54 protein-coding genes, 2 tRNA genes and 1 other RNA gene (2 of these 57 cut by a window edge) are annotated in these 57,671 nt (G+C 68.5%); 40 read left to right on the top strand and 17 right to left on the bottom strand.

Annotation, left to right across the window (positions count from 1 at the left end; genetic code table 11):
• The 4 genes from OD997_RS07860 to OD997_RS07845 all read left to right on the top strand — a co-directional run.
• A protein-coding gene (locus OD997_RS07860; RefSeq protein ID WP_434331097.1) for a cystathionine gamma-synthase crosses the window boundary here: on the top strand, positions 1–112 show its end. Its footprint begins 1,040 nt before the window's first position; only the last 112 of its 1,152 coding nucleotides appear in the window; its start codon lies beyond the left edge, outside the window; the stop codon is at positions 110–112.
• A 250-nt stretch (positions 113–362) separates the two neighbouring features.
• On the top strand, positions 363–1,727 hold the full coding sequence (locus OD997_RS07855; protein ID WP_434331096.1) for a multidrug effflux MFS transporter: 1,365 nt from the start codon (positions 363–365) through the stop codon (positions 1,725–1,727).
• Between the two features lie 30 nt (positions 1,728–1,757).
• Positions 1,758–2,393 (top strand): phosphatase PAP2 family protein, encoded by a 636-nt coding sequence (locus tag OD997_RS07850; protein WP_434331095.1) that lies wholly within the window; start codon positions 1,758–1,760, stop codon positions 2,391–2,393.
• 30 nt (positions 2,394–2,423) lie between these two features.
• Complete coding sequence (locus OD997_RS07845; protein ID WP_434331094.1) at positions 2,424–3,023, top strand: GNAT family N-acetyltransferase; 600 nt, start codon at positions 2,424–2,426, stop codon at positions 3,021–3,023.
• 302 nt (positions 3,024–3,325) lie between these two features.
• On the opposite strand, the gene OD997_RS07840 is transcribed toward OD997_RS07845, so the two are convergent.
• Positions 3,326–3,413: transfer RNA gene (locus tag OD997_RS07840), tRNA-Ser, on the bottom strand.
• 219 nt (positions 3,414–3,632) lie between these two features.
• Here OD997_RS07840 and OD997_RS07835 point away from each other — a divergent pair.
• The 13 genes from OD997_RS07835 (at position 3,633) to OD997_RS07775 (ending at position 14,163) form a co-directional block, all read left to right on the top strand.
• Positions 3,633–4,535, top strand: a complete 903-nt coding sequence (locus OD997_RS07835; protein WP_434331093.1) for a hypothetical protein — start codon at positions 3,633–3,635, stop codon at positions 4,533–4,535.
• On the top strand, positions 4,535–5,584 hold the full coding sequence (gene mpaB / locus OD997_RS07830) for a daptide biosynthesis RiPP recognition protein (RefSeq protein WP_434331092.1): 1,050 nt from the start codon (positions 4,535–4,537) through the stop codon (positions 5,582–5,584). Before OD997_RS07835 ends, mpaB begins: the two co-directional genes overlap by 1 nt.
• Positions 5,581–6,846, top strand: a complete 1,266-nt coding sequence (mpaD, locus tag OD997_RS07825) for a daptide-type RiPP biosynthesis aminotransferase (RefSeq protein WP_434331091.1) — start codon at positions 5,581–5,583, stop codon at positions 6,844–6,846. Before mpaB ends, mpaD begins: the two co-directional genes overlap by 4 nt.
• Positions 6,836–8,026, top strand: a complete 1,191-nt coding sequence (gene mpaC, locus OD997_RS07820; RefSeq protein ID WP_434331090.1) for a daptide-type RiPP biosynthesis dehydogenase — start codon at positions 6,836–6,838, stop codon at positions 8,024–8,026. The genes mpaD and mpaC overlap by 11 nt, the downstream gene beginning before the upstream one ends.
• Positions 8,023–8,157 (top strand): MpaA1 family daptide-type RiPP, encoded by a 135-nt coding sequence (gene mpaA1 / locus OD997_RS07815; RefSeq protein WP_311244574.1) that lies wholly within the window; start codon positions 8,023–8,025, stop codon positions 8,155–8,157. The genes mpaC and mpaA1 overlap by 4 nt, the downstream gene beginning before the upstream one ends.
• Before the next feature lie 37 nt (positions 8,158–8,194).
• Positions 8,195–8,320 (top strand): MpaA2 family daptide-type RiPP, encoded by a 126-nt coding sequence (gene mpaA2, locus OD997_RS07810; protein ID WP_434331089.1) that lies wholly within the window; start codon positions 8,195–8,197, stop codon positions 8,318–8,320.
• A 36-nt stretch (positions 8,321–8,356) separates the two neighbouring features.
• Positions 8,357–8,476, top strand: a complete 120-nt coding sequence (gene mpaA3, locus OD997_RS07805; RefSeq protein ID WP_311244572.1) for an MpaA3 family daptide-type RiPP — start codon at positions 8,357–8,359, stop codon at positions 8,474–8,476.
• Positions 8,477–8,542: 66 nt separating this feature from the next.
• Entirely contained in the window at positions 8,543–9,370 is an 828-nt protein-coding gene (gene mpaM / locus OD997_RS07800) for a daptide-type RiPP biosynthesis methyltransferase (protein WP_434331088.1), read from the top strand.
• Complete coding sequence (mpaP, locus tag OD997_RS07795) at positions 9,357–11,042, top strand: daptide biosynthesis intramembrane metalloprotease (protein WP_434331087.1); 1,686 nt, start codon at positions 9,357–9,359, stop codon at positions 11,040–11,042. The genes mpaM and mpaP overlap by 14 nt, the downstream gene beginning before the upstream one ends.
• A gap of 2 nt (positions 11,043–11,044) precedes the next feature.
• Positions 11,045–11,761 carry an ATP-binding cassette domain-containing protein gene (locus OD997_RS07790; RefSeq protein ID WP_434331086.1) on the top strand — a complete coding sequence of 239 codons (717 nt, stop codon included), beginning with the start codon at positions 11,045–11,047 and terminating at the stop codon, positions 11,759–11,761.
• Positions 11,758–12,486, top strand: coding sequence for an ABC transporter permease (locus OD997_RS07785; RefSeq protein ID WP_434331085.1), 729 nt, complete (start codon positions 11,758–11,760; stop codon positions 12,484–12,486). Before OD997_RS07790 ends, OD997_RS07785 begins: the two co-directional genes overlap by 4 nt.
• Complete coding sequence (locus OD997_RS07780; protein ID WP_434331084.1) at positions 12,483–13,217, top strand: hypothetical protein; 735 nt, start codon at positions 12,483–12,485, stop codon at positions 13,215–13,217. The genes OD997_RS07785 and OD997_RS07780 overlap by 4 nt, the downstream gene beginning before the upstream one ends.
• A 55-nt stretch (positions 13,218–13,272) precedes the next feature.
• Positions 13,273–14,163: a rhodanese-related sulfurtransferase gene (locus OD997_RS07775; protein WP_120494119.1), complete on the top strand. Its 891-nt coding sequence runs from the start codon at positions 13,273–13,275 to the stop codon at positions 14,161–14,163.
• A gap of 38 nt (positions 14,164–14,201) precedes the next feature.
• Here OD997_RS07775 and OD997_RS07770 read toward each other — a convergent pair whose 3' ends face one another.
• The 4 genes from OD997_RS07770 to OD997_RS07755 form a co-directional block, all read right to left on the bottom strand.
• Positions 14,202–16,457: a transglutaminaseTgpA domain-containing protein gene (locus tag OD997_RS07770; protein WP_434331083.1), complete on the bottom strand. Its 2,256-nt coding sequence runs from the start codon at positions 16,455–16,457 to the stop codon at positions 14,202–14,204.
• Positions 16,444–17,658, bottom strand: a complete 1,215-nt coding sequence (locus OD997_RS07765; RefSeq protein WP_434331082.1) for a DUF58 domain-containing protein — start codon at positions 17,656–17,658, stop codon at positions 16,444–16,446. Before OD997_RS07765 ends, OD997_RS07770 begins: the two co-directional genes overlap by 14 nt.
• A gap of 15 nt (positions 17,659–17,673) precedes the next feature.
• Complete coding sequence (locus OD997_RS07760) at positions 17,674–18,663, bottom strand: AAA family ATPase (RefSeq protein ID WP_056279820.1); 990 nt, start codon at positions 18,661–18,663, stop codon at positions 17,674–17,676.
• 110 nt (positions 18,664–18,773) lie between these two features.
• The gene (locus tag OD997_RS07755; RefSeq protein WP_434331081.1) at positions 18,774–21,707 is read right to left on the bottom strand and encodes a DEAD/DEAH box helicase family protein; all 2,934 of its coding nucleotides are present in this window, start codon (positions 21,705–21,707) and stop codon (positions 18,774–18,776) included.
• Positions 21,708–21,757: 50 nt separating this feature from the next.
• Between OD997_RS07755 and ffs the strand changes: the two genes are divergently transcribed.
• From ffs to OD997_RS07670, 17 genes are all read left to right on the top strand, one after another.
• Positions 21,758–21,854, top strand: an RNA gene (ffs, locus tag OD997_RS07750) — signal recognition particle sRNA small type.
• Between the two features lie 43 nt (positions 21,855–21,897).
• Positions 21,898–22,509: a rhomboid family intramembrane serine protease gene (locus OD997_RS07745; RefSeq protein WP_434331080.1), complete on the top strand. Its 612-nt coding sequence runs from the start codon at positions 21,898–21,900 to the stop codon at positions 22,507–22,509.
• Positions 22,506–23,195 (top strand): hypothetical protein, encoded by a 690-nt coding sequence (locus OD997_RS07740; RefSeq protein ID WP_434331079.1) that lies wholly within the window; start codon positions 22,506–22,508, stop codon positions 23,193–23,195. The genes OD997_RS07745 and OD997_RS07740 overlap by 4 nt, the downstream gene beginning before the upstream one ends.
• A gap of 61 nt (positions 23,196–23,256) precedes the next feature.
• Complete coding sequence (gene pta, locus OD997_RS07735; RefSeq protein ID WP_434331078.1) at positions 23,257–25,380, top strand: phosphate acetyltransferase; 2,124 nt, start codon at positions 23,257–23,259, stop codon at positions 25,378–25,380.
• Positions 25,377–26,597, top strand: a complete 1,221-nt coding sequence (locus OD997_RS07730; RefSeq protein WP_434331077.1) for an acetate/propionate family kinase — start codon at positions 25,377–25,379, stop codon at positions 26,595–26,597. Before pta ends, OD997_RS07730 begins: the two co-directional genes overlap by 4 nt.
• Before the next feature lie 102 nt (positions 26,598–26,699).
• On the top strand, positions 26,700–27,485 hold the full coding sequence (locus tag OD997_RS07725) for an HAD family hydrolase (protein WP_434331076.1): 786 nt from the start codon (positions 26,700–26,702) through the stop codon (positions 27,483–27,485).
• Positions 27,482–29,986, top strand: coding sequence for a glycoside hydrolase family 65 protein (locus tag OD997_RS07720; RefSeq protein WP_434331075.1), 2,505 nt, complete (start codon positions 27,482–27,484; stop codon positions 29,984–29,986). The genes OD997_RS07725 and OD997_RS07720 overlap by 4 nt, the downstream gene beginning before the upstream one ends.
• A 2-nt stretch (positions 29,987–29,988) precedes the next feature.
• Entirely contained in the window at positions 29,989–31,068 is a 1,080-nt protein-coding gene (locus OD997_RS07715; protein ID WP_434331074.1) for a DUF2207 family protein, read from the top strand.
• A 104-nt stretch (positions 31,069–31,172) separates the two neighbouring features.
• Positions 31,173–33,593 carry a DNA polymerase III subunit gamma and tau gene (locus OD997_RS07710; RefSeq protein WP_434331073.1) on the top strand — a complete coding sequence of 807 codons (2,421 nt, stop codon included), beginning with the start codon at positions 31,173–31,175 and terminating at the stop codon, positions 33,591–33,593.
• On the top strand, positions 33,593–34,186 hold the full coding sequence (gene recR / locus OD997_RS07705; protein ID WP_056312693.1) for a recombination mediator RecR: 594 nt from the start codon (positions 33,593–33,595) through the stop codon (positions 34,184–34,186). The genes OD997_RS07710 and recR overlap by 1 nt, the downstream gene beginning before the upstream one ends.
• A 16-nt stretch (positions 34,187–34,202) precedes the next feature.
• Positions 34,203–35,135, top strand: coding sequence for a DMT family transporter (locus OD997_RS07700; RefSeq protein ID WP_434331072.1), 933 nt, complete (start codon positions 34,203–34,205; stop codon positions 35,133–35,135).
• A gap of 93 nt (positions 35,136–35,228) precedes the next feature.
• On the top strand, positions 35,229–36,512 hold the full coding sequence (locus OD997_RS07695; RefSeq protein ID WP_056313625.1) for an aspartate kinase: 1,284 nt from the start codon (positions 35,229–35,231) through the stop codon (positions 36,510–36,512).
• A 150-nt stretch (positions 36,513–36,662) separates the two neighbouring features.
• Entirely contained in the window at positions 36,663–37,733 is a 1,071-nt protein-coding gene (locus OD997_RS07690; RefSeq protein WP_120494108.1) for an aspartate-semialdehyde dehydrogenase, read from the top strand.
• A gap of 83 nt (positions 37,734–37,816) precedes the next feature.
• Positions 37,817–39,289, top strand: a complete 1,473-nt coding sequence (locus OD997_RS07685; protein WP_434331071.1) for a malate:quinone oxidoreductase — start codon at positions 37,817–37,819, stop codon at positions 39,287–39,289.
• A 7-nt stretch (positions 39,290–39,296) separates the two neighbouring features.
• Positions 39,297–39,950, top strand: a complete 654-nt coding sequence (locus OD997_RS07680; protein ID WP_434331070.1) for a thymidine kinase — start codon at positions 39,297–39,299, stop codon at positions 39,948–39,950.
• A 141-nt stretch (positions 39,951–40,091) separates the two neighbouring features.
• Positions 40,092–40,814, top strand: coding sequence for a FadR/GntR family transcriptional regulator (locus tag OD997_RS07675; protein ID WP_434331069.1), 723 nt, complete (start codon positions 40,092–40,094; stop codon positions 40,812–40,814).
• An 11-nt stretch (positions 40,815–40,825) separates the two neighbouring features.
• Positions 40,826–42,085, top strand: a complete 1,260-nt coding sequence (locus tag OD997_RS07670; RefSeq protein WP_434331068.1) for an alpha-hydroxy acid oxidase — start codon at positions 40,826–40,828, stop codon at positions 42,083–42,085.
• A 12-nt stretch (positions 42,086–42,097) separates the two neighbouring features.
• On the opposite strand, the gene OD997_RS07665 is transcribed toward OD997_RS07670, so the two are convergent.
• From OD997_RS07665 to OD997_RS07640, 6 genes are all read right to left on the bottom strand, one after another.
• Positions 42,098–42,943, bottom strand: a complete 846-nt coding sequence (locus OD997_RS07665) for a DUF1295 domain-containing protein (protein ID WP_434331067.1) — start codon at positions 42,941–42,943, stop codon at positions 42,098–42,100.
• 53 nt (positions 42,944–42,996) lie between these two features.
• A complete protein-coding gene (locus OD997_RS07660; protein WP_434331066.1) occupies positions 42,997–43,752 on the bottom strand; it encodes an HAD-IIB family hydrolase in 756 nt (251 codons plus the stop codon).
• The gene (locus OD997_RS07655; protein WP_434331065.1) at positions 43,749–44,225 is read right to left on the bottom strand and encodes a VanZ family protein; all 477 of its coding nucleotides are present in this window, start codon (positions 44,223–44,225) and stop codon (positions 43,749–43,751) included. The genes OD997_RS07660 and OD997_RS07655 overlap by 4 nt, the downstream gene beginning before the upstream one ends.
• 65 nt (positions 44,226–44,290) lie before the next feature.
• Positions 44,291–44,367: transfer RNA gene (locus OD997_RS07650), tRNA-Pro, on the bottom strand.
• A gap of 53 nt (positions 44,368–44,420) precedes the next feature.
• The gene (locus OD997_RS07645) at positions 44,421–45,356 is read right to left on the bottom strand and encodes a metallophosphoesterase (protein ID WP_434331064.1); all 936 of its coding nucleotides are present in this window, start codon (positions 45,354–45,356) and stop codon (positions 44,421–44,423) included.
• Positions 45,353–47,914 (bottom strand): transglycosylase domain-containing protein, encoded by a 2,562-nt coding sequence (locus tag OD997_RS07640; protein WP_434331063.1) that lies wholly within the window; start codon positions 47,912–47,914, stop codon positions 45,353–45,355. Before OD997_RS07640 ends, OD997_RS07645 begins: the two co-directional genes overlap by 4 nt.
• Before the next feature lie 78 nt (positions 47,915–47,992).
• Here OD997_RS07640 and OD997_RS07635 point away from each other — a divergent pair, with 78 nt between their 5' ends.
• Positions 47,993–48,217: a hypothetical protein gene (locus OD997_RS07635; RefSeq protein ID WP_311244541.1), complete on the top strand. Its 225-nt coding sequence runs from the start codon at positions 47,993–47,995 to the stop codon at positions 48,215–48,217.
• The gene (locus OD997_RS07630; RefSeq protein ID WP_056312672.1) at positions 48,214–48,672 is read left to right on the top strand and encodes a RidA family protein; all 459 of its coding nucleotides are present in this window, start codon (positions 48,214–48,216) and stop codon (positions 48,670–48,672) included. The genes OD997_RS07635 and OD997_RS07630 overlap by 4 nt, the downstream gene beginning before the upstream one ends.
• A 62-nt stretch (positions 48,673–48,734) precedes the next feature.
• On the opposite strand, the gene acs is transcribed toward OD997_RS07630, so the two are convergent.
• On the bottom strand, positions 48,735–50,702 hold the full coding sequence (gene acs / locus OD997_RS07625; RefSeq protein ID WP_434331062.1) for an acetate--CoA ligase: 1,968 nt from the start codon (positions 50,700–50,702) through the stop codon (positions 48,735–48,737).
• 412 nt (positions 50,703–51,114) lie between these two features.
• Between acs and OD997_RS07620 the strand changes: the two genes are divergently transcribed.
• From OD997_RS07620 to OD997_RS07605, 4 genes are all read left to right on the top strand, one after another.
• Positions 51,115–52,128: a TadA family conjugal transfer-associated ATPase gene (locus OD997_RS07620; RefSeq protein WP_434331061.1), complete on the top strand. Its 1,014-nt coding sequence runs from the start codon at positions 51,115–51,117 to the stop codon at positions 52,126–52,128.
• Positions 52,122–53,018 (top strand): type II secretion system F family protein, encoded by an 897-nt coding sequence (locus tag OD997_RS07615; RefSeq protein WP_434331060.1) that lies wholly within the window; start codon positions 52,122–52,124, stop codon positions 53,016–53,018. Before OD997_RS07620 ends, OD997_RS07615 begins: the two co-directional genes overlap by 7 nt.
• A 198-nt stretch (positions 53,019–53,216) precedes the next feature.
• Positions 53,217–53,639: a hypothetical protein gene (locus OD997_RS07610; RefSeq protein WP_434331059.1), complete on the top strand. Its 423-nt coding sequence runs from the start codon at positions 53,217–53,219 to the stop codon at positions 53,637–53,639.
• Between the two features lie 58 nt (positions 53,640–53,697).
• Positions 53,698–54,207 carry a hypothetical protein gene (locus OD997_RS07605; protein WP_434331058.1) on the top strand — a complete coding sequence of 170 codons (510 nt, stop codon included), beginning with the start codon at positions 53,698–53,700 and terminating at the stop codon, positions 54,205–54,207.
• A 320-nt stretch (positions 54,208–54,527) separates the two neighbouring features.
• On the opposite strand, the gene OD997_RS07600 is transcribed toward OD997_RS07605, so the two are convergent.
• The 5 genes in view from OD997_RS07600 to OD997_RS07580 are tightly spaced (at most 5 nt apart) and all read right to left on the bottom strand, a layout consistent with a single transcriptional unit that may run on beyond the window.
• Complete coding sequence (locus OD997_RS07600; RefSeq protein ID WP_434331057.1) at positions 54,528–54,932, bottom strand: hypothetical protein; 405 nt, start codon at positions 54,930–54,932, stop codon at positions 54,528–54,530.
• A complete protein-coding gene (locus tag OD997_RS07595) occupies positions 54,925–55,128 on the bottom strand; it encodes a hypothetical protein (protein ID WP_434331056.1) in 204 nt (67 codons plus the stop codon). Before OD997_RS07595 ends, OD997_RS07600 begins: the two co-directional genes overlap by 8 nt.
• Positions 55,129–55,130: 2 nt before the next feature.
• The gene (locus OD997_RS07590) at positions 55,131–55,577 is read right to left on the bottom strand and encodes a hypothetical protein (RefSeq protein WP_434331055.1); all 447 of its coding nucleotides are present in this window, start codon (positions 55,575–55,577) and stop codon (positions 55,131–55,133) included.
• Positions 55,574–56,221, bottom strand: coding sequence for a hypothetical protein (locus OD997_RS07585; protein WP_434331054.1), 648 nt, complete (start codon positions 56,219–56,221; stop codon positions 55,574–55,576). The genes OD997_RS07590 and OD997_RS07585 overlap by 4 nt, the downstream gene beginning before the upstream one ends.
• Before the next feature lie 5 nt (positions 56,222–56,226).
• Positions 56,227–57,671: the 3' portion of a DNA primase family protein gene (locus OD997_RS07580; protein WP_434331053.1), read on the bottom strand. 25 nt of this gene lie beyond the right edge of the window; 1,445 of the gene's 1,470 nt are visible here — the last part of the coding sequence; the start codon falls outside the window, past its right edge; it ends in the stop codon at positions 56,227–56,229.

The raw sequence follows: 57,671 nt of genomic DNA, 5'->3' as shown, positions 1-57,671 counted from the left end.
GCGCGGCACCGAGCTCGCCGTGCCCGAGAACGTCGTGCGCCTCTCGGTGGGCATCGAGGGCGTCGACGACCTGATCGCCGATCTCGAGCAGGGGCTCGCTCGCCTGAACTGACTCCGCCGGACACCGTCTGCGCGCAGGCCGCACAGACGCATGTTCAGAAGACGGATGCAGGTCGAAACCTCGCGTTTCGGCCTGCATCCGTCTTCTCGGCATGCAGGTGTCTCCGGCGGGGACGTGCCGGTGCACGCGGGCGCTGTAACATGGAGACTTCGCCCGGATCGAATCGTTTCGAGAATTCATCGACGATCCGACCGCACTCGCGACTCGACCTCACCCCCCCTCGAACTCCGGAAGGACCGTCGTGCCCGACGCTCCACGCACTGATTCCATCCCGACGACCTCCGCCGCAGAGCGGACGGCCACCGGCAGCATCCGCATCCCGTCGTCCACTGGTGCGATCCGCACCCTCGGATCGAACCCCGCGACGGCACCGATCATGCTGCACCCCGGTGACTCGATCTCGAACGGCCGCCGTGCGCTGTACATCGTGCTGCTCGGTGCGCTCACCGCCCTCGGCCCGTTCACGATCGACCTCTACCTGCCGGCTTTCCCCGTGCTCGAGCAGGACTTCGAGACCACGGCCGCCGCCATCCAGCTCACCCTGACCGGCACCATGATCGGCTTCGCGCTCGGTCAGCTCGTGGTGGGTCCGCTGAGTGACAAGGTCGGTCGCCGCATCCCCCTGATCGCCGTGACCGCGCTGCACGTGCTCGCGAGCGCCGCGGCCGCCTATGCTCCGACGCTGCCGCTGCTCAGTGGCGCTCGCGTTCTCATGGGTGTCGGTGCCGCCGCCGGTGGCGTCGTCGCGATGGCGATCGTGCGCGACCTGTTCGGCGGACGCCGCCTGGTCGTGATGCTGTCGCGACTCGCCCTCGTGTCGGGCGTGGCGCCGGTCATCGCGCCGCTGATCGGCTCGTGGCTGCTCACGCTCATGCCCTGGCGCGGCATCTTCGTCGTACTCGCGCTCTACGGCGTCGTGATGCTCGTGTCGGCCATCGTCTTCATCCCCGAGACGCTCCCCATCGCCCGCCGGCAGGAGAAGGGCGGCGCCACCGTCCTGCAGCGCTACCGCTCGGTGTTCTCCGACCGGGTCTTCATCGGCGTGCTGATCATCGGCGGCATGACCTTCTCGGGTCTGTTCTCGTACCTCTCCGCGTCGCCCTTCCTGTTCCAGCAGACGCACGGGCTGGATGCTCAGCAGTACGGTCTCCTGTTCGCCGTGAACTCCCTCGGCGTCGTCGCGGGTGTGCAGACGGCGTCACGCCTCGCGGCCCGCTTCGGCCCGCAGTGGGTCATGGCCTACTCGACCGCGGTGCTGCTGCTCGCGGGAGCGGCGATCATCGTCACCGACCAGCTGGGACTGGGCCTCTGGGGCACGGTCATCCCGCTGTTCGTGTTCATGACGGCCTGCGGTTTCACGTTCCCGAACGTGCAGGTGCTCGCGCTCGACAGGCACGGCAAGGCCGCAGGCACCGCCGCATCCGTGATCGGAGCGACCAACTTCGGTGTCGCAGGGCTCATCTCGCCTGTGGTCGGCTGGGTCTCCCAGGGGGCCGGGATCACCGCGACGACCATGGCATCCGTGATGGTCGGATGCGCGGCGATCGGCGTCCTGTCGCTGTGGCTGATCGTGCGCCCCCGGACTGTCGGCATGCTCGCTCCCTGATATTCGGCATCCGACCGGCAGAATGGTGCGATGAGAAGACGAACGCAGCTGTGGTGGGGAATAGGGATGCTCGTCGCGGCGACGCTCCTCGGGGCGGCGATCGTGTTCGGGTACACCGAGCCTCCCGGGTTCGACACCTGGTGGAACCAGGAGGTCGTCGAGAACCGCGCCGATTGGATGCTGACATTCGCGCTGATCCTCAACGACATCGGCGGCGGGTGGGTCGCCATCATCCTCGTGCCGCTGCTCATGATCATCGCCCTGCTGCTCGCTCGGCGTTGGCGGGCGGCCGTCTTCGCCGCCGCGGCCTTCCTCGCGAGCGCCGGGGCCGTGCAGATTCTCAAGCAGCTCTTCGGACGTGCGCGACCCGAGGACATGATCGTCGTGAGCGATTACGGGTCCTTCCCCTCGGGGCACACGGCCAATGCGGCGACCATCGCGGTCGTGCTGTGGCTCGTGTTCCCGCGCGTGTGGACCGCGATCCTCGGCATCCTGTGGGTCGTCGCGATGGCGATCTCGCGCACACTGCTGTCGGTGCACTGGGCGACGGACACCCTCGGCGGCGCCCTTGTCGGCGCAGGCGTGGTGCTGGTGCTGGGCTCCGTGATGCTGCCCTGGGTGCAATCGGCATCGCGCCGGGCGACGGTGCCCGCGCCGATAGGCTGACGGGACACCCCATCTCACCGAGGAGCCGTCGTGTCCCGCATCCGTCCGTATCGTCCGTCCGACCGCGCAGCGCTGTACGAGGTGTGCACGAGGACGGCGGATGCCGGCGCTGACGCGACCGGGATCCTCGCGGACGATTCCCTCTGGGGCGACCTCTTCGCGGTGCCCTACGCCGAACGGCATCCGGACCTCGCATGGGTGGTCGAGACAGACGACGAGCGCGTGATCGGCTACATCGTCGCGACCGACGACACGGAGGCCTTCGCCACGTGGTTCCGTGACGAGTGGTGGCCGACGCTGCGGGAGCGGTATCCGCGTGCGGCCGAGCCGTCGACCCGCGAAGAGCGGATGATCGAGCACGGGTACAGCCAGGCGCCTGGGCGGAACGCGAACGCCGCGGAGTACCCGGCCCACCTGCACATCGACCTGCTGCCCGAGACGCAGGGCCAGGGGCTCGGACGCGCACTCATCGAGACGCTGTTCGCCGAGCTCAGCCGCCGCGGAGTGCGCGGACTGCACCTGGGCATGGACCCGAAGAACACCGGGGCCGCCGCCTTCTACGAGCGACTCGGCATGACGCCGCTGCCGGCTGAGCCGGGCGGGCAGAGCTACGGGGTGCGGTTCAGCTAGACCTCGGCGGCTGTGGCTGTGGCTGTGGCTGTGGCTGGCTCATGACGGCGGCCGGGTGATCTGTGCGGCTGTGGGGTGGCGGTGACGGCGGGACTCCGGTGCTCGCTGCGCTCGGTTCTCCCCGAATCCCACGGTGCTCGATAAAAAGCATGAAGGGCCCCCGCTGGCGCGGAGACCCTTCATGCTTTTTGGCGGTGACGGCGGGACTCCGATCCTCGCTGCGCTCGGTTCTCCCCGAATCCCACGGTGCTCGATAAAAAGCATGAAGGGCCCCCGCTGGCGCGGAGACCCTTCATGCTTTTTGGCGGTGACGGCGGGATTCGAACCCGCGGTTGCTTGCACAACACACGCTTTCCAAGCGTGCTCCTTCGGCCGCTCGGACACGTCACCAAGGAACAACCTGAACAGTCTATCCGATCGCGCGGACCGCCCACGACCAGGCGGCGAGGGGTCGCCACCGGCGGCAGCCAAGGCCGAGATTCCGTCGCACCGGTATGCGATTCTCGGTGGTCTTGCGTGGCTCATCACCGGGTATCTACCTTCATAAGAAGACGTTATGCAGTCATATGTGAACAGGGCTGCTACTGAAGACGATCTTCGGAGGATTTGATGACCACGGTCGATATGGCGATCTCGCCCAGCACTGCGCTGCGCACAGCACTGCGCATGGCGCACTCGAGGGCGCTGGCTGACCTCGGGCTCGACGCGATCGGGCGGGTCCGTTTCGGATGGCGCGATCGCTCGATCGGATCAGCCGTCGAGCATGCAGGATCGCGGCAGTGGCTTCGCGTGGTGTGGGCGCGCCGCGAGCAGGCGCAGGGGGACTGGTGGACCGGCAATCGAGACGCGACGTCGATCCTGGGCGTGGCCAAGCCGCGGGTGCTGGACGCGCGTGCGTGGGAAGAAGGCCCGCTGGTCTATCGCGCCGAGCTCATGAGCCTTCTCCCGGGCCGGGCCTGCGCATCCACGGCAGTCCTGGAACGGAACCCCGGTCTCGACGACGGGTGGTGGGAGGAGCTCGAGCGCAGTCTCAGAGCTCTCGCTGAGACATCGACCCAGCGGCGAGTCCTCGACCCCGAAACCATGCGTCGACGAATCACGGTGTTCTTCGGGATCGACCTGGACATCGATCCCGGCGAGTGGCTGCCCGCACACGGTGACCTGCACTGGAACAATCTTCACCGCGAACCGTTCGCGATCGCCGACTGGGAGGCCTGGGGTCTCGCGCCACGCGGTTACGACGCGGCCTTCCTGCTCGGCCACTCGCTCGCAGTGCGTCACGCCGCCGATCAGGTGACACGACGCTTTCGCGGCGATCTCGAGTCCGACGGCGGCGTCATCTCGCAGCTCTACGTGATGACGAAGCTGCTCGCTCGCGCGGACGCGGGCGAGCACACGGAACTGGTCCCGTTCATCCACCGGCATGTCGGGCAGCTGCTCGGCGCCAGGATGCCACGACCGTGGGGGCGGTCGGGTCTGGACACCTCAGCTGCTCGACATGAGGGCCTCTGATGGGGCGCGAGAACGCACGCACCGGCTCAGAACTCGTCGGAGCACGGGCGCTGCGTGAGTGGATCACGGGAGAACCGGATGCATTCTCGCGCGTGTTCATGGTCGAGAGCGGCGCAAGCCCGGCTGACGTCGCCGATGTCGCGGGCGACGGTGATGCCGTTCTTCTGTCCGTTGACAACGGGCCGTGGGGCGGCCGCGCGCCTTCCTTCCGCTATAGCGGAGCGCTGAACGAGATCGGCGACACCCTCTTCCTCGGGGAGTGGGCCGTCGAAGTCGAAGACTACGTCGCCGCGGCGTTCGTCCAGATCATCGGCCCGACCGTCGTCGGCCTCTTCGACGAACCGAGTGCGCAGGCCTTTCTCGACGATGCGGCACTCGCGCGACGCACAGGAGTCTTCCCGTCAGCTCTGATCGATCAGCGCGTGCTGCTCGCGAATCGCCGTGCACTGGTCGGTCCGAAGGCTCTCGGGACTCCGAGCTCCATCAGGCTGAGCGCGGACGGCACGGTCAGCATCGGCGTGCGGGGCGAACCCATCGGCGGCGTCGACGAACTGAGAGAGCTGCTGACGGTCCCGATGCCGCGTGCGGCGATGCTCGGAGCTGCGGCGAAGAGCAATGCGTGCCCCTCAGAACTCACCTGCCGCGAACGGATCGGGCGCTACCTCAACGCGACAGACCTCATGAAGACGATGCGCTTGGCGAACGGTGCCGCGAAGATCGCGGGATTCGGCTGGCGCCCCGTTGACGATGGCCGTGCGGATGCCGAACCTCGAATGAGCGATCCCTTCCTTCTCGATACGGCAGACGGCCTCGTGCTCGCCGACCTCACCACCCTGCGGCGCCGGCTTCTGTCTCCGACGACCGCCATCGTGGTCACTGCTGTCCAGACCTCGACGACAGTCGAGCTCGCGGCCGATCGTGTCTCGCGCGAGCTCGACATCGATGCGGTTGATGCGCGTGGGCTGTGCCTGGGAGCGGTCGATGCACTCGACATCCACCTCGGCGCGCGGAGCGACGCGGCGTGCGCCGCACACGGCGTCCGACGGTGAGCTCTCCGCATGCACTGTGGCCCTCGATGCTTCCGGCTGACGCCACATTCACGCCGGATCGGGTCGCGGTGGGCGCTGTCGGAAACCGCATCGAGTTCGCAGACGGATCCACACGTCTCTGCGCGACGAGCGGGCTGTGGAACGTCCCTCTCGGTTTCGGCAACCCGGCGGTGACCGAAGCGGTGGACCGGGCCATGCACGACGCGTCCTACCTGTCCCTCTTCCGAGCGCCGCATCGATATGCCGAAGACGCGGCCGACGCGCTCATCGAGCTCGCGAACCCGCGCCGGTACAGTCGCGTCATCTTCTCGACCTCGGGCGGAGCGGCGAACGACGCCGCGATGAAGTTGGCAAGACAGTACTGGTCTCACCAAGGAGCAGGGTCGCGCTCTCTCGTCGTCGGGCTGACGGGCAGCTATCACGGCACCATGTACGGCAGCCACGCGTTGAGTGGCGACGACCTTCTTCAATCCGTCTATTCCGTCGACCGCAGGTCGGTGAGGCACGTGTCTCACGACGACGACGGAGAGCAACTCGAGGCGCTGTTGAGTCGCGAGGGGCACCGAGTGGCCTCGGTGGTCGTCGAACCCGTCCTGGGCAGCGGTGCACACGCACTGTCGGAGACGTTCGTCTCGCGGCTGCTCGCGTTGCGCGAGCACTACGGATTCCTTGTCGTCGCCGATGAGGTCGCGACGGGATTCGGCCGCACCGGACGCATGTTCTCCACCGACGGATGGGGCGCCGCACCCGACGTGCTGATCCTGTCGAAAGCCTTGACGAACGGTGCGGCGGGCGCGGCCGCGATTCTCGTCGGGCCCCGTGTCTCGTCAGCGTTCGCGCGTGGCGGCTGGACATTCGTCCACGGTGAGACGCAGGCCGGTACCCCGGCGTGCGCGGCGGCTGTCACCGCAGTGATCGACGAGCTGCACCGCATCGATGTGAACTCGACCACGGCAGCGCTCGGGCGCGATCTGTCACGCCTGGCGGCGACGCTGAAGTCTGACGGACTGATCACCGACGTGATGGGCGCCGGTTGCTTCCTGGGGCTCGCGCTGCGTGACAGCGATGCGAGTCCGCTGTCGGGCGCCGAGGTGCTTCGAGTCGTCTCCGAGATCGCGGATCACGGAGTGCTCGTGCAGCCGGGCCCCAGTGCGATCGCGTTGATCCCGGCCTACGGATTCACCTCGACCGAGCTTCTCGAGACGGATTCGGCAGTGCGCGCCGGGCTGACACAGATGCGGGAGCGTCGACATGAGTGCTGAGTTCGCGGCACGGGTTCCGACGCTCTGGCAGGGGCAGGGGATCACGAGGCGGATGACCGATCGGCTCACCGCTGGCCGGGAGGCACTTGCGATCATGGACTCGTCGACTCCCACAGCGGTTCTCTCAGGGAGTCCGCCCATGACGATCATGGTCGACGCTCGTGCCGTGAGCATCACCTCTGTCGTCTCCATCGCAGAGCAGATCGCGCTTCGGAAGCCGAGCGTGATCATCGCGGTGGGCGGGGGGAGCATCCTCGACGCCAGCAAGATCGCCTCGCTCGTGCTTGCTCCCGGGCGGACGTTCGACTTCGCCATCGAACGCGCGGCGAAGTCGGCACTGACCTTCTTGCCCGATGCGCCCCCGCCTGTGGAAGTCATCGCGGTGCCGACGACATTGGGCACCTCGTCGGAGACGAACAGCGTCGGCATCCTCAGGAACGAGAGTGGCCACCGGCTCATCATCGGCCGCTCGCTGAGGCCGCGCCACGCCATCATCGATGCGCGCAATCTGATGACCCTTTCGACCGTGGCCGTCCGAGAGGGGGCCATGGAGGCGTTCCTCCGTCTGGCCGGAGCCTCGACGAGCCCGCAGAGGACAATCAGGGCGAAATGCGATGCGATCACGCTCGGCAGCGCGCTTCTCGACACGGCGAGCCGGGGCGACACCTCTCCGGGGTCACGACTGCGCCTCGCGCGTCTGAGCGCTGCGACCCAGCGAACGGCGGCCTTGCGGGGGAGCGACCCCTACAGCGCCCGTCACTGGTACATCGCGAACGAGGTGTCCTTCGCGCTGGAAGCACGCAAGATGGTCGCAACGGCGGCGATCATCGCTGCCGTCTGGCGTCGGATCTGCTCGGGAGACTCGCGCTGGGGAGATCGACGAAGCCTCGAAGAGTTCTGGACGACGACAGCGAGTGGGCTCGCGCTTCCGCTTGACCCGCCGTCGGGCATCGCCGCCCTCATCGATCGCTGGCAGATCCCGACTCCGCCACGCCCGACTCCTCGGGCCGTCGCGAGCATCGCCGCTGTCGCAGAGCGAGCCTGGGCGAATCGCCGCCCGATGCTCGCGGGTCTCGTCGCAGCTGACTTCTCCGATCTTCTCCGTGACTCGTCATGGAGCTCTCAGTCGTTCGGTCATCCCGACCGATCGTCCAAGGTGCGGAAGGAGGTGAATCAATGATCGAAAGCGCCGGACCACAGCTTCAGTTCCAGGAACTGGAGGCGATGGATGCCCCCAGTTGGGACAGCTTCTACAAGGGCGTACTCGGCGCGTTGGTGCTGATCGGCATCGGCGCGGCTGCAGCGACGTGATCGCGAGCAGACCAGGAGAAACGGGAGGGAGGTGAGCATGCGATCAGCAACACCGACGCTCGAGTTCCAAGAACTCGAGCCCATGGAAGCGCTCGATGACGCCCTCGATTGGACGCGTGGATTCGCTGTGGGAGTGATCATCGGCATCTTCGCCCTGACATAGAGACACCTTCGCAAGGTGCCTTCACGGAGGTATGACATGCAGACGGATTCGCTCGAGTTCCTCGAACTCGAACAGATCGATGCCCCACTCGAGTGGTGGGAGCACGCGAGCTACATCATCGCCATCATCGGCAGTGCGGCAGCGATCGCAACCTGATCAAGGGGTGCGGGTGGGTGAAGACACACCCGCACCCTGATGCTCTTGGCAGAGAGGTAATGCAATATGTCGAGTCTGATCACCGAGGCCGTATCGGCGAGATTCGAAATGGTCGGAGCGGTGCCGAAGGAACAGGACCTCTACGCCGGCGACGGCGCCGAGTTCTACGACAGGCTGGTGGGCTCTGACCGTGCGGAGATCAGAGAGATGCTGGCGCTCGCGCGAGGCGTCGAAGGGCCGATTCTCGACATCGGCGCCGGGAGCGGTCGGCTGACCATACCTCTGCTGAGATCGGGCAGACGAGTGACGGCGTTGGACCTCTCCGACGACATGCTCTCGCGCCTTCGCCGTGCGGTGCCGGACCATCCGATGCTCGAGTGCGTCGTCGGCGACATGCGTGACTTCACGCTGGGCCGACGGTTCGACCTCGTGATCATCGGCGCGACATCCATCACTCTGCTCGACCGCGTGGGCAGATCACGCTTCTACGCGAACGTGCGACGCCACCTCGCCGCTGGAGGTGTTCTCGCCATGACCGTTGCTGGCGGCGGCTCTGCCGCGAGCCTCTCGATGTCGACGGATCGGGTGGTCGCGATACCCGGGCCCGACGGGGAGGAGATCTACCTCTTCTCGCAGCAGATGGAGGCGGGCGGCGCCGAGCGCCTGGTCAATTGGGTTCGTGTCGCCGACCTGGCGGAAGGCAGCGAGGCGACGGTGCTCACGAGCCGCCTGCGAGTGCTCGGCCATGACACGCTCGCACGGGAGCTCATCGAGGCGGGCTTCGCCGCTCCTGTCATCTCTCCCGTCAGGACGACGGGGCGTGACGAAATCCTCCTGCTCACGACGACGTGGGCGAGGACGTCGGACGCCGGGGGCCGCGATGCGTCCGACTAGCCTCTCCCGCCGTCGGCATTCCTCGACGTCGGTCGTCCTCAGCGCCGATGAATGCCCGCGTCTCGCACCCGGAGTCTCCTTCGAACGAGCCGCCGACGCCGGACCCTGGATCGCGATGCTCGACGGGGTGCCTTCCTCGAGGGTCTCTGAGGTGACCATCGAGCTGCTGAAAGCGATGAACGGCGAGACGCCGATTCGCGACCTGCGCCTGCGCTTCGCCGCCGCCGAGTCGTCGGAGGGCTTTCTCCGTCTGGTCCAGCGCTTTCAGGCCGGTGGGCTCCTCGGAGGCGAGGCGAAGCCCCCACCCGGCAGAATCGTCTACCGACCCCCGTTCACGCTGCAGTTCGCGACGCTTCGCGCGCCCGTCATCTTCGACCGTCTGGCTCGGCTGATCGTCCCGATCCCCCTCCGAGTCTCGGCCCTCGCCGTCGCGGTTCTCGTCGGCTCCGGATTTCTCGCTGCAGCGCAACAGGCTGAGGAGCTGCACCGGATGCTCACCACGCCGGTGCCGCTCGTCGGCTTCATCTCATTGATCGCAGTGCTCTCACTGCTGACAGCCCTCCACGAGAGCGCCCATGGGATAACGCTCACGAGGTTCGGCGGCCGACCGCGCCGTGCGGGATTCATGCTGTTCTATCTCAGCCCCGCGTTCTTCGTGGATGTGACCGACGGGTGGCGGCTCTCCGATCGCCGCCATCGCGTGGCCGTGGCCCTGGCAGGACCTGCTGTGCACGCCTCCGTGAGCGCGATCGCGCTCATCGTCGCGCTCATGCTGCCACCCTCCACGCTTCGTCACACCGTGCTGCTTCTCGCGGTCTCCTGCGCAGCCATCGTCCTCATCAACCTCATCCCGTTCGTGAGATTCGACGGATATATCGCGCTCATGTGCGCTCTCGACGAACCGAACCTCAGAGCGCGGGCGATCCGCGACGGGTCGGCCTTCTTGACTCGAGCCCTGTTCGGCGGACGGCGGACGAGCAAGAGCCTCGAGCGGTGGTGGAGCGTGCCCTTCGGACTCGCGAGTCTCACGGCCCCCGTGGCGCTGGTGGTCTTGGCGCTGTCTCGAATAGCCCGGGCGCTCGCCGGCGGGGGGCCGATCGTCGGTGTGCTCGTCGTCGTGCTCGAAGCCGCGGCGCTTCTGACGGGCCTCGTGATCCTCTCTCGGGCCTTGCACGGAGTGCTGGTGTCGGGTGTCTCGGTGCTCCGATTCGTGTCGGTGATCGCCGCGACGGCCGCGGCCATAGCGATCACCGGAGTCGCCATCACCGTGCCGGTGACAGCCACCTTCGGCTTCGCGGCGCAAAACGGCACAGTGGTCCTTCTGCAGGCGGGAGATGCCCTGGAGACGGATGTGCCCGAGGGGGCCGAGGTCGTCCTGATGAGCAACGGGCTCCTCGCGAATGATGATGTCGGCGAAGGGGTGGTCACGTCCGTGCCGCCGGAGCCGACGAGGGTTCGCCTGGACGCGCTCATTCCCGTCGTGGTCGACGGCGTGTCGGTGGCCGGGGTGATCGTCGCCGGAGTCGAGGTGGCCTCCGAGAGAGCGAGCGTACCTCCGACGGGGCAGGCCCGAGTCCGGCTGGGAGTGAGGAACCTGTGGCAGGCGATCTGGGAGACCGGTGTGGCGCTGCCACTGTCATCCCTCCAGAGCGGAGAGGTGAGAAAGGAATGAAGATGAACACGCACGCGATCGAGGTTCGAGGGCTCACGAAGAGATACGGAGATCGGGCCGCGATCGAGGACCTGTCGTTCGCGGTGCCGTACGGGTCGATCGTCGGCCTCCTCGGACCCAACGGCGCAGGCAAGTCGACGACGCTGCGAACGCTCGTCGGATTGCTGACACCGACGAGCGGCGACGCCGTCATCGACGGCATGCCGTTCTCCGCGCTCGATGACCCGGCCTCTCACGTGGGGGTCCACATGGACGGATTCGGTTTCGAGGGCGGGATCACGGCGAGGCGGCATCTGGAGATCTGCCGCCTCGCGGCCGGCGCGCCGCGTGGTCGAGTCGACGCCGTGCTCGATGAGGTGGGTCTCGCCGCAGACGCCCGTCGCCGCGTGAAGACCTTCTCCACCGGGATGGCCCAGCGCCTCGGGCTGGCCGCCGCGCTCATCGGCTCCCCGCGGACACTCATCCTCGACGAGCCCGCCAACGGATTGGACCCCGACGGCATTCGTTGGCTGCGCAGGTTTCTCCGCGACTATGCGGAGACCGGTGGCACGGTGCTGATCGCCAGTCATCAGCTCGCAGAGCTGGAACAGGTCGTAGATGAGGTGGTCGTCATCAAACGGCGGGCGCTCTTCGCCGGGAAGCTCGGCGACCTCGTCACGGACGGTGCCGACACATTGGAAAGCAAGTATTTCGATCTGGTCGAAGGAGCGTCCTCATGAAGGGAGTCATCCGCAGCGAGGTCGTCCGGGCGGTGAGCGGATCCTCCGTCCTGGCGGTGTATGTCGTCGCCGTCCTGATGCCTGCTTTCGTGCTGTTCTCGGACGGCTCGCGCTTCGACCTCGAGGGTCTCGATTCCGGCGCCGCCACCGCCTGGCTTTTGGAGCCGCTCGCCTGGTGCGCCGTCTCTGCGGCGTTCATCGGCGCGTATGGCGTGACCCGCGAGTGCTACTACGCCTCGATGGACAGGACGCTCACCGGAGTCGGCTTTCGACGCGCATTCTCGGGAAAGCTCGTCGCCGGCACTCTCGTCGCGCTCGCTGTCTCGGTCTGCATCTTCGTCTTCTGGACGGCCGGCGTCTCCGTCCTCCTGCTGCGGAACGGCCTCTCGCTCTCTCTCACCGCTGATGCATGGCGGATCTATGGTGGGGCACTGCTGGGGGTGGTTCTCGGCGCGCTGATCGGAGGGGCCATCGGCTGGATCGCCCGAAACTACTACGTCACGGCAGCGATCGTCCTCGTCCTCCCGATGGTGCTGGAGCTCGCTCTGTTGCGCACGGCGCCCGAGCTTGCCAGGTTCTCGCCGGGGTTGGTCCTGGCTGCCGTGAGCGTTCCCGGCTATCAGGACCGTCTGCTCGACTTCGCGCCGGCGCTCGGCATCGGAATCGTGTGGGCGGCGGGGCTGGTCGCCGTCGCATGGTTCAGGGGCAGCAGGAGGGGCGTGTGATCGGTCGCGTCCTTCGAGCCCACGCGTGCGCCTTCGCCGGTGACGTCGTCCTGCTCTGGGTGGCGGTCGCGGGAGTCGTGATCTCACTCTCCGTTGTGGCGAACATCCCGCCGGAGCTCGCCGACGCACCGCCGGACGTCCGAGCATCTCTCACGGCGCCGTTCGCGACGATGCTCGCGACCTACGGTGCGGTTCTCGCGGCGGTCTACGGATCATTCCGGTACACCGTCGATCGGCGGGACGGTGTCATCGCTCAGCGTCTGATGTCGCAGCGGCGTGGTGCGACCTATCTGGCCAGGGCGTTCGGAGCAGCCGTCGGTGGTGCGATCGTCGCCCTCGCGGCAGCAGCCGGCGGTCACACGGCGCTGCGCCTGGCCGGCGAGGGGCTTCCGCTGGATTGGTCATGGGTCGCGCAGACCTGTGTGCTCGGCGCGGCCTCGGGCCTCTGGGGAATGGGGCTGGGAGTCATCGTGCAGACCCATCTCGTCGCGCTCTTTGTCGTTCCGATGTCCCTCAGCGGAGCAGTGCTCCTGGCGATCGTCTGGAGAGATGGCGCTGTCTACCTTCCGTTCCTCGCGATGCTCGAAGCCCTCCGGTTCGATCTCTCAGCGGTCGGGATCGTGCCGGATGACAGGCTCGGCGGCCCGATCGCCGCTCTGGTGGCAGGCGGCTGGGTGCTCGCGGCTGTCGTGGTCGGCGGAGTCTCGTTCGTCACCCGCGATGTGACGTAGAGGACTCGAGCGTGCTCCGGCGCAGGACTCCATCGGGACGACGTAAAATCTCCAGGTGGCAACCCCCAAGATCGTCCTCTTCTACGTCTTCACCCCGCTCGCCGACCCTGAGGCGATCCGGGTGTGGCAGCGTGACCTCGGCGAGGCTCTCGGACTCCGGGGACGGCTTCTGATCTCGAAGGACGGAGTCAACGGCACACTCGGCGGCGACCTGCTGGCGCTCAAGAAGTGGTCACGATCCTTCCGGTCGTACGCGCCGTTCAAGGATGCTGACATCAAGTGGAGCGAGGGCAGCGGAGTCGACGCCGACGGTCGCAGCATCGACTTCCCGAAGCTGAGCGTCAAGGTGCGAGACGAGATCGTCTCGTTCGGGGCGCCGGGCGAGCTGCGCGTCGATGAGCAGGGCGTCGTCGGCGGCGGCACACGACTCACCCCCGAGCAGCTGCACGAGCTCATGGGGGAGCGCGGAGATGACGTCGTGTTCTTCGACGGACGCAATGCGCTGGAGGCGCAGATCGGCCGCTTCCGCGGAGCCGTCGTGCCCGACACCGAGACCACGCGGGACTTCGTCCAGCTGCTCGACTCCGGCGAATACGACGACCTCAAGGGCAAGCCCGTGGTGACGTACTGCACCGGCGGCATCCGGTGCGAGGTCCTCTCGAGCCTGATGACGTCGCGCGGATTCGGTGAGGTCTACCAGCTGGAGGGAGGCATCGTCCGCTACGGCGAGCAGTACGGCGACGACGGCCTCTGGGAGGGATCGCTCTACGTCTTCGACAAGCGCGGATCCGTCGACTTCTCGGATCACGCCGCCGTCATCGGCGAATGCGTCGGATGCGGCACCGCGACCAAGCGCACGGCGAACTGTCCCGACCTCTCCTGCCGCACGCAGTTCGTGGTGTGCGAGTCCTGCGACGCCGTGCGCTGCGAACAGCACGCGGCCTGACGGCTCAGCGGCCTGACCGCTCAGCGCGTCCTGAGCGCTCAGGCGAGCAACGGCACGTCGGTCCTGCGACTCGCGAAAAGCGAGCGGGGCAGCAGGAACGCCAGCACGCGCGTCCGACGGTCGACGCTCCGCCGAAGCTGGACGATCACCTCGCCCAGTGCCTCATCGAGATCGCCGGATCGATCTGACGACGGTCGCGCGTAGCTCGATCGCTCGACGGCGTCGACCAGGGCGCGCATCGCGTCGGCATCCACGCCGTTGTCGCGGACGAGATCGACTCCGCGCATGCGCGGCGTCTCTGCATCCGAGAGGGGGAGACGCAGATCCTGCATCGTCGCCCGCAGCTCGGTCCAGGCCGATGCCGCGTCACCGCTCTTGGCCCGGCCACGCCGTGCTACGTGGATCGCCAGGCGGATCAGCGCGGGCAGCAGCAACGCCACCAGCACACCGAGCGTCGTCAGCATGACGGGGGTCGGATCGAGACGCCGCAGCTCGCCGTTCGCGCCTGCGTTGTCGCCCGCGTCCTCCCGCTCGATGACCGGCCCCGAGCTCTGCTCCGCGCTGGGGGCGGCAGAGGGAGCGATCGGCGTCGATCCGCCGGATCCGCCGCCCGTGGTGGAACCTGCCGCGAACGCCGTCGGCACTCCGAGAGAGGCGGTCGGCTCGAACGGCACCCAACCGACGCCGGGGAAGAGAACTTCGGGCCACGAGTGCAGCTGGTCGCTGGACACGGAGTAGACGGCCTCATCGCCGCGGGTATTGTCGGTGCGCACGCCGGGCAGGTAGCCGACGACGATGCGCACCTCCATGTCGAGGCTCTCGGCCATGAGCGCGAACGCGCCCGCGAAGTGGATGCAGTATCCCGAGCGCACCTCGAGGAACTGCGCCACCGCATCTGCTCCGGTGCCGTCGAAGCCCTCGTCGACAGGGGTGTCCAGTGAGTACGCGAACTGACTGCGGAACCACGACTGCAGGTCGATCAGGCGGTCGTAGTCGTTGGTCGCATCCCCGGTGACCTCCGCGGCCGTCTCGGCGATCACCGCGGGCAGCTCCACAGGCTCCGCATCGGGGTCGACGATCGGCTCCGCGGCCGGGATCGCACGGATCTGCTCGAGTGTGGGCGCCACCTCGATCGACCGGACGGTGTAGTCGTTGCCGACGGCATCGGCGGTGCGAGAGGTGATGGTGCGATTCTCCGTGTTCACGCGCCACCCGGCCGTGATGCCCTGCACGCTGGTCGCGGGGTAGGGCACGGGGAGCCACGAACTCGACATCCGGATCACCCGGATCGAGGTGCTCTGGTCGGTCGTGTCGATGTCCTCGCCCCACTCGTCCGGGCCGAAGCTGTCGCTCAGGGCCTGCAGGTCGCCGCGGTCCGGTTCCCACACGCGGCCGTCGAAATCCGACAGCGTCGTGAGTCGCAGGTAGGGCGCTGTGTCGGCCGTCGTCGCCATCGTGAGCACCTCGACGGGGTTCGGCTGGCGAAGGTCGTCGCCGAGCCGCAGCGATGCGTCGACCGTGACGCCGACGCCCGTGCCGGCGAGGCTTGCCGACACCGGCAGCACGGGCGCGACGATGACCGTGACCGCGAGTGCCGCGACCCCGACTCCCGCCGCGACCGCGGTGGATGTACGCCGCGGCGAATCCGGGTTCTGGGCCGCCGTGTACCGCAGCAGGACGATGATCAGGATGCCGAGCATGACGAACCACACGACGTTCACATCGCCGAGCGTGACGATCATCGGCACCGACCCCACGACCGCGGTCAGCAGGCTCGCGAGGATCGCACCGCGCTGAGCGACGAGCTGATCGAGCAGGATCGCCACCACCGCGAATCCGATGCCCATCATCGCCTCGAGTCCCGGTGATGCGGCGATCGGGGCGGACCCGAACATCACCTCCTCCCAGGCGGATGCCGCCAGAGTCTGGAAGGTGAAGATCGTCGCGTCGGTGGGGATCACTCCGAAGACAGCGGTGTCTCCCGCCACCAGCAGCACCACGGTTCCGATCGCGACGAGGATCTGCACTCCGATGGTGGCGAGGTCCCGAGCCCAGGCCGCGCGACGGCGCATCGCCGTGCGCATCGTCATGCCGGTGAGGGCGGTGACCACGATCACGATCAGCACCGCGAACGACCAGGTGCCTGGTTCGATGACCGAGGTGTAGGGCCACATCGCGACGAGCCCTGCGCCCGCGGCCAGCACCGACGGCAGCACGGTGCCGACGGGCAGCTCGTGCTCCCGATGCCAGGACAGCCGCGACGCCCGCGCGGCCGCGCGCTCAACCCGCGACATCGGCTGCTCCCCGGTTCTCGGAAGGGCCGATCCCGACCCGGTCGGGAAGGACATCCTCCCAGGACTCGGTCACGTCATCGCCGAGGGTCGCAACCCGCCAGCCGTGCTGCTCCGCCGCCTGCACGGCCCCGGGCTGTGGCGCGGTCGCGAACAGGATCGGCGCGGCCGCGCCGGAGGGACGCAGCAGCGCGGCATCCTCTTCATCGATCTCGCCGGTGATGTAGACGAGCGGGCCGGGGGGAGTGCCGCCGACCAGAGTGGTGATGTCGCGGGCCTCGCCGCGAGGGGCGACGAGGGCGAGAGCGACGAGCAGGCCGTCGCGGTCGTCCTCGTGGCCGCGGAGTGTGCCCAGAAGCATCCCCGCGCTGTCGATCACGTCGACGCCGTACCCCTCTTGCACGAGATGCACCGCGACGGAGGCGCACATCGACACGGCCCGCTCGAACGCGGGATCCGACTCGTCGCCGGGGCGGGCCCACCGCGCGGAGCTCCGGTCGAAGATGACGAGGGCATCCGGGCTCGACTCCTCCTCTTCCTGGCGCACCATCAGCTGCCCCCGGTGCGCGGTCGCCCGCCAGTGGATGCGGCGCATGGAGTCGCCCGAGATGTAGCGGCGCGGTGAGAGGTTGTCGCTGCCCTGGCCCAGGCGGCTCGACGACGTGTGCGCCGTGCCGCCGGCCGCCCCCACCTTCACGGTGAGCGGCGCGAGCGTGAACACCTCGGGTACGACCGTCACCGTGCGGGTCTCGCCGAACTCCTGTTCGCGCTGCGCGAGACCGAACGGATCGACGGTTCGCAGCACGAGCGGCCCGATCGGCCAGACGCCCCGGCGCACCCCGGTGATCAGGTAGGTGAGCTGGCCCGTCTCGGACGGGTACTCGCCCGCCGAGTCGCCGGCCACCGCGTCGGGGAGCACATCGCGCCAGAGGCCGCGAGGAACGCGCAGGGCCCGGAGCGTGAAACGCAGGGTGACGCGCGACGTCTCCGAGACCGTCAGCAGATCGGTCGAGACCTGTCGTGCGACCGAGCCCGAGCGCCGCGGCAGCCGCACCACGAGCACCGAGAACGCGGTCAGCGCGAGCAGGAGCACACCGAAGTAGAGCAGGATCGGCGCGCCGAGCATGTTCGCCGCGATCAGGCACCCGAGCCCCGCGATGAGCGCACCCGTGCCGCGGAGCGTGAGGGTTCGACGACGATGCATGGCGAGCGGAGCGGGTCAGGACCGCGCGGTGACGGGAACCCGCACGCGCTCGACGATCTGCCGCAGCGCGGCCTCGACGGGCTGTGCGCCCGCTCGGTGCGCTCCACGAGCAGGGAGCAGCCGGTGCGCGAACACCGGGACGATCAGGGCGGTGACGTCGTCGGGGATCACGAAGTCGCGGCCGTCGAGAGCAGCCCACACTTTCGCCGCCCTGATCAGCTGCAGCGTCGCACGAGGGCTCGCGCCCAGGTGCAGATTGGGGTCGGCGCGGGTCGCCTGGGCGAGGGCCACCGTGTACTCCTCGAGAGCGGGGGCGACGTGCACCGAACGGGCCCAGGCGATCAGCCCCGAGATCGATGCCGCATCGGCGACGGCGCGCACGGCGGCGAGCGGATTGACCGTGTCGCGCTGGCGCAGCATGAGGGCCTCGGCCGCGGCATCCGGATATCCCATCGAGATGCGCATCATGAAGCGGTCCCGCTGGGCCTCGGGCAGTGCGTAGGTGCCCTCCATCTCGAGAGGGTTCTGGGTCGCCACGACGAGGAAGGGATCGGGAAGCATGTGGGTGGACCCGTCGACCGTGACCTGCCCCTCTTCCATCGCTTCGAGCAGCGCGGACTGCGTCTTGGGGGACGAGCGGTTGATCTCGTCGGCGATCACGATGTGTGCGAACACGGCCCCGCGCTTGAACTCGAACTCGCGGTCGACGGGGTTGTAGACGCTCACGCCGGTCACGTCTCCCGGCAGGAGATCGGGGGTGAACTGGATGCGGCGGACCGTCGCGTCGACGCTCGCGGCGAGAGCGCGGGCCAGCATGGTCTTGCCCACGCCCGGCACGTCTTCGATGAGCAGATGTCCTTCGGCGAGCAGACAGACGAGCGCGCTCCGCACGGCATCCGGCTTGCCGTCGATCACCCGTCCGACGGACTCGACGATGGCCGACGTCTGCGCGGCGAACTGCTCGGCGTCGACGACGGCCGGGATCAGGGGCGGATTCTCTGGCATGCGTTCCCTCTCGCGTGGGCGCTGCGGTGCGCGTGAACCGATCGTAACCCGGCTGTCTCGGGATGGGGTGGGAACCCGGTCATCGGCGCCGCGCAGGGGGCGTCAGCGGGTCAGCCCCAGACGCGTGCTCGCGGTTCCGTGGTGTCGATCCGGCTGTCGGCGCTGCGGGCGACACGCAGCAGGGCGAGTCCCTGCACCCCGCTCAGCTCGTGCAGCGAGCACGTGCCGATCAGAGCCTGCCAGTGATCGCGGAATCGCTCGGCGTCTCCGCGACGCCGGGCGATCAGCCGCGGCACCGCCAGAAGCGTGCGTCCGGGTGAGAGGCGGTCGGCGAGGCGCTCGATCGCACGGATCCTCGGCAGGCCGGCAGCGTCGATGCGCAGCAGGAACCGGGGAGTGCGCACGGGGGCGAAGAGTTCCTCGACGGCATCCGCGATCGTGCGTGCGTCGGCGGCAGCACCGCCCAGCTCGACGCGGATACGCGTGGGGTCGCTGGTGTCAGGGCGCGCGCTGATCGCGGACTCGTCGATGCGTCCGATGCGGCCTGCCTCGTGCAGCGTGCGGGCGACGGCGATCGCCGCTGCCCGATAGATCTCGGTCGGTCGCGAGCGATCGCGAAGAGAGCGGGCAAGCATGCGCAGAGCGGATGCCGTCGCCGCCACCGCTCCGCCGCCGAGTGCGAGCGCCACCGCGAGAAGGGGAGCGAGGGAGACCCCTGAGACGGCCAGCACGGCGACCAGCACGCCTGTGGCCACCGTGCCGGCGACGAATCCGGCGACAGCACCGGCGCTCGTCGTCTGGCCGGCGCGCAGCAGCGGAGCGCGTGAGGTCCGGCGGAGCGCGATCGTCTCGCGCTCCTGAGGGCGATAGGCATCGCCGATCCGCCATTCCGCCCTGGTCGTGCTGCGAGAGGGCCAGCGCTCGCGCAGGACGGCATCGAGATCCCCGATCGAGGTCGACGGGTCCTTGTCGAGCACGCGCTCCCACGCCTCGATGGCGGGCGGGGAGAGCGCATGCCCGAGACCGCTGACGATCCGGCCGTCGCCGTCGGCGCTCAGACCCCACAGATGCGAATGCCGACGGCGGAGCCGACCGGCCTCCGATCCATCGTCCAGGTCGACGTGCGACGGGATCAGGCAGACGACCGACCAGTTGTGCGCGACCTTCTCGGGCCACGCGGGGTCGAGCCGCAGGGTGCGACCTCGGAGCTGCTGGGTGCCCGATGACGTGGCGACGGTCGTGAGGTCGATGAGGGTGTTGACCGAAGGACAGTCCCATCCCTCGCCGAGCAGTCCCCGGGTGCCGACGAGCAGCCGCACGTCGCCTCGGCGGATCAGCTCCGACACGGCGGCGACCACCCGTCCGCTCGCGGCGGCCCGCACCTGCAGATCGCTCACGGGGCCGACTCCGTCTGCGACACCGACGGGCTCGCCGAGCAGGTCGCCCAGCGCGGCGGCGATGTCGTCGGCATCCTCGGCGCGGACGCGCAGGTTCTGCGAGGTGAGCAGCACCGGGCTCAGTCGCGCCGTGACCGGATCGACCGCGAGGAGGTCGAACGTCCGAAGCGCCCCGGCCGGTGCATCCCCGGCGAGGCCCCGGTTGTTGCCGTGCTCGACGAAATCGGTCACGACGACCGCGCGGATCCGGTCGCCTTCGGGGCCTGCGAGCTCCCGATGCAGGATCTCGACGGCGGCGTGATCCTTGGCCGCCGAGAACGCCAGCGTGGTCTCGATCGGGTTGCGACCGCGTCGGATGCCCCGGTCTGTCAGCGCGTAGCCGAAGTCTGCGAGGGACCGCCGCACGTACTCCCACTGGCGCACGGCCGCGGGATCGGAGAGCAGCCTCGTCTGGGCGAACCGCGACAGCACCGTGAGCAGGTCGTCGGTGGTGCAGCGATCGAGCAGCGCTGCGGGGATCGCCGCGACGAGCGGATGCTCCGGTGCGACCTCGCGCAGCACGAGGGCGCACGATCGGGTGAGGGGGAAGTCCGTCGAGAACGCCCGGTCGAGGAGCGAGAGCGGAGTCTCTGACTCGGCAGTCCTCTCGGTCGCCGTCTCTGCGCTGTCGGGCGGGTCCGAGGGTTGCAGCTGCTCCTCGAGGTACGACAGCGCATCCGGCGTCGACAGCACCTGCCTGATCAGGTCATGCAGCAGGGACTCGTGCCGTCGGATGAAGGAGGCCTCTGCGGGGGTGGGCTCGGTGAACAGCACGTGGTCGCGATACGGGGCCAGATGCCCCTCCTTCACGACGGCGGGCGTCGGCACCTCGTAGTCGACCTCGCCGAGCAGGTGGCTGTAGTTCTCGAACTCGGTCTCGTCGTCGGGCGACGGCAGGGTCGCGGTGAGGCCGATGAGCTTCGGCTCGGTGCCGCTCTCGCGGATGCGTGCGGCGAGGTATGCCACCACGATCGCCCAGTGGTCGAGCAGGTGATGGCATTCGTCGAGGACGACGGTGCGCACACCCGCATCGACGAGCCGATCGATGAGGGCGACCGCGTTCGGGTGCAGCACCCGGGCGAGCTCGGAGGGACGTTGACGGGTGAATCGCGAACGCAGTCGGCGCGCACGACTGCGGATGCCGGAACGGTGGCGGGCGGGGTTGTCGACCGCGAGCTCGGCGAGCCAGGTCTCGGCATCCGCCTCTGTCCGCCCACCGGCGACGAGCTCGTCGGCCCACACCGCACGGGCGAGGTCGTCGAAAGGCGAGCCGTGTCCGGTCACGCTCAGCAGCTGATAGGTGAGCACCGTCAGATCCCCGAGACGCTCGGGGGCGTCCGAGACAGTGGTCGCATCGGTCGCCAGCTCCGCCGCGGTGCGCAGCCACTGCTGACGGATCGTCACGGTCGGCGACAGCACGAGCGCGCGATGGCCCTCGCGCGCGGCGAGCAGCAGACCGAGCAGGGTCTTGCCCGAGCCCGGCGGTGCCACGATGTGCAGCGGGTCGTCGCCGCCGGGAGGGAGCCGATCGAGGACCTCGGCCTGATAGGTGCGCAACGTGCCGGAGAAACGCCACGTCGACAGGGGAGAGGCGGTGGCGGGATCCATGACCTGTCCAGTCTGTCAAAGAGCAGGTGCAGACATCGGCTAGACTTGTCGACGGCTCTCCGCGTGGCGGCATCCAGGCCAATTCCCCCAGGGCGGAAACGCAGCAAGGGTAACCGGGCTCTGCTGGGTGCGCGGAGGGTCACTTTCTTTTTGTCAGCGTCCTCCGGGGCAGTCCTGCCAGGATCGTGACGTGACAAGACCAGACGTGATCAGCACCGCCGACTCTCCGCGCTCGAGCGCTCTCGGCCGCTTCGCGTCTCCCGTCCTCCTCGTGGCCCTCATGTGGATCGTCCAGCTCGCCGATGCGATCCTCCCCGGATCCTTCACCGGCTTCGGACTGCGCTCGTGGGATGTCGAGGGCCTCGCCGGCATCCTGGTCGGACCCCTCCTGCACGCCGACTGGGCGCACCTGATCGGCAACACCGTGCCGCTGCTCGTGCTCGGCTGCCTCGTCGCGGTCGAAGGGGCGCGCAGGTTCTGGGCCGTGACCGCGATGGCCGCCGTGATCGGCGGCCTCGGCACGTGGCTCGTCAACGCGCCGGGAACCCTGACTGTCGGTGCCTCCGGCCTCGTCTTCGGATACTTCGGCTACACCGTGGTGCGCGTGTTCGCCCCCGGTCGGGTCGCCCACCGCGTGCTCTATGCCGTCATCGCTCTCATCGTCATCGCGCTGTACGGCGGATCCATGCTGGCGGGCGTCGTCGGCGTGCGCGAGGGGATCTCGTGGCAGGCCCATCTGTTCGGTGCGATCGGCGGTGGCCTCGCGGCGTTCGTCGGCAGAGGCAGAACCCGGCGCACATGAGCGTCACCAAGAGCGCACGGCGCGCGACATCGCGCACGCGCAGGCGACCGACACGTCGCCCGAACTCGCGCACACGGCGGATGTCGCCTCGTCGGCGCGCCCAGCGTCGGCTGCGGCGTCTGAAGGTCCTGCGCCGCATCGGCTGGGCAGCCGTGGCGGTGATCGTCGTCGCGCTCGCCGCAGTGCTCATCCCGCTCGGGCTCGCCCACGAGAAGCCGCTGGCGGTCTGCATCACCGACCCGGCCACGTTCCCCGAGGCCGGCGTCGAGGGCTGGCAGGGCGAGCAGCTCGTGAATGCCGCGACCATCATGCAGACCGCCACCGCGCTCGGGTTCGGACGCGACGGTCAGATTCTCGGCGTGATGACCGCGATGGGTGAGAGCAGTCTGAACAACATCGACTACGGGGACTGGGAGACGAGCGGGTTCACGAACCCCGACGGCAGCCGGACGACCAGCATCGGACTCTTCCAGCAGCAGGAATGGTGGGGAACGGTGGAGCAGCGGATGGATCCGGCGACCGCCGCGACGCTGTTCTATCAGCGTCTCGCTCGCGTGCCCGACTGGCCGTCGATGGACCCTTCGCTGGCCATCCACCGGGTGCAGATCAACCTCGATCCGACGTACTACACGCGCTACGCGGCGGATGCCACCGCGGTCGTCGACGCCCTCTCGACGCCCTGCTGACCGGATTTGGCACGGCTGTCAACCCAGCGCGCCCATGGGAAGCTGCACCTAGTGTGGAGCTGTGGCGAAGAGCATCTACATCACCTCGGCCGAAGGCCATACCGGCAAGTCCACCATCGCCCTCGGCGTGCTCGACGCGCTCATGCGCGTCACGCCTCGGGTGGGGGTCTTCCGCCCCATCGCCCGGTCGGTGACCGAGCGCGACGACGTGCTCGAGCTCCTGCTCGCGCACGACGGTGTGCAGCTCGACTACGAGGACTGCATCGGGGTGACCTACGACGACGTCCGCGACGATCCGGACCGCGCGCTCTCGACGATCGTCGCCCGCTACAAGGCGGTCGAGGCCCAGTGCGACGCCGTGGTGATCATCGGCAGCGACTACACCGATGTGGCGAGCCCCGCAGAGCTCGGCTATAACGCCCGGATCGCCGCGAACCTCGCGGCCCCCGTCCTGCTCGTGCTGAGCGGGCGCGACCAGCAGCGGCAGGCGGAGCAGCTCGGCACCACGACCGCACGCATCCCCGCGGCCGTCGGGCAGATCGCCGCGCTCGCGCTCTCCGAGCTCGAAGTCGAGCGCGCCGAGCTCTTCGCGGTCGCCGTGAATCGGGCCGACCCCGAGGCTCTCACCGACATCGAGGCCGCCGTCGCCGCGGTGCGCCCGCAGAGAACCACACCCGTGTGGGCGATCCCGGAGGACCGAACCCTTGTGGCGCCGTCGATCAACGGCATCCTGTCGGCCGTCGACGGGCGCCTGATCAAGGGTGATCCCGACCGACTGGCGCGCGAGGCGCTGACCATCGTCGTTGCCGGGATGTCGATGGTGAACGTGCTCCCGCGGCTCACCGACGAATCGGTCGTGGTGATCCCGGCCGACCGCACCGAAGTGCTGCTGGCGACTCTGCTCGCCGATGCGTCCGGCACCTTCCCGCGGGTGGCGGGAATCATCCTGAACGGACCGTTCCCGCTGCCGGATCCGATCGTGCAGCTGCTCGACGGCTTCACATCGACCGTGCCGATCATCGCCACCGATCTCGGCACCTACGACACGGCGGTGCGCGTCATGGGCGCGCGCGGCCGGATCTCACCCGAGTCGCGAGGCCGATACGACCGCGCCCTCGGACTCTTCCAGACCCACGTCGACATCACCGAGCTCACCACCCAGCTCGGCCTCGCCGAGTCCCGCGTGGTCACCCCGCTCATGTTCGAATACGGACTCATCGAGCGGGCGCGTGCCGATCGCCGACGGATCGTCCTCCCCGAGGGCGACGACGACCGCATCCTGCGTGCCGCGGCGACCCTGCTCGCGCGGGAGGTCGCCGACCTCACGATCCTCGGAGACGAATCCGCGGTGCGCTCCCGCGCCGTCGAGCTCGGCGTCGACATCACCGCCGCCCAGGTCATCAGCCCCACGGATCCCGAGATGGTCGAGCGCTTCGCGACCGAGTACGCGCGACTGCGCGCGCACAAGGGGATCACGATCGCGCAGGCCGCCGACACCGTCACCGACGTGTCGTACTTCGGCACGATGATGGTGCACCTGGGCCTCGCCGACGGCATGGTCTCGGGGGCCGCGCACACCACGGCGCACACGATCCGTCCGTCGTTCGAGATCATCAAGACCAAGCCGGGCGTCAACGTCGTCTCGAGCGTGTTCCTGATGGCCCTCGCCGACCGCGTTCTCGTCTACGGCGACTGCGCGGTGATCCCCGACCCGACCAGCGAGCAGCTGGCGGACATCGCGATCTCGTCGGCCGCGACCGCCCGCCAGTTCGGCATCGAGCCGCGCATCGCGATGCTGTCGTACTCGACGGGGGAGTCCGGGACCGGCGCCGACGTCGACAAGGTCCGCGCCGCCACCGCGCTCGTGCACGAGCGCGCACCCGAACTGCTCGTCGAGGGGCCGATCCAGTACGACGCGGCGGCCGACGCCGCAGTGGCCAAGGCCAAGCTCCCCGACTCCGCGGTCGCGGGGCGCGCGACCGTCTTCGTCTTCCCCGACCTCAACACGGGCAACAACACCTACAAGGCCGTGCAGCGCTCGGCGGGTGCCGTCGCGATCGGGCCGGTGCTGCAGGGACTCAACAAGCCGATCAACGACCTGTCACGCGGAGCACTGGTGGATGACATCGTGAACACCGTCGCCATCACGGCCATCCAGGCGCAGACGGAAGGGACGGACGCGTGAGCGCGATCCTCGTCATCAACAGCGGGTCCTCCTCGCTGAAGTACAGCCTGATCGACATCGAGAACGAGAACGAACTGGCCGCCGGTCTCATCGAGCGGATCGGCCAGGACGCCAGCGCCATCCGTCACACCGTGCGACCGGATGCCTCGGCGGATGCCGTCGTGACGATGCTCGATGCCTCGTACGAGTCCGAGCGGCCTCTCGCGGACCACGACGCCGCCTTCGCGGTGATGCTCGAGCAGTTCGCCGAGCACGGTCCGCGTCTCGACCAGCATCCGCCGATCGCCGTCGGCCATCGTGTCGTGCACGGAGGCGCCCGCTTCTATGCGCCGACCCTGGTCACGCGCAACGTCGAGGAGCAGATCGAGGAGCTCTCGGTGCTCGCTCCTCTGCACAACCCGGCGAACCTCGCAGGCATCCTCGCGGCGAAGGCAGTGTTCTCGGACGTGCCGCACGTCGCAGTGTTCGACACCGCGTTCCACCAGACGCTTCCCGCCGCCGCGTACACCTACGCGATCGATGCCGAGCTCGCAGCGCAGCACCGCGTGCGCCGATACGGGTTCCATGGCACGAGCCACCAGTTCGTCGGCGAGTCGGCTGCCGCGTTCCTCGGACGCGACCTCGGCGCGCTTCGCCAGCTCGTCTTCCACCTCGGCAACGGCGCGTCGGTCACCGCGATCGACGGCGGCCGTTCCGTGGAGACCTCGATGGGGCTCACCCCGCTCGAGGGTCTCGTCATGGGCACGCGCTCTGGCGACCTCGACCCGGCGGCGCTCGTGCACCTCTCCCGTCGAGCAGGCCTCTCGATCGACGACCTCGACGCGCTTCTGAACTCCCGCAGCGGACTCAAGGGCCTCGCCGGGCGCAGCGACATGCGCGACATCCTCGCCGGCCGGGAGAGCGGCGACGAGGCGGCGACACTCGCGTTCGACGTCTACGTCCATCGCCTGCGCGCCTACGCCGGTGCCTACATCGCCCAGCTCGGCGGAGTCGATGTGATCTCCTTCACCGCGGGTGTCGGGGAGAACGCCGCCGCGGTCCGCGCCGAGGCCATGGCGACACTCGGTTTCGCCGGAGTCGAGATCGACCCCGCACGCAACGAGGCGCGGCAGCGCGGCATCCGGCGGATCTCCACCGACGACTCGCGGGTGACCGTGCTCGTCGTGCCGACGAACGAAGAGCTCGAGATCGCCAGACAGACCTCGCGCATGCTCTGATCCATACGCTCTCGGGGGTTACCGGCGATGCCGTGCCGCACTACGCTTGCACAGTGGCACGGAGAGGTGCCGGAACCCGTCGTCCTTCTCCTGGAGGCTTTTGTGCCCGAAGCCCTGCCCGATCCACTCCGCGCCGAAGGCGTCCTGTTCGACCTCGACGGCGTGCTCACGCCGACGGCCGAGGTGCACATGCGTGCGTGGAAGGTCGTGTTCGACGACGTCTTCGAGCGCTGGGGCATCACGCCGCCGTACTCGGATGCCGATTACTTCGACTACGTCGACGGCAAGAAGCGCTACGACGGCGTCGCGAGCCTGCTGCGCAGCCGCAACGTCGAGATCCCGTGGGGTGCGGTCGACGACGAGCCGGAGGCCGAGACGATCTGCGGCATCGGCAATCGCAAGAACGCAGCCTTCGCCCAGTCACTCCGCGCTGAGGGCATCGCGCCGTTCCCCGGCTCGCTCGCTCTCGTCGAGAAGCTGTCCGCGGCGGGTGTGCCACTCGGCGTCGTGTCGAGCTCCAAGAATGCCGAGGAGGTGCTGGCCGCCGCCGGCATCCGCTCGTTCTTCCGCATCGTCGTCGACGGAGTCGTCGCCGAGCGTGAGAACCTCGCCTCCAAGCCTGCAGCCGACATGTTCCATGCCGGTGCGGTGGCCCTCGGGGTGGACCCGGGTCACAGCATCGCCGTCGAGGATGCGACGTCCGGCGCGGCATCCGCCGCCGCCGCCGGATTCGCGACCGTCGTCGGCGTCGACCGCGGCGCAGGAGCGGATGCTCTGCGTGACGCCGGCGCGACCGTCGTCGTCGAGGACCTCGACGTGTTCCTCGCAGACCAGGCCACGAACGCCACCGACTCCACCCTCAGCCCCGACTCCGAGGAGACCGCATGATCGACAGCGACCGCTTCCCCGTCGACCCCTGGCGGCTCATCGAGACGCGCTACTCCGAAGACGGAGTGGGGGAGACGCTCTTCAGCGTCGGCAACGGCTATCTCGGGCTCCGCGGCAATCACATCGAAGGACGCGGCGCACACGAGCACGGCACCTTCATCAACGGTCTGCACGAGACCTGGCCCATCCGCCACGCGGAGCAGGCCTACGGCTTCGCAGAGGTCGGGCAGACGATCGTCAACGCGCCGGACGCGAAGGTCATGCGCGTCTACGTCGACGACGAGCCGATCTCCTTCGACGAGGCCGACGTGCGCGAGTACCGCCGCACGCTCGACATGCGCACCGGCGTGCTCGAGCGCGTCGTGGTGTGGGAGACGCCGTCGGGCAAGCGTGTGCGCATGCGCGACGAGCGCATCGTCAGCTTCGAGGAGCGTCACCTGGCGGTGCTGCGCCTCGAGGTCGTCGTCGAGAACGCCGACGCCCCCGTCACGGTCAGCTGCCAGATGATCAACCGTCAGGACGGTGCCGGCGTCTACGCGGGCACGCCCAACCAGGCGAAGAGCGGGTTCGACCCCCGCAAGGCGGAGAAGATCGCCGAGCGCGTGCTGGAGCCCGCCGAGCACTGGCAGGACGGACTCCGCTCCGCTCTGTCGTACTCGGTCGCAGCCTCCGGCATGACCGTGGCGGTCGTCGCCGACCACATCATCGAGACCGAGAACGACTACACCTCGCGCACGCTCATCGAAGAGGACATCTCGAAGAACGTCTTCCGTGTGCAGGCCAAGGCCGGTGTGCCGATCTCGGTCACCAAGCTCGTGAGCTACCACACCTCGCGCGGCGTGCCGGCTCGAGAGCTCGTCGACCGCTGCCGTCGCTCGCTCGATCGCGTCGCCTTCGAGGGCGTGCAGGCGCAGTTCGACCGCCAGGCCGAGTGGCTCGCGGCGTTCTGGGCCCGCAGCGACGTGCAGATCGGCGGGCACGACGACATCCAGCAGGCCACCCGCTGGTGCCTCCTGCAGCTCGCTCAGGCATCGGCACGCGCCGACGGAACCGGCGTGCCCGCGAAGGGCGTCTCGGGGTCTGGATACAGCGGCCACTACTTCTGGGACACCGAGATCTACGTCCTCCCGTTCCTCACCTACACTTCGCCGCAGTGGGCGCGCAACGCCCTGCGGGCACGAGTGCTCATGCTCCCGGCGGCCCGTCGTCGCGCGGCCCAGCTGAACGAGGCGGGGGCGCTGTTCCCGTGGCGCACGATCAACGGCGAAGAGGCCTCGGCGTACTACGCCGCAGGCACCGCGCAGTACCACATCAACGCCGACGTCAGCTTCGCGCTCGGCAAGTACGTGCGCGCCACCGGCGACGACGACTTCCTGCGTCGCGAGGGCATCGACATCGCGATCGAGACGGCGCGCCTGTGGGCGACGCTCGGCTTCTGGCGCACATCGCGCCTCGTCGCCGACACCAAGGACGACGACGGCATCGAGACGTTCCACATCCACGGCGTCACGGGTCCCGACGAGTACACGACCGTCGTGAACGACAACCTGTACACGAACGTCATGGCTCGCTACAACCTCCGCTACGCGGCGCGGGTCGTGCGCGAGGCGCAGGAGGCCAACGGCGAGGAGTTCGCCAGGGTCGTCGAGCGCACCGGTCTCGCCGAGGGCGAGGCCGAAGGATGGGAGCGCGCGGCGGATGCGATGTTCATCCCGTTCAGCGAGAGCCTCGGCATCCACCCGCAGGACTCGCTGTTCCTCGAGCGCGAGCTCTGGGATCTCGCCCACACCCCGTCGGAGCAGCGCCCGCTGCTGCTGCACTTCCACCCACTCGTGATCTACCGGTTCCAGGTGCTCAAGCAGGCCGATGTGGTGCTCGCGCTGTTCCTGCAGGGCAACCACTTCACGCCCGAAGAGAAGAAGGCCGACTTCGACTACTACGACCCGCTGACGACGGGCGACTCGACGCTGTCGGCCGTCGTGCAGTCGATCCTCGCCGCGGAGGTCGGATACCAGGAGCTCGCGCTGCAGTACTTCCAGCAGTCGCTGTTCGTCGACCTTCACGATCTGCACCACAACGCGGCCGACGGCGTGCACGTCGCATCCGCCGGCGGTGTGTGGACCGCGCTCGTGTGCGGCTTCGGAGGCATGCGGGACTACGCGGGTGAACTGAGCTTCGACCCTCGGCTGCCGGCCGACTGGCCGTCGCTGTCGTACCCGCTGCAGTGGCAGGGATCGGCGCTGCAGATCACCCTGACGAAGGATGCTCTGCGCGTGCAGGTGCGCACCGGCGAGCCCGTGCCGTTCACGGTGCGCGATGTCGCGTACGTCGCCACCACGGACGAAGAGGTCGTCGTCCCGCTGGCCGATCAGGGACCCCTGATCCCCGGGCGTCCGTCGCTCCGTCAGTTCGCCGACGCACTCCGCGAGGACGGCACACGGCTGTCGGCATCCGTCCCGGTCATCACCACCGCGATCCCGGTGATCGAGCCGATCGACTGACGGTGCTGATCACCGCGTCGCTGTTCGGGCTCGCGCCCGCACTGCTGCTGCTCGTCCTCGCCGTCATCGAGCGGGTGCGAGCGGTGCAGCGCGTGGCGTCGCCCGGACCGCGGTTCGCACCGTCGCCCGGTGCGACGGTGCTGTACGACGCGCTGCTGCTGAACGCCGACCGCAAAGCGATCGCCGCAGCACTGATCGACCTGGCGGTGCGCCGCAAGGTGCGGCTGCTGGTGGATGCCGAGGACGTGCCGTCCGGGGGAGCGCGCACGCGCGCGCCGATCGGCATCGAGGTCGTCGACGGCGCGACGTTCACGCCGGAGGAGCTGAGCATCCTCGAGGCGCTGTTCGGTCCGGACCACACCTCCGCTCGGGTGCGACGGTTCAGCTCGGATGCTCGGGCGCTGCACCGTCGAGTGCGCGGCGTGCTCGACGAGACCGAGACGCGGCTGGCCTCCGCAGGGCTGATCGCCAGAGGCCGCCGCGGCTGGGCGACCTTCCTGCTGCGGGTGGCGGCCGTTCTCGTCATCGGCGTGTGCCTGCTGCTGCTCTTCGCAGCGCTCGCGGTGAGCGAACCGGGCGCCGGGGTCTACGCGGTGCCGATCGCGGGGGTCGTGATCGGCGTCGCGGTGATCGTGGTCGCCCCGCGGCCGTGGCGACGGTTCCTTCCGTCCGCGCAGCCGCTGCGCGCGCACCTCGCCGGCATCCGCGAGTACGTCGCCCTCGCCGAGGCCGAGCCACTGCGCTTCCTCCAGTCGACGGCGGGTGCGGATCTGCGGTCGGACGTCTCCGCCGAGGCCGCGTCCGAGCGGCTGCGGCGCTTCCTCCTGAACGAGCGTCTCCTGCCCTACGCGGTGCTCTTCGGGCTCGAGCGCTCGTGGACGGCGGCGCTCCGCACGGAGTCGCAGGCGCTGCGGGTGGGCGAGAGCCTGGACGGCACGATCGAGGTCGCCGGAGCGGTCTTCGATGTGATCGAGATCGTCGGCGGGGTCGTCCACCTCGTCGGCGCGGTCGGGGATCTGGTCGACGCGACGGGCGGAGTCGTCGAGGTGGTCGGCGGCGTGTTCGAGGCCGTCTCCTCGTGATTCACGGCGTCGCCCCCGATATCTCGGCGTCGGGGCGCGCGTCGAGCGGCCGATCGACCCGGCGGGCCTGCCTGAACGTCCGTGGCACGCCGTAGGCTGTTGTGGTGACCACAGCCCTCTACCGCCGCTACCGTCCCGAGTCGTTCGGCGAGATGATCGGGCAGTCCCAGGTGACCGAACCGCTGATGACCGCACTGCGCGGTGACCGCGTCGGCCACGCCTACCTCTTCTCGGGACCCCGCGGGTGCGGCAAGACCACGTCCGCCCGCATCCTCGCCCGCTGCCTGAACTGCGCCGAAGGTCCCACCGACGTTCCCTGCGGCACGTGCCCGAGCTGCGTCGAACTGTCGCGCGCGGGTGGCGGGTCCCTCGACGTGGTCGAGATCGACGCCGCCAGCCACAACGGCGTCGACGACGCCCGCGACCTGCGCGAGCGGGCGACGTTCGCCCCGAGCCGCGACCGCTACAAGATCTTCATCCTCGACGAGGCGCACATGGTGACGCCGCAGGGGTTCAACGCGCTGCTGAAGCTCGTCGAAGAGCCGCCGGAACACGTCAAGTTCATCTTCGCGACCACCGAGCCCGAGAAGGTGCTCGGCACGATCCGTTCGCGCACGCACCACTACCCGTTCCGGCTGGTGCCGCCGGCCGCGATGCTCGAGTACGTCGAGAAGCTCTGCACCGAAGAGGGCGTGGTCGCCGAGCGCGGTGTGCTGCCTCTGGTGGTCCGCGCCGGAGGCGGCTCCCCCCGCGACACGCTCTCCCTGCTCGACCAGCTGATCGCCGGCTCCGATTCCCCGGCCGGGTCCGAGACCGTGACGGTGGCCTACGAGCGGGCAGTGGCGCTGCTCGGCTACACGCACGCGTCCCTGCTCGATGAGATCGTCGACGCGCTGGCCGCAGCGGATGCCGCGGCGGCCTTCCCCGCGATCGACCGCGTCGTGCAGACGGGGCAAGACCCGCGTCGTTTCGTCGACGATCTGCTCGAACGTCTGCGAGACCTCATCGTGATCGCGGCCGTCGGCGCCGGTGCCGCCTCCGTGCTGCGCGGAGTCGCCGAAGACGAGCTCGCCCGCATGCGCACGCAGGCAGAGTCGTTCGGCTCAGCGCGCCTGTCGCGCACGGCCGACGTCGTCAGCGCGGCCCTCGACGACATGTCCGGCGCGACATCACCGCGCCTGCACCTCGAGCTGATGGTCGCCCGCGTCCTCGCTTCAGGCGCGGATGCCGGGGCTGCTGCTGCGACGGCTGCCGCTCCCGTGTCTGCCGCCGCGCCCGCGCGAGCTCAGACGAGGTCGGCTCCCGCGCAGACCGAGCCGCGCGCTCACATCACTGGGCCGACAGCGACCCGTGATGCTGCGCCAGCCTCTGCTCCTGCGTCGGCCCCTGCTGCTGCTCCTGCGTCGACCCCTGTTGCTGCCGCTGCGCCGGCTGCTGCCGGGACAGCCGCAACGCCTCAGGGCGAGGCGCCCGCGGGTGCAGCGCCCGCATCCGATGCACCCGGAGCCGTGGTATCTGACGCGGCGGCCGCTTCCGAGGCCGCCGCATCCGAAGCAGCGTCGGCCGCTGAGGCCGAGGCGGCGCCCGCAGTGCCAGCCGGTCCCGTCACGTTCGACGCAATCACCGCCGCCTGGCCGGGGGTGCTCAAGCGCCTCGAAGGTCTCAGCCGCACCTCCTGGCTGCTCGCGACCGCGGTTCAGCCGCTCGCGTTCGACACCGATTCCGAGGTGCTCACCCTCGGTTTCACGAGCCAGCACGACGTCGCGAAGTTCAAGGGCACGGTCCCAGGTGCAGGCCCGTCGGATCACCTCCGCATGGCGATCGAGCACGAAGTCGGCGTCAAGGTGAAGTACCGGCCCGCTCCGATGCCCGCGGGCGGGGCACCTCGTCAGCCCGCGACCTCCCCGACCGGTGCGCCGGCAGGCGACGCCGCCGCATCGGAGCCTGCGTCAGCGGCCTCACCGCGCTCTCAGACACGAAGTGCTTCTGCGGGGCCGGTGACCGAGTGGGCGGTGGCCGCCATCCCGGCATCCGCCGACCCTGCACCCCCTTCGGTCGCCGTCCCGGCCGCTGTTCAGACGGCGACGTCGGCTCCGTCTGCGCCGTCCGCCGCTCCGGTCGCGGCAGCCGCGGCAGCCCCGGCCGCTGCGGTAGCCCCGACCGCGCCTGAGGTCCATCGGCCGGTCGGAGGCGACGAGCCGCCGCCTCCGCTCGATGACGAGCCGCCGTACTTCGATGACGAGCCGCCGTACGACCCGGCGTATGAGCCGGTGCCGACACCGCAGAGCGGGCCACCCGCCGGGCGTGCGCAGGTGCAGCCGTCGTCATCGACCCCCGCGCAGTCCGCGCCCGCGCAGCCTGCTGCGCCCGTGCGCAAGGTGGCGTCCGCCGCCGCAGCCCCGGTGATCACCGAGCGCACCCCCGCCGGGGGAGTCCAGCGCTACGGTGAGGCCGTGATCCGCCAGGTGCTCGGCGCCACATTCGTGCGCGAAGAGCCCTATGAGCCCCCGACGAGGTTCTCCTGATGTATGACGGAATCGTCCAGGAGCTGATCGACGAGTTCGGCCGGCTCCCCGGAATCGGCCCCAAGTCCGCGCAGCGCATCGCGTTCCACATCCTGCAGACCCCGACGTTCGACGTCGCTCGTCTGTCCGAGCTGCTCGTCGAGATCCGCGTCCGCGTGCGGTTCTGCGAAGTCTGCGGCAACGTGGCAGAGCAGGAGCGCTGCACGATCTGCCGAGACCCGCGTCGCAATCCTGAGCTGATCTGCGTCGTCGAGGACGCCAAGGACGTGGCTGCGATCGAGCGCACTCGCGAGTTCCGCGGCCTGTACCACGTGCTCGGCGGGGCGATCAGTCCCATCGCCGGCATCGGTCCCGACGATCTGCGCATCGCCCAGCTGATGACACGTCTCGCCGACGGGACGGTGCAGGAGGTGATCCTCGCCACCAACCCGAACCTCGAGGGCGAGGCGACGGCGAGCTACCTCAGCCGTCTGCTCACCACCATGCAGATCACCGTGTCGCGTCTCGCCTCCGGACTCCCGGTGGGCGGCGACCTCGAATACGCCGACGAGGTCACCCTCGGTCGAGCGTTCGAGGGTCGGCGCGTGCTGTGATCGCCCGGCCCGTGCAGTGAACACCCAGGGAGGGTTCTCCCGCCGCGGATGGCTGCTCTTCGGAGCGATGGCACTGCTGTGGGGCGTGCCCTACCTGTTCATCAGCATCGCGGTCGAGTCGCTCTCGCCGCCCGCCATCGTCGCGGGGCGCACGCTGATCGCGGCGCTGCTCCTCCTGCCGTTCGCGCTCCGTGGGGGCGCACTGCGTGCGGCGCTGAAGCATTGGCCGTGGGTTCTGGCGTTCGGCCTGGTCGAGATGGCCGGCCCGTTCGTGCTGCTGGGCCATGCCGAGATGACGCTGCCGTCGGGAATGACGGGTCTGCTCGTCGCCACGGTGCCGCTGTTCGCCGCGCTCATCGCCCTGGGCGGGGGCGACCGGGGCGTCCTGCGCCCCGCGCGGGGCATCGGGCTTCTGGTGGGTTTCGTCGGAGTCGCGATCGTCGTCGCCGGTCCAGGCCTCTTCGGAGGGGAGGTCAGTCTGCTCGCCGCAGGGGAGGTGCTGCTGGTCGCCATCCTCTACGCGATCGCGCCGTTCATCGTCGCCCGCAAGCTGAACGACGTGCCGTCACTCGGGACGATCACGCTGTCGCTCTCGATGATCGGGATCATCTACCTTCCGATCGGTCTCCTCACCCAGCACGAGGTGCCCACGCTGCCGTCGATCTGGGCGCTGCTCGCGCTCGCCGTCATCTGCACGGCCGTCGCATTCCTCGCCTTCTTCGCGCTCATCCGCGAGGTCGGTCCCGTGCGGGCGCCGCTGTTCACCTACGTCAACCCGGTGGTCGCGATCATCCTCGGTGCGATCGTGCTCGCCGAGCCGTTGACCCCCGGCCTGCTCATCGGATTCCCGCTGATCATCGTCGGATGCTGGTTCGCCGCCACCGGAGGGCGGCTGCGGCCACCGGCATCCGTCGCTCCCGATCTCGCTCCGCTGCCGCCCGCACCCTGACAGACCCCCGATCCCGTCACATGCGAAGCAGGGCATATGCGCCGATCGTAGAATGAGCGTGGGCGGATCCGCCCGACATCCCAGGGAGTGAACGTGGCCCTCATCGTGCAGAAGTACGGCGGCTCCTCAGTCGCCGACGCAGAGAGCATCAAGCGCGTCGCCAAGCGCATCGTCGACACACGTCGCGCCGGCCACGACGTCGTCGTCGCCGTGAGCGCGATGGGCGACACGACCGACGAACTGCTCGACCTCGCGAACGAGGTCGCGCCGATCCCCGCGCCGCGCGAGCTCGACATGCTGCTCTCGAGCGGTGAGCGCATCTCGATGGCGCTCCTGGCGATGGCCATCCACTCGATGGGCTTCGAGGCCCGATCGTTCACCGGCAGCCAGGCCGGAATGATCACCGACTCCCAGCACGGCGCCGCCCGCATCGTCGACGTCACGCCGATCCGTCTGCGCGAAGCTCTCGACGAGGGCGCGATCGTCATCGTCGCCGGCTTCCAGGGCTTCAACCGCGACACCCGCGACATCACGACGCTCGGGCGCGGGGGCTCAGACACGACGGCCGTCGCTCTCGCCGCAGCTCTCGACGCCGACGTCTGCGAGATCTACAGCGACGTCGACGGCATCTTCACGGCAGACCCCCGCGTCATCCCGAAGGCGCAGAAGCTCGACCACATCGGCAGCGAGGAGATGCTCGAGCTCGCGGCCAACGGCGCCAAGGTGCTCTACATCCGCGCCGTCGAGTACGCACGCCGTCACGGCGTCCTGATCCACGCCCGGTCGACGTTCTCGTCGTCCGAGGGCACATACGTTCTGGGCGAGGGCATGAAGAACCCTCGCGAAGCCGAGGGAGCAGCAGCCATGGAAGAACCGATCGTCGCCGGTGTCGCCACCGATTTCGGCCAGGCCAAGATCACCGTCGCAGGCGTGCCCGACGTGCCGGGCAAGGCAGCGGAGATCTTCAAGATCGTCGCCAAGTCGGGCGCGAACGTCGACATGATCGTGCAGAACGTGTCGGCCACAGGACGCACCGACATCTCGTTCACAGTTCCCAAGGCCGATTCGGCGGCAGCGCTCAAGGCGCTCGCGGGAGAGCAGACCGAGGTCGGCTTCCAGAACCTCGTGCACGACGACCAGATCGGCAAGCTCTCGGTCGTGGGCGCCGGAATGCGCACGCACTCCGGGGTCTCGGCGGTGCTGTTCGAGGCGCTGTCCGCAGGAGGCATCAACATCGAGATGATCTCGACGTCCGAGATCCGCATCTCGGTGGTGCTCCGCGACACCGATCTCGCTGAGGCCGCCCGTACCGTGCACACCGCCTACGGGCTCGACGGCGACGCCGAGGCCACGGTCCACGCCGGCACCGGACGCTGACCGACGCCCGCACACCGCCCGACGGTCCTCGGCCATCGGGCGGCACGGTAGACTCACCGAAACCCTGACATCGGCGCCAGGCGCGGCATCCGCACCCCGACGTCGCGCCCGAAGCCTCGACTGCTGCACTGCACGACGCCAAGGAACATCATGACCCGCATCTCCGACTCAGGACTCTCCGTCGCCATCGTGGGCGCCACCGGCCAGGTGGGCACCGTGATGCGCGAGATTCTCGCCGAGCGGTCCTTCCCGATCCGCGAGCTGCGTCTGTTCTCGTCGTCGCGCTCCGCGGGCACCGCCATCGAGTTCGGCGGTGCGACGGTAATCGTCGAAGATGTCGAGACAGCGGATGCCGGGGGCATCGACATCGCCCTCTTCTCGGCCGGCGCGACCGCCAGCCGTGCCTACGCTCCCCGGTTCGCCGAGGCAGGAGCCGTCGTCGTCGACAACTCCAGCGCCTGGCGCAACGACCCCGAGGTGCCTCTCGTCGTCAGCGAGGTCAACCCGCACGCGATCGACGACCGTCCCCGCGGCATCATCGCGAACCCGAACTGCACGACCATGGCCGCGATGCCCGTGCTGAAGGCGCTGCATGCCGAGGCCGGTCTCGAGCGCCTCATCGTCTCGACCTACCAGGCCGTCTCCGGCTCCGGTCTCGCCGGCGCCCAGGAGCTCCTCGGTCAGGTCGAGGGCGTTCTCGCTCAGGGCGACACCCTGCGCCTCGTGCACGACGGCTCGTCGATCGACTTTCCCGAGCCCGAGAAGTACGTCGCACCGATCGCGTTCGACGTCATCCCGTTCGCGGGCAACCTGGTCGACGACGGTCAGAACGAGACGGACGAGGAGAAGAAGCTCCGCAACGAGAGCCGCAAGATCCTCGAACTGCCCGACCTCCGTGTCGCCGGAACCTGCGTACGCGTTCCCGTCTTCACGGGTCACTCGCTCTCGATCAACGTCGAGTTCGCGAACGACATCACGCCGCAGCGCGCCGCCGAGGTGCTCTCCGCGGCCCCCGGAGTCGTCCTCGACGAGGTGCCTACCCCCCTGCAGGCCGCTGGCAAGGATCCGAGCTTCGTCGGCCGCATCCGTGCCGATCAGTCCGCTCCCGAGAACAAGGGCCTCGTGCTGTTCATCAGCAACGACAATCTGCGCAAGGGTGCGGCGCTCAATGCCGTGCAGATCGCCGAGATCCTCGCCGAGCGCCTGGTCGCCATAGCCTGATCGCATCGCCGCCATGCGGATCCGGTCTCACGAGGCGGGTCCGCGTGGTCGGTCACGCCGTGGCTGCGAACTAGACTGTCGTGGTGACCGAAACCGTCGATGTCGTCTTGATCGGTGGTGGCATCATGAGCGCCACCCTGGGTACCCTTCTGCACGAGCTGCAGCCGGATTGGAAGATCGTCGCGTTCGAGCGACTCTCCGATGTGGCTCAGGAATCGTCGAACCCCTGGAACAACGCGGGCACGGGCCACGCGGCGCTCTGCGAGCTGAACTACATGCCGCAGCAGAAGGGCGCGCCTCTCGACCCGGCCAAGGCCGTCTCGATCAACGAGCAGTTCCAGCAGAGCCGTCAGTTCTGGTCGTCGCTGGTCGATCGGGGAGTGCTCGACGCTCCCTCGACCTTCATCAACGCGACCCCGCACATGACGTTCGTGCGCGGCGAGAAGGACGTCAAGTACCTCAAGGACCGTTACGAGGTGCTCAAGGAGCAGCCGCTGTTCGACGGCATCGAGTACAGCGAGGACTCCCGCGTCATCAACAAGTGGGCGCCGCTCCTCATGCAGCAGCGCCGCAAGGGCGAGCCGTTCGCCGCGACGCGGGTGCCGGCGGGTACCGATGTCGACTTCGGCGCTCTGACGCATCAGCTCTTCGACCACCTCACCGAGTCGGGCGTGACGTTGCGCACCAACCACGAGGTCAAGAGCCTGAAGAAGCAGAAGGACGGCACCTGGCTGGTCAACTACCGCACCACGATCGGGCGCACGCCGAACCAGATCAAGGCGCGCTTCGTGTTCGTCGGTGCCGGCGGATGGGCGCTCAAGCTGCTGCAGCGCTCGGGCATCCCCGAGATCAAGGGCTACGGCGTCTTCCCGATCGGCGGCCAGTTCCTGAAGACCTCCAACCCGAAGATCGTCGCCCAGCACCAGGCCAAGGTCTACTCACAGGCGTCCGTGGGTGCGCCGCCCATGTCGGTGCCGCACCTCGACACGCGTGTGGTCGGTGGTGAGGCCTCGCTGATGTTCGGCCCCTTCGCCACGTTCAGCCCCAAGTTCCTCAAGAACGGCTCGATGCTCGACATCGTGTCGCAGGTGCGCACGCACAACCTGTGGCCGATGCTGCGGGTCGCGTTCGCGAACCCCGGCCTCATCACCTATCTGGTGGGCGAGCTGATGAAGAACCATGCCAAGAAGGTCGACAGCCTCCGCACGTTCATGCCTACGGCCAAAGACGAGGACTGGACTCTGATCGACGCCGGTCAGCGCGCGCAGGTGATGAAGAAGGATGCCAAGAAGGGCGGCATCCTGCAGTTCGGTACCGAGGTCGTCGCGGCGGCCGACGGATCGATCGCGGGTCTGCTCGGCGCATCGCCGGGAGCATCCACCGCGGTGCCGATCATGCTCGATCTGCTCAAGAAGTGCTTCCCAGCCGAGTACCCCGGCTGGGAGTCCGAGCTGCGGGAGCTCATCCCCACGTTCGGCGAGAAGCTGAACACGGATGCCGCGCTGGCAGCGAGGTCCACCGCGGCGACGGCCGCCACGCTCGGCATCAACGAATAAGCGGCCTGTGGCGAAGCTCTACTTCCGCTACGGGGCGATGAACTCGGGCAAGTCCACTTCGCTGCTGCAGGCCGCGTACAACTACGAGGAGCGCGGGCAGCATGTGCTGCTCGCCAAGCCCGAGATCGACACCAAGGGCGCCTCCGAGATCGCGAGTCGTCTCGGCGTCACGCGTGAGGTCGACTACCTCATCGCGCCGGGCGCCGACGTGCGCGCGCTCTTCGGCGAGCATCGGGAGCGCGTACGTCGCGCCGTAGCCGGCGAACCGGTGCGCGGCGGATCGATCGACGTCGCCTGCCTTCTGATCGACGAGGCCCAGTTCCTCACCGCGGAGCAGGTCGACGACCTCTTCCGGATCGCGATCGAAGACGGCATCCCCGTGATCGCCTACGGCATCCGCAACGACTTCCTCACCCACGCCTTCCCCGGGTCGGCCCGGCTGCTCGCCATCGCGCACTCACTCGAAGAGCTGAAGACGATCTGCCGCTGCGGGCGCAAGGCGGTCTTCAATGGTCGCGTGATCGGCGGCCGGTTCGTGTTCGACGGAGACCAGGTCGCCATCGACGAGGGAGCAGGCGGGTCCGTCGCTCCCGAGGTCACGACCTACGAGTCTCTTTGCGGCGCCTGCTACCTCGAAGAGTCCGGCGGACGCCTGGGCTGACATCCCGCGACTCGTGCTCCCGCCCGCGGGCGGTGCCTCGTCATGCCCGGATTGCGTGGTCTGACCACACGCGCTACTGTGGTCAGACCACATGAGCGCGTCGACGATCGACGCCGCCGACGCGAACGACGAGGAGAGCGGATGCCCGAGCAGCCCGCGCGCGCCTGGCGCCTCGTCCTCGAATATGTCGAGCGGGATCTGCTGGAGGGCCGCCTCGGCCCCGGCGACCGGCTCGCCTCCGAGCGCGACCTCGCCGCCGATCTCGGCGTGGGGAGGTCGAGCGTCCGCGAGGCGCTGCGCGTTCTCGAGGTCATGGGGCTCATCCGCACGGCTACGGGTTCCGGACCCCAATCGGGTGCCATCGTCATCGCGACCCCGACCGGCGGCATGTCGACACTGCTGCGTCTCCAGGTCGCAGCTCAAGGCTTCCCTCTGACCGACGTCGTGCAGACGCGTCTGCTGCTCGAAGACGCGGTCGCCGCAGCTCTCGCCGGCCAGCAGGACCCGGATCTCACCGCTGCGCACAGCGTCCTCGATGCGATGGATGCCGAGGGCCTGACCTCCGCCGAGTTCCTCGCCCTCGATGCGCAGCTGCACCTCGCGCTGGCCGAGTCGAGCGGTAACACGGTCGTCGCGGCGATCATGGCCGGTCTCCGCACCGCCATCGAGTCGTACGTGCAGGAAGGGGCGGCATCCATCGCCGACTGGGATGCCATGGCCGACCTCCTGCGCACCGAGCACCGCGCGATCATCGCGGCCATCGCCGCGGGTGACGCGACGACGGCTCAGGCGCTCGTGCGCGCCCACATCACCGGTTACTACACGGCGGCGGGACTCACCCGCAGCACCCGACCCACCGACTGAGAGGACACGACATGGTCCAGCGCCAGCTTCCCAACCCCGCAGAGCTGCTCGAGCTGATGAAGTTCAAGAAGCCCGAGTTCGACGGCAAGAAGCGCCGCCTCGACTCGGCGCTCACGATCGATGACCTGCGCACCATCGCCAAGCGCCGCACGCCCAAGGCGGCGTTCGACTACACCGACGGCGCGGCAGAGGGCGAGCTCTCGCTCACGCGCGCACGCCAGGCCTTCCAGGATGTCGAGTTCCACCCCGGCATCCTGCGCCCGGCTCCGTCGGTCGACACGTCCGTCGAGATCCTCGGCGGCCCGTCAGCGCTTCCCTTCGGCATCGCCCCCACCGGATTCACGCGTCTCATGCAGACCGAGGGCGAGGTCGCGGGAGCCGGAGCCGCCGCCGCGGCAGGCATCCCGTTCACTCTGTCGACCCTCGGCACGACGTCGATCGAGGGAGTGAAGGCGGCGAACCCGAACGGTCGCAACTGGTTCCAGCTGTATGTCATGCGCGACCGCGAGATCTCGTACGAGCTGACGCGTCGCGCGGCCGCAGCCGGCTTCGACACCCTGCAGTTCACGGTCGACACCCCCGTCGCGGGAGCGCGCCTGCGCGACAAGCGCAACGGCTTCAGCATTCCGCCCCAGCTGACGCTCGGGACGATCATCAACGCCATCCCTCGTCCGTGGTGGTGGTACGACTTCCTCACGACCCCCAAGCTCGAGTTCGCGTCGCTGAGCACCACCGGCGGCACGGTCGGCGAGCTGCTCGACGCCGCGATGGACCCGACCATCAGCTACGACGACCTCGCGGTCATCCGCGACATCTGGCCCGGCAAGATCGTGATCAAGGGCGTGCAGAACGTCGAGGACTCGGTGCGACTGCGTGACGCGGGCGTCGACGGCATCGTGCTCTCGAACCACGGAGGACGCCAGCTCGACCGAGCGCCCATCCCGTTCCACCTGCTGCCGGAGGTGCGCAAGGCCGTCGGCGACGACTTCACCGTCATGATCGACACCGGCATCATGAACGGTGCCGACATCGTCGCCGCGGTCGCACTGGGAGCAGACTTCACACTCATCGGCCGCGCCTACCTGTACGGCCTGATGGCCGGTGGCCGTGCGGGCGTCGACCGCACGATCAGCATCCTCCGCACCGAGATCGAGCGCACCATGCGCCTGCTCGGGGTGGCCTCGCTCGCCGAGCTCGAGCCTGCGCACGTCACGCAGCTCACGCGCCTCGTGCCGGTGACGCGCTCCGCAGCCGACGCTTTGGTGCGCTGACGCGGGCCTCGGTCAGGCCGCGGACTCGGTGACTCGTCGGGTCCGCGGCGGCCAGGGGATGAGCATCGACGTCGTCCGGCGGTAGTCGGCGTACGCGGGGTACTTGGCCGCGGTGATCGACTCGGTGAAGATCGTCGATCCGATGAACAGGATGCTGAGCAGGGACGGCCCGATGACGGTCCAGTTCAGCGCTCCGCCGAGGAAGCCTGCACCCGAGGCGACCGTAGCCGTCGCCCCGATCGCGTAGAACGCCCACCACTGGCTCTGCTCGAAGAAGAAGTTGGGGTGACGGCTGACGCGGAACAGCCCCTCGGTGGCGAAGCCCGGGGAGAGGGTTCCGCCCGCCTGCTTCTTGCGTCGGTGGAATTCCCATTGCTGCTGGTCTGCGACAGTCTCGCCGATGAGCAGTGCCAGGAAGATCGCGGCGAACACGAGGTCCCACGCATTCAGCGGAGCAGGGTGCTGCAGCGCGACTTCCGCCGACAGTGTGATGAGCACGAGCAATGTCATCTGATAGCCGATGATGAACAGCAGGTTGAAGAGCTGGAACTGCCACGGCTTCATGCGTCCGCGAAGGACCGCCCACCGGTAGTCCTCCATCCCGGTATACCCGCCTTTGCGGGCGAAGTTGTACGTGAGGCGCACACCCCACAGCGTCACGAGGACGGCCATGAGAACCAGACGGCTCGCGTCCTGGCCGCTGGCGAGAGCACTGCCCGCGAAGATCCACACGTAGACGATCGGGACGATCGACCAGGCGCGGTCGACCCACGAGGTGTCGCGGGTCACGAGCGACAGGATCCAGCACGCCGCGCTCGCGACGGCCGCGGTCAGGACGACGATCAGCAGCGGTTCCATACCGACATGCTAGAACTCCGCTGCCTCTGCAGGCCGGAGGTGCGCGTCGAGCGTCAGAGCGTGGGGAGGAGCGCGTCGAGCTTGTCGGCGGTGTCCTCCCAGCCCTCCACGGCGACGGAGGGGACGCCGATCGCGAGCACGGGGTAGTCGTTGCCGCCCTCGTCGAGACGGTCGCCGTAGAACAGCATCGAGGTCAGGGGGATGCCGGTGTGCTCGGCGAGCTGTCGCATGCCGTAGGCCTTGTCGATCCCCGCGAGGGTGATGTCGATCGACGTCGACCCGCCCGAGCGCACCTCGAGGTCGGGAAGACGGGCGGCCACGGCATCCCGCAGTGATCCGCGCTTCGCGCCGGAGGGATCCCAGTCGCGCTTCGCGTCGTGCGGAGCCTTCTGTCCGAGGGCCGAGAACGTGATCTGCGAGCCGCGGTCCTCGAGGATGTCACCCCACGGCTCCGCCTCCCAGAGCCCGAGTCGCTCGGCCTCTTCCCGCAGTGCGGCTAGAGCGCCCGCTTTCTGCTCGGCGGTGAGGTCCTGCGCGTACACGGGAGAGAAGTCCGCGCCGTCGTAGCGCAGATACCGCGTGCCGCACGTCGGAAGCAGGTGCAGACGTGCGGCCGCCGCCTCGTCGATCTTGCCGAGGCGGGCGATGACCTGCGAGCGGAACTGGGTCTCGTTCCCGCCGGAGATGATGGCGACGTCGACCCTCTCGAGCAGCGCGAGCAGCAGCGAGGCGATGCGAGGGTCGATGGCGCCCTTGGAGGGGGCGAGGGTGTCGTCGAGATCGAAGGCTACGAGATCAGGCGAGGTCATGATGCTTCCAGATTACGGGGTGGACGGTGAGAACTCTGAGGTGCGAACAGCAGGGTTCCGGCGATCGCGACGAAGACCCCGATCAGGGCGCCGCCGGAGTTGGCGATCACATCGGTCACGGTCGCGGCGCGATGCGGCAGTGCGAGGCGCTGTGCGATCTCGATCGAGACCGACAGTGCCGGCCCCAGGATCACCGCGAGCGGCCAGAAGCGCCGAGGCACCAGCACGAACGCGAGGATGCCGACCGGCACGAACACGAGCACGTTCGCGATGATCTCGAGGCGCGTGAAGTCGAGCGACTCCCAGCCCAGCCGGTGAGCCGCCGAGAGCACGAGGTCGAGCAGATTCGGCATGGTCTCCTCGACACGCGCGGGAGTGAGCGTGAGCAGGGCGAGGCCCGCGAGGAAGGGGATGCCGAGCGCGATCGCGATGCCGCGCGTGAGGCGGCGCGGGGGAGGGAACAGGTTGTTCACGCGGTCCCTTCGCCTCGGTCCTGGTACAGAGAAGGCCGCCCGTGAGGGCGGCCTTCCGGTGTTACTGGTCGGGGTGACAGGATTTGAACCTGCGACCTCTTCGTCCCGAACGAAGCGCGCTACCAAGCTGCGCCACACCCCGTTTTGCAACCCTCCGAGTCTACAGCGAAATGCCCTCAGCGCCGAATCGAGGGGTCAACCGCGCGCCGTCAGCGTGAGCAGCGTCGCCTCGGGGCGGCACGCGAAGCGCACGGGCGCATAAATAGAGTGTCCGCAGCCGGCGCTGACGTTGAGGGGCACCGTGCGCCCGCCCTGCGTCCACGTGCTCAGGCCCTTGGCCTGCTTGAGGGGGATGTCGCAGTTCGCGACGAGAGCGCCGAAGCCGGGGAGGCATACCTGGCCGCCGTGCGTGTGCCCGCCGAAGATCGCATCCGCGCCGAGCTCGATGTAGCGGTTCATCACGCGCTGGTAGGGCGCATGCGTCACTCCGAGTACCGAGGTGCCCGGTTCCCGCGGTCCGAGCGCGTCGATCGCCGCGGGCAGATCGTCGAGGCGGTCCCACTGCCGGTGCGCATCGCTCACGCCGAAGAAGTCGATCGTGTCGCCGGCGACCGTGAGTCGAGCGGCCGTGTTGTTCAGGTCTGCCCAGCCGAGTTCTTCGGTGAAGAATGCGTCCATCGCATCGGTGTCGAGGAATGTGGGCTCGTGGTGCCGCTGCGAGGGACCGGCGAAGTAGCGGATCGGGTTGCGCGGCGACGGGCCGTTGACGTCGTTCGAGCCGTGCACGAATACGCCGGGGATGCCGGCGAAAGGCTCGAACGCCCGACGGATGCCCTCGAGGCCGTCGCGGTGCCCGAGGTTGTCACCGGTGTTGATGATGAGGTCGGGCTTCAGCTGCGCGAGCGAGGCGAGCCAGTCCTGCTTGCGATGCTGCCATGGCGCCATGTGCGCATCCGAGATATGCAGCACGCGCAGCGGTGCGGATCCGGGAGCGAGAGCGGATGCCGTCGCCTCCCGAACCGTGAAGAGGTAGCGCTCGATGCCGATGCCCCACACGGCGGCTGCAACACCAGCGGCCCCCACCGCGCCGAGCGCGATGAGGGCCGGGTGTGCCGTTCGTCGTGAGGTCACTGGCAGGTGACCGAGATCGCTGTCGACTTGTTGGTCGCGGTGTTCGCGGGCGGGTTCGTGCTCGCCACGACCGCGTTCGGCGGGTTGCACGAGTTGTCGAAGGAGATCGACGAGAACCCTGCGCCGAACAGCGCGTTCTGGGCGGCGGCCTTCGGCTGCCCTGTGATGTCCGGCACGGTGGTTCCCTGGCCGTTGCTCGGCGAGATCGTGACCGTCGCACCGCTCGGGGCCTGACCCGAGGGGTCCTGCGCGACGATGACGTCACCGGCGGGGCCGTCAGCCGGCGCGCCGACCACGACCTGGAAGCCGGCGTTCTCGAGCGTGGCGGTCGCCGTCGCGGTGTCCATCCCGATCACGGAGGGGACATCGGTCAGCACCTGCTTGCTCAGGTTCGCGTCCGGCTGGGGGAACGCGTCGCCGCCGTAGATGTTGTTCGCCGCTCCTTGCATCGTTCGCGCGAGCTGGTATCGCATCTCGTTCAGCGCGGTGCCGCCCCAGCTCTGACGAAGGATGCTGGCCTGGCCCTCCGAGCGTCCGACCCAGATCGCCGTGGTGACTTTGGTGCTCGACTCGATCATCATGGTTCCCCACGACTCGTGGGTACCCGTCTTTCCGATGAGGGGAACTCCGTCGCGCGTGTTCGCCTTGTTACCGGTTCCGCCGGCGTTCATGACGCCCTGCAGCGCGAAGGCGGCGGTCGCGGCGACCTCGGGCGAGATGACCTGAGAGCACTTCGACTCCGGGATCGGCAGGTCCTTGCCGTCGGCGTCGACCACGCGGTCGATCGCCTTCGGGGTGCAGTAGATGCCGCCGTTCGCGACCGTGGCGTAGGCGCCGGCCATCGCGAGCGGCGAGATGTACTTCGAGCCGAGGATGTCGTAGGGGGCTGGGCTGCCGTCGGTGGTCTTGCCGCCGTTGGCGAGCGTGACGCCCATACGGTCGGCAACGGCGTTGATCTTGCAGAGGTCGAGCTTCTCGGCCATCGCGAGGTAACCGCTGTTGAGCGAGTCGGCGGTGAACTTCATCACGGTTCCGGTCGAGCCGCCGGCGTTGTTGAAGTTCTGGATCTTGGTGGTGTTGCGGATGATGTCGTCGCCGCACTTGAACTTCGAGAAGACGCGGTTGCTTCCGTTCAGGGTCTCTCGCACCGAGTGGCCCTCTTCAAGCCAGTCGATGAGGGTGAAGAGCTTGTAGGTCGAGCCGACCGAGAAGCCGTTGGATCCACCGTGCGCCTTGTCGGTGCCGAACACCAGCGCGGTGTATGCCTGGTCGCCCTGGATCGTCTCGCTGAAGGTCGTGTTCTGCGTGATCGCGAGCACACGACCCGTGCTGGTCTCGAGCGAGATGCCTGCAGCGCCGAAGAACTGGTTGTCGTAGTTCGCGGGAACCGTGTTCGCCATGACCTCGGCGCCCGCGCTCTGGATGTCGATGTTCATCGTCGAGTAGATCTTGAGGCCACCCTGACGAAGCAGATCGCGGCGCTCCTGCTCGGTCTCGCCGAAGGCGGGGTCGTCGAGGACGACGGACTTCACGTACTCGCAGAAGTAGGCGCTGCGGGCCACGTTGCCTGCAGACACGCATCCCTGCGTGGGCTGCGTGATCGCGGGAGTGATCGGCGAGGCATCCGCCTCGTCGAACTGGGCCTGCGTGATCTTGCCGAGTGCCAGCATTCGGTCGAGCACATAGTGGCGGCGATCCAGCGTCTGGGCATAGCCGTCCGCCTCGCTGTTGTGCCCGACGCCGTCCGCATCCGTCCAGGTGCCGGCTGGCCGGTCGATCCGGTACTGGTTCGGGTTCTGCACCATTCCGGCGATCGTGGCCGCCTGCGCGACCGTCAGGTTCGCAGCCGTCGTAGAGAAGTAGTAGTTCGCCGCCGACTCGATCCCGTAGACCGTGCCGCCGAAGTTCGCGATGTTGAGGTACCCGAGCAGGATGTCGTTCTTCGAGTACTCCTTCTCGATCTGCAGGGCGAATCGCATCTCCTGCAGCTTGCGTTCGATGCCCTTGGCGCCTACCGCGTTGGTCGCGTCGGCCCAGCACTGCTGGAGGTCGTCGGCGTAGGTGCCCGACGCGGGGTCGGCTTCCTGCTCGCACTCCTGGATCAGCACGTTCTTGACGTACTGCTGCGTGATGGTCGACGCGCCTCGGTCGTCGGTGCCGCGCAGGTTGTCGACGAGGGCCTTGGCCGTCGCGCCGACGTTGATGCCGCCGTGGCTGAAGTAGTCCTTGTCCTCGCTCGAGAGGACCGCGTCGAACACGACGGGGTTGATCTGCTCGTACGTCACAGGCACGCGGTTCTGCTCGTAGAACGACGCCAGCTCGACCGGTGTCCCGTCGGAGGCGGTCGCGTAGATCGTCGACTGCTCCATCGGCCGGTTCACCTGGAGGTTCGCGGGGAGGTCTTCGAAGATCGTGAGGGCCTGGGATCCGGCGATACCCGTCATGGCGAGAACAGGGGTGACGCTGGCCGCGACGAGGAGGCCGGCTACGGCGCTGAGCCCGACGAGTCCGAGGACTCCGCCGAGCGCACCTTTCACCGTGCGATTCTTTTGAGGCATACGCTTGATCGTAGGGGAGTTCCCTGAATACCGCCTTTGACGCATCCGCGCGCGCGTATGCGGCCAGACAGGAGTGCCATGACCACGTGGGAGTACCTGACCACCCCGCTGCTGATCCACAACACCGCCGCGATCCTCAACAACTGGGGCAAGCAGGGCTGGGAGCTCGTGCAGGTCATCCAGGGACCTGAGGGCGGGCTCGTCGCCTACTTCAAGCGTCCGGTGACCGCGGATGCCGCAGGCAACGCCGGTCTCGCCGCGGCTGCCGAGGCATCCCGCCAGTTCGACGGGGGCGCGGCATGAGCGTCTCCGAGCGCCTGAGCGAACTCGGCATCGAGCTGCCCGCGGTCGCCGCCCCCGTCGCGGCTTACGTCCCCGCCGTGGTGCACGCCGGTCTCGTCTACACCTCCGGTCAGCTGCCCTTCTCCGGTGGTGCGCTGCCCGCCACCGGCAAGGTCGGAGCGGAAGTCACCGCCGAAGACGCGAACACCTACGCCCGCACCTGCGCCCTCAACGCCCTCGCGGCGGCCGCGGATGCCGCAGGCGGTGTCGATCGGATCGCCGGAGTGCTCCGCGTCGGCGGCTTCGTGGCATCCACTCCCGACTTCACGGGACAGCCCGGTGTCATCAACGGCGCGAGCCTCGTGCTCGGCGAGATCTTCGGAGATGCCGGTCGACACGTGCGCGCCGCAGTCGGCGTGCCCGTGCTGCCGCTCGACAGCCCGGTCGAGGTGGACGTCGTCTTCATCCTCGCCTGAGTCCGCACGCTCAGAACGCCCCCTCCCGAATCTGAATCGGGAGGGGGCGTTCTGCGTTCGCGCTACTTGACCTGGGCCGAGATGATGCTCATCACGGCGGTGTCGGCCAGTGTCGTGGTGTCGCCGACCTCGCGGCCCTCTGCGACATCGCGCAGGAGGCGTCGCATGATCTTGCCCGAGCGGGTCTTCGGCAGCTCGCCGACGATGTAGACGTCTCGCGGTCGTGCGATCGCACCGATCTGCTCGCCGACCCACAGACGCAGCTGCTGGGCGAGGCCCGCGGGGTCGTGAGCCGAGAGGTAGCTCTCCTTGATGATCACGAACGCGACGACGGCCTGGCCGGTGGTCTCATCCGCGGCGCCGACGACCGCGGCCTCGGCGGTGGCCTCGTGGGCGACCAGTGAGGATTCGATCTCGGCCGTCGAGAGGCGGTGGCCCGAGACGTTCATGACGTCGTCGACTCGGCCGAGCAGCCACAGGTCCCCGTCGGTATCCAGCCGCGCGCCGTCGCCCGCGAAGTAGTATCCCTGCTCCTCGAACTTCTCCCAGTACGTCTCCTTGTAGCGCTCGGGGTCGCCCCAGATGCCGCGGAGCATGCTCGGCCAGGGCTCGGTGACGACGAGCAGGCCGCCGTTGCCGTTGCCGACCTCGACCCCCGCCTCATCGACCACGTCGATCGAGATGCCGGGCAGCGGGACCTGCGCCGAGCCGGGCTTGGTCGCCGTGACCCCGGGAAGCGCCGAGACCATGATCGCGCCGGTCTCGGTCTGCCACCAGGTGTCGACGATCGGGGTCTTGCCGGCGCCGATCACATCGCGATACCAGATCCACGCCTCGGGGTTGATGGGCTCGCCCACCGAGCCGAGCAGGCGCAGCGACGACAGATCGAACTTCGCGGGGACACTGCGACCGATCTTCATGAACGAGCGGATGGCGGTCGGCGCGGTGTAGAAGATCGAGACCTTGTACTTCTCGATGATCTCCCACCAGCGGCCGGGGTGCGGAGCATCAGGTGTGCCCTCGTAGATCACCTGGGTCGCGCCGTTGGCGAGGGGGCCGTACGTGACGTAGCTGTGGCCGGTGATCCAGCCGATGTCGGCCGTGCACCAGTAGACGTCGGTCTCGGGGTGCAGATCGAACACGTACTTGTGCGAGTACGCGGCCTGGGTGAGGTAGCCCCCGGACGTGTGCAGGATGCCCTTCGGCTTTCCGGTGGTGCCAGAGGTGTAGAGGATGAACAGGGGGTTCTCGGCGGGGAAGGCCTCTGCCGTGTGCTCGGGGGATGCCGCGGGGACGACCTCGTGCCACCACAGGTCGCGGCCCTCTTCCCACTCGACCTCGTTCTCGCCGCGCTTGACGACGAGCACGTGCTCGACCGTCTGCTGTTCGCCGTCGCCCCGGTCGGCCAGCGCCTGGTCGACTGCGGGCTTGAGGGCGGACACGCGACCCTTGCGGTATCCGCCGTCGGCGGTGATCACGAGCTTCGCGCCGGCGTCGTCGATGCGCGAGCGCAGGCTGTCGGCACTGAATCCACCGAACACGACGGAGTGGATGGCCCCGACGCGGGCGACCGCGAGCATCGACGCGACCGCTTCGGGGATCATCGGCAGATAGATCGCGACACGGTCGCCATGACCGATCCCGAGCCCCTCGAGCACGTTGGCGACGCGCTTGACCTCTTCGGTCAGCTCGGCGTAGGTGATCGATCGGGAGTCGCCCGGCTCGCCCTCCCAGTGCAGCGCGACCCGGTCGCCGTTTCCTGCCTCGACGTGGCGGTCGAGGCAGTTGTAGGCGACGTTCAGCTCGCCGTCGTCGAACCACTTCGCGAACGGGGGCGTCGACCAGTCGAGCACCTGCGTGAACGGCTTGTGCCACTCCAGGAGCTCACGGGACTGCTCGCCCCAGAACGCCTCGCGGTCGGTCGCTGCACTCTCATACAGCGCCGGCGACGAGATCGACTGGGCGACGAACTCCTCGGACGGCGGGAACTGGCGGGTCTCATCGAGAAGATGATCGATCTGACTGCTCATCGGCAGACGCTCCTTTGCGGCATGGCAGGTCGTGCGGGCATGACCGTACGGGGGCACGATCAGGTCAGGGCGAATCTAGCCCGGGCCACCGACGTCGCATACTGCCGAAAGTAGGTAGTGCGACGGGTTTTGTCAGGACGGTCGCCTTGCGTACACTCGACGTCAGCCGAATTCTCATTCTGGCCTTGGCGTGCCCGATTCCCCCATGAGGGACGCCGTGGGCGGCATCTCATTCCCCCCGTGGGATGCCGCCCATCTCTCGTGTGAGCGCTCTCATGGAACGCAGCCCTCGGCGCCGTCCGAGATCGCATCCCCTCTGCACGGATGCCGCCTGATCGCGATTCCTCACAGGCTGCGACGAGATGGCGGTCAGCGACGGAAGCGGCCACCCGGCCTCGCCTACTTTCGGGGGATGCCCGATCCTTTCGTCCTCCAGCCCCGCGGCGTCACGCCGTGGGGCGCAGATCCCGAGGCGGGGGCACGCGCCCCGTTGGCCGTCGACCCGGTGTTCGGGCCCCTCGCCGAGCACTGCGCTGATGAGGCGGTCACCGACATCTTCGTCAACGGCGCCTCGGGACTCTTCGTCGATCGCGGTCATGGAGCCGAACCCGTCGCCGGCTGGACCGCGTCCGAGCGCGAGGCGCGTGACCTCGCCGTCGCACTCGTCGGCCTCGGCGGCAGACATCTCGACGACCAGGCGCCGTGCGTCGACGTGAGACTGGAGTCGGGCATCCGGGTGCATGCAGTGCTCGCCCCGATCTCGACGACGGGCACGGCTCTGTCGATCCGGGTGCCACGGGTGCGCGCGGCAGACCTCGATGCGCTGGCAGCGCTCGGCTCGTTCGACGCTCGGCAGCACAGCTGGCTTCGGAGGCTCGTGGCGGAGCGCGCGAACATCCTCATCACCGGAGGCACGGGCACAGGCAAGACGACGCTGCTGTCAGCGCTGCTGTCGGAGGTGCCGACGGCTGAGCGCATCGTCACGATCGAAGACGTGGCAGAGCTGCGCCCTCGGCACCCTCATCACGTCGCCCTCGAGGCGAGACAACCGAACCTCGAGGGTGCTGGCGGCATCACTCTGGCCCGGCTCGTGCGGGAGTCGTTGCGCATGAGACCGGACAGGCTCGTCGTCGGCGAATGCCGAGGTGAGGAGGTCAGAGAGCTCCTCACCGCGCTGAACACCGGGCACGACGGCGGCGCGGGCACCCTGCACGCCAGCGGACTGAGCGATGTGCCGGCGCGCCTGGAGGCCCTCGGAGCCCTCGCCTCGATGGACGCCACGGCGCTGGCACGCCAGGCGGTGAGTGCGTTCACCGTGGTCCTGCACCTCGAGCGCGCGCCGGGCGGGCAGCGGCGCATCGCGCAGGCGGGCGAGTTCACCCTGATCGGGGACCGCCTCGGGATCGATGAGGTGCGACCGTGGTGATCCGTCGACGACGGCCTGTGCTCGACACCGGCGCCGACACGGCGACGTCGGTGCAGACCCTCGCAGTACTGCTGCAGGCCGGCGCGGTGCCGTTGGCCGCCTGGCGGCATCTCGCGTCGATCGGCGACGTCCACGCCGAGTCGATCGTCGTTCGGGTCGACGCGGGTCAGCCGCTGGTCGCCGCCATCGAAGCCGAGGGCGGCTCATGGCAGGATCTCGCCGCGGCGTGGGAAGTGGCGACGACAGTGGGGGCTCCGCTCGCCGAGGTGTTGAGGACGATCGCCGAGACGCTCCGTGACGCCGCATCCGCCGCCGACGATGTGCGCATCGCCCTGGCAGAGCCTGCCGGCACCGCTCGGCTGCTCCTCTGGATGCCCTTCGCCGGACTTCTGCTCGGCTTCGCCCTCGGGTTCGACACGATCGGCGTGATCACCGGAACCGCGGCCGGTGCAGGCTGCGTCGTCGCTGGTCTGCTCCTCGTCCTCGCCGCGCGCATGTGGACCGCACGGCTGCTCAGACGCGCTCGTCCCGAACCGGGCACCCCCGGCATGCGGGCAGAGCTCATGGCGGTGGCCCTGTCGGGCGGCGCCTCCATCCCGCGCGCCCTGCGGCTCGTCGAGGAGAGTTCTTCGTCGCACCGAGGGGATGACGCACGTATCCGCTCAGTGCTCGACCTGTCGAGTTCCGCAGGCGTGCCTGCCGGTGAACTCCTGCGCGCATCCGCCGCCCAGGAACGCCATGCGTCCCGAGTCGACGGTCGCATGCGCGCAGCGAAGCTCTCGACCAAGCTCCTCATTCCGCTCGGGGTCTGCACGCTGCCGGCGTTCCTCCTGCTCGGGGTCGCCCCGATGCTGCTGAGCGTCCTCGTATCGACACCGCTGCCGCTGTGACGGCCGCACACCACCGGATGCGCAGAGCGTCCGCCCACAGAAAGAAGGAACCAATGAACACCATCCCCGAACTCACCCGCTACCGCGCAGCGACACTCTTCGGAGACGACAGCGGCGCAGCCACGGCGGAGTATGCGATCACGACCATGGCAACTGTTGTGCGAATAGAGCAGATAAACCCACCGATATGCTCGGCGCATGGACTTTCGCACAGTGCTCATCATCGCGACCGTCGCGGGCTTTCTCATCACGCTTGGCGGGCTCGTCGCGGCCTGGGTGGGTGCCCGCCGAGAGTACGCCGACGCTCAAACTCGGATCGACACTCTTGAGAGGTTGAGCGCCGAAGAACGCGACGAGAGCAACGCGGTCAACGATGACCCCAACCACCCTCTGCGTGAGGTGCCGTCCGAGGTGCGTCACGCGAGATGGGAAGAGCGTTTCGCTGAGCACGGGCTGTTGCGAATCTCGTACAGCAACATGCCTTTCGTCGCCGCGTACGAATCGCGGCGACTGCTCGGCCTGGTGTTGAGCTCGACCGGGCGCGACTTCCTCGTAGCGGCGTTCGGGCTGCTCGTGTCCACGGCTGCAAGCGTTGGCTCGCTCTTTCTCGGGTCGAGCTAGCCTCTCACGGCGTCGGTGGCTCTCCCTAGACTTAAGTCCCCCTACTGAGAGGAACCCGATGATGACCGCTGAGCCCACCCCCGATTCGACAGATGACAAGCCACGTTGGCGCCCGCAGGATGACCCCGATGGCCTAAGCCGGGAAGATGTGAGTCCGCGCGACCTGCCGCTCCACTACATGCTCTCAACCACGGTGGGTTTCGACGACGACAAGGAGGGCTCGTTCGGCATCACCATGTCACTAGGCGGCCAGGTTGTCAGCGGCATGGTCATCAGTCGCAAGGCATGGCTCGAGAGCATGCAGCAGCTCGTGCGTGACGAGGCGGGCGCCGATTCACTTGCAGACGGGCTGGGCATGGTGGGTGACACCATTGCGACTATCACCGCCGAGAACAAGGCGCGACGCGAGGCGCTCGACCTGCCCCCAACCACGCGGCAGTTCATCCATCTGCGCGATGCGCGCGTCTACCTCCCCGGTGGCGACAACCTTGATGTCAAGCTGTGGCGTGCCGATCTGAGGCACCTGACCGGCTGGACGCTCGGCAGCCACAATCGCAAGGGGGAGTGAAGCAAGAACAAGCCCGCCGACGGCGGCGGTGTTCAATACGAAAGCCGAGAGCCCCCTTAGCGTTCCACTCGCTAAGGGGGCTCTCTCATCGCGCCGAGGCGCGGAATCCGGGCGGCCGTCGCAACACTCGATGAAAGGGCGACCGCTCGGGGTCTAAGTGCCGTGCCGATGCACGTTCCGGTGCTCGCGCGCGATCCTGAGGGCAACGGCGTGATCGAGCATCGGCCCGAGCACTGCCCCGCAGGTGCACACGACGAGGCTGCCCGTGTCGGCTGACCTGTCGACACGCGTCACCTTGCCATCGGTCGTGTAGCGGCTCATCAGGTGCGCCCGAGTCGCCCATCGCCTGCGAGCCAGGCGTTGACACGGTTGGGTGCTGCCGACAAGTCGGTCGCGCGAGCGCCGGGCATTGTGACCGTGCCGCCGACCGTGAGGCTGCCCGGCGTGGTCACAGCGCCCGCCACTGTCAGGCTGCCGCCGATTGCGATGTTCCCAGTGAGCGCGCTGGTTACTGCCGCCGTGACGAGAGCGCCGATGTCGTTGGCGATGAAGTCGGCAAGCTGAGCTTGAATATTCTCGACGAGTGACCGCAGGGTGGCCACCGAGTTCGCAAGCTGCTCGCCACTCGGGGCCTCGAGGGTGCGCAACCGTTCGGAATGATCCTCGAGCATGTCCATCAGCCACCCGAGCTCGTCGGGGATGGGGCCACGGCGCGCGTTACCCACGACCCTCATCCTCCCCAAGCAGATGCGCGGCCTGCTGCTTGCTCGTGTCGGCGTTCGGGTCATACCCGTCGATGACGTCAGCGTCGAGGATGCCCGCCGCATGGTGCTTGCTCGCCCGGTCGGGGTCGCGGCGGTCGAGCTCATCAAGCAGCGCTGCCTCGCGGGCCTTGAGTTGGGCGATGGTCTTGCGTGCCATGGTCATGCCTTCCGTTCGGTGGGGTGGTGTCGCAGGGATTCGAGGCGCACTCGGTAGATGCCGACGAGCACGTTGAGCAGGTCGGAACGCTCGCCGGGCATTGCCTCATCGAGTCCGAGGTAGGCGCGACGTGTCACCTCGGTGAGGCCCGCCTCGATCACCGTGTATGCCTCGGCGACGGTGGGGAGCTCAGCCGCACGGCGCTCAAGGGCCTCGCGCTTGAACACCTCGAGCTCGATGAGGTCGAGCTCGAGTTCCTCGGCCGCCGTCGCGGGGCGTTCGCCGGTCACGAGCCCGTACATGACGCGCTCATGCGGGTCGTTGGTGGCGAAATCGTCGCTGAACGGGTCAGGCACAGCCTTGATCCGGGCGGTGATGGCCTCGTTCTCGGCAGCCTCGGCGGCGAGACCCTCGGCCAGCCACCCGCTGACGATGTGGGCGGCGCTCACAGCCCCTCCACCTCTCGGGATGCGGCGACGACAGCCTCGCGCAAGGGCTCGATGGCCTGCTCGAGCGGGAGGGCGTGACGCCCGGCTCCGATGGCGAGGTTGAGGTTGGGCTCGTCGCCCGCCTCACGGCGCTTGAGCAGCACGAGCACACCGACAGCGGCGTCGAGCTCGGCCTTGGCGGTCGTCGCCATGTCGAGAGCAGTGGTGAGCGTCAGCACGGCCCTGGCGGCCTGCTCGCGCATCGATTTGCCCCACTTAGCCCCGTGGGCCTCGACGGCTGCCTCGAGCTCGCTGACGGCGAGCCTGCGCGCCCTGACGATGCCGTCGAGGCGGGTCTGCGCCATGCGTGCTACCGCCTGCGCCTCGAGGGTGCTCTCGGCAACCCCGTCAGGGACGAAACTCAGGTCGTCGAACATCGCCTGCGCGATGTCGTCGGCCTCGTTCGTCATCGCCTTGGCGAGCTCGGCGCTGGAGCCGTCGCGGATCACGAACGCCTCACGGCGAGCCTCGCCGAGCGCCTCGAGCTTGTCGAGTGCCGCCGCGATGTCGGGCTGGGTGATCTGGCGCGGCAGGGCGACGAGCCGCCCGTCGATGCGCTCGTTGAACAGGGTGGCGGTTGTCTTGGTCTTGCCCATGATGGTCATGCCTTTCAATCGGTGGTGGTGACAGGGTGGTTGGCAAGGGTCGCGGCGATGCTCGCGAACCTGATGTCCTCGGCGGCTCGGTCGGCGATGCGCACGCCCTGCCAGCCGCGACCTGAGTAGCGCCGGATGAGCTCAACGCGGCCGAGCAACTCGTCGTGCTGAGCGATGCGGGCGCTGAACGTCTGCACCGACCACTTGCCGAGCCCGTTGGCGTCCTGCCATCCGCTGAACAGCGCGTAGAGGTCGCGCGAGGGGGTGAACCCGTCGGGGTCGAGCTCGAGGCACTCGTCGACGAACCTGAGCACCGCGTCGGTTTCCTTGCGCCATGCCCGCTTGTCGGCCTCGAGTCGCGCGGGCAGGTTCGAGGTGATGCGGTCGGCTTCGAACCAATCGCGAGCGCCCGACACGAGCCACGCGAGCATGGCCTCGGCTCGCCCGCCCTTACCGCGCTGCATGCGGGGACGCAGGCCCCTGATGCCGGTGCGCTCGTTGGTGTGCACCGGCTCGCCCTTGACGTAGTGGTACGGGAACGTGATGAGCTCGAGGCGGCGCCAGGTGCCCTCGTCGGTCTCGGTGATGATCGGCAGGTAATTGGTGGTCACGAACATCGTGTGAGTCGTGCGGAACGTTACGAAGTCCTGATGCATCCGCCGTGCCGTGATCGACTCGGTGCCTGCGACATCCTTGAGCCGCTTGGTGTTGAGTCGGTGACCCTCAGGTAGTTCCTCGACCTCGGCGAATCGCACGCCGCGCAGCGACATCAGCGCGGCGGGGTGGTCGCCGGGGTTGGCGAGCAGCAGCTTGTCGGGCATGATCGCGGCGTACTCGCCGAGCACGTTGCGCACGGCGTCGAGCAGCGTGCTCTTGCCGTTCTCACCGCCACCGTTGACAACCGTGACGATGTCGTCGTCGGGTGTGTACCCCGTCGCCGACTGACCGAGCCTGATGCGCATACGCTCGCGTGCCTTTTTCGGCAGCGCCTTTAGCGTCAGGTCGAGGTCGGGGTGCGTAGCGTCGGGCTTGTACTCGACGTCGGCGATGAGGGTGATGAGCAGGTCGCGGTCGTGCGCGGAGAGCTCGCCTGTTCGCAGGTCGACCACGCCGTTGCCGACGTTGAGCAGGTGCGGGTGTGCGTCGAGCTCGTCGGCGTGCTTGAGCAGCAGCGGGCGCAGGCCGGCCACCGTGGCGCGCACAGCGCCGACGCTCAGAAAGGCAGTCAGGTCCTTGGTCGGCAGGTTCATCAGGTCGGCCTGCGCGAATTCCCAGTGCCATGCCTGCACTATGCCGAACGCCTCGTCGTCGCCGATCCGAGACCACCGCCTCCGATCCCACGAGTGCCAGCCAAGTCCCGGCACGAACATCAGGTCATCGCGCAGGTTGTCGGCCGCCTCGCGGGCGCGGTCGGTGTCGTTGAGGCTGTCGAGGATGGCTTTCTCCCCGGCGACTACCT

The sequence above is a fragment of the Microbacterium sp. CGR1 genome (assembly GCF_051062835.1).
Classification (GTDB): domain Bacteria; phylum Actinomycetota; class Actinomycetes; order Actinomycetales; family Microbacteriaceae; genus Microbacterium.
This window is presented reverse-complemented; position numbering and strand designations above follow the sequence as displayed.

Coding starts and splice junctions, on each gene's coding strand:
- OD997_RS07640 (WP_434331063.1), bottom strand. CDS start 47,914: ATGCCTCAAAAGAATCGCACGGTGAAAGGTGCGCTCGGCGGAGTCCTC.
- OD997_RS07620 (WP_434331061.1), top strand. CDS start 51,115: ATGCCCGATCCTTTCGTCCTCCAGCCCCGCGGCGTCACGCCGTGGGGC.
- mpaA2 (WP_434331089.1), top strand. CDS start 8,195: ATGCGATCAGCAACACCGACGCTCGAGTTCCAAGAACTCGAGCCCATG.
- OD997_RS07765 (WP_434331082.1), bottom strand. CDS start 17,658: ATGCATCGTCGTCGAACCCTCACGCTCCGCGGCACGGGTGCGCTCATC.
- OD997_RS07585 (WP_434331054.1), bottom strand. CDS start 56,221: ATGACCATCATGGGCAAGACCAAGACAACCGCCACCCTGTTCAACGAG.
- OD997_RS07610 (WP_434331059.1), top strand. CDS start 53,217: ATGGACTTTCGCACAGTGCTCATCATCGCGACCGTCGCGGGCTTTCTC.
- OD997_RS07760 (WP_056279820.1), bottom strand. CDS start 18,663: ATGCCAGAGAATCCGCCCCTGATCCCGGCCGTCGTCGACGCCGAGCAG.
- OD997_RS07635 (WP_311244541.1), top strand. CDS start 47,993: ATGACCACGTGGGAGTACCTGACCACCCCGCTGCTGATCCACAACACC.
- OD997_RS07660 (WP_434331066.1), bottom strand. CDS start 43,752: ATGACCTCGCCTGATCTCGTAGCCTTCGATCTCGACGACACCCTCGCC.
- OD997_RS07850 (WP_434331095.1), top strand. CDS start 1,758: ATGAGAAGACGAACGCAGCTGTGGTGGGGAATAGGGATGCTCGTCGCG.
- OD997_RS07755 (WP_434331081.1), bottom strand. CDS start 21,707: ATGGATCCCGCCACCGCCTCTCCCCTGTCGACGTGGCGTTTCTCCGGC.
- OD997_RS07720 (WP_434331075.1), top strand. CDS start 27,482: ATGATCGACAGCGACCGCTTCCCCGTCGACCCCTGGCGGCTCATCGAG.
- mpaC (WP_434331090.1), top strand. CDS start 6,836: ATGAGTGCTGAGTTCGCGGCACGGGTTCCGACGCTCTGGCAGGGGCAG.
- OD997_RS07675 (WP_434331069.1), top strand. CDS start 40,092: ATGCCCGAGCAGCCCGCGCGCGCCTGGCGCCTCGTCCTCGAATATGTC.
- mpaA3 (WP_311244572.1), top strand. CDS start 8,357: ATGCAGACGGATTCGCTCGAGTTCCTCGAACTCGAACAGATCGATGCC.
- OD997_RS07595 (WP_434331056.1), bottom strand. CDS start 55,128: ATGGCACGCAAGACCATCGCCCAACTCAAGGCCCGCGAGGCAGCGCTG.
- OD997_RS07785 (WP_434331085.1), top strand. CDS start 11,758: ATGAAGGGAGTCATCCGCAGCGAGGTCGTCCGGGCGGTGAGCGGATCC.
- mpaB (WP_434331092.1), top strand. CDS start 4,535: ATGGGGCGCGAGAACGCACGCACCGGCTCAGAACTCGTCGGAGCACGG.
- acs (WP_434331062.1), bottom strand. CDS start 50,702: ATGAGCAGTCAGATCGATCATCTTCTCGATGAGACCCGCCAGTTCCCG.
- OD997_RS07740 (WP_434331079.1), top strand. CDS start 22,506: ATGAGCGTCACCAAGAGCGCACGGCGCGCGACATCGCGCACGCGCAGG.
- OD997_RS07770 (WP_434331083.1), bottom strand. CDS start 16,457: ATGTCGCGGGTTGAGCGCGCGGCCGCGCGGGCGTCGCGGCTGTCCTGG.
- OD997_RS07690 (WP_120494108.1), top strand. CDS start 36,663: ATGACCCGCATCTCCGACTCAGGACTCTCCGTCGCCATCGTGGGCGCC.
- OD997_RS07630 (WP_056312672.1), top strand. CDS start 48,214: ATGAGCGTCTCCGAGCGCCTGAGCGAACTCGGCATCGAGCTGCCCGCG.
- mpaP (WP_434331087.1), top strand. CDS start 9,357: ATGCGTCCGACTAGCCTCTCCCGCCGTCGGCATTCCTCGACGTCGGTC.
- mpaM (WP_434331088.1), top strand. CDS start 8,543: ATGTCGAGTCTGATCACCGAGGCCGTATCGGCGAGATTCGAAATGGTC.
- mpaA1 (WP_311244574.1), top strand. CDS start 8,023: ATGATCGAAAGCGCCGGACCACAGCTTCAGTTCCAGGAACTGGAGGCG.
- OD997_RS07670 (WP_434331068.1), top strand. CDS start 40,826: ATGGTCCAGCGCCAGCTTCCCAACCCCGCAGAGCTGCTCGAGCTGATG.
- OD997_RS07605 (WP_434331058.1), top strand. CDS start 53,698: ATGATGACCGCTGAGCCCACCCCCGATTCGACAGATGACAAGCCACGT.
- recR (WP_056312693.1), top strand. CDS start 33,593: ATGTATGACGGAATCGTCCAGGAGCTGATCGACGAGTTCGGCCGGCTC.
- OD997_RS07665 (WP_434331067.1), bottom strand. CDS start 42,943: ATGGAACCGCTGCTGATCGTCGTCCTGACCGCGGCCGTCGCGAGCGCG.
- OD997_RS07835 (WP_434331093.1), top strand. CDS start 3,633: ATGACCACGGTCGATATGGCGATCTCGCCCAGCACTGCGCTGCGCACA.
- OD997_RS07790 (WP_434331086.1), top strand. CDS start 11,045: ATGAACACGCACGCGATCGAGGTTCGAGGGCTCACGAAGAGATACGGA.